We start from the raw sequence: 45,661 nt of genomic DNA on the forward strand, positions 1-45,661 counted from the left end.
GGGTGGTGCGGACGATGAGGAGTGTTAGTGCCGGGGTTCCCCTTCTCGTTCCTTCTCCCCCCCCCCCCCCAAAACCCCCCCCCCCCCCCCCCCCCTCCCCCCCCCCCCCCCCGCTCCCGGTTCACTTGACGGTGATGACGGTGTGCATGCCCTGCGCGGCGAGCTTGCTGCCGTCCACCGCGCTGCCGACCCAGGTGACCAGCGCCCAGTCGCCGGGGGTGAGCGGAATCTGGATCACGGTGGAGCGGCCGGGCGAGAGCGGCGGGGTGCCGACGTTCGCGAACGGGTCGAAGGGCGGGTCGTTCCAGTCCGGCGTGGTGAAGAACTTGTGCACGTCGGCGTCCGTCTTCCCGGGGAAGAGCTTGTAGAGGACGGCCTGGTTGACCTGTCCGGGCATGGTGTTGACGACGCGTACGGGCTCTCCGGCGTGGAGCGTGGGCGGCGCCTGGAAGCGCGGGCCGATGCCAGGGACGGTCTGCGAGACGATCGTCGCCTCCGCCGTCGGGAGCCTGCCGTGCACGGTCCCGGAGACCGTGAGTGTACGGACGCGCTCCTGGCCCGTCGGGAGGGTGCCGTCCTGGAAGTCCCGGTACTCGAGCAGGTGATACGCACCGGGCCGGAGCACCTGGCTGAACGAGCCGGGGCTGCCGGGCAGGGTCAGGGCCCCGCCGAGCAGTTCGGCCTGGGCCGTCACCTCACGGTTGCCCTCGACGACCACGGCGGGGTCGTCCGAGAACGCCTTGCGCAGGCCGGCGCGGAACGCGGTGAGCGAGGCGCCTTCGCGGAGCCCGACCAGCCCCACGTGCCCCGACTTCGCGTCGGTGGCGGTCACCCGGAAGGTGGCGGGGCCGGGTCGGGTGGTGCTCGGGGCGGCCAAGTCACCGGCGCCTGCGGTGACTTCGACGGCAGGCCTCGCCGTCTGCTCCTGCTCCTGCTCCTGCTCCTGCTCCTGCTCCTGCTCCTGCTCCTGCTCCTGCTCCTGCGTGGCACTCGCCGCCGGTGCGGTGAAGAGGGCGGCCAGCAGCGTGGTCAGTACGAGGGATGCGGTACGGAGTTTCCTTGCGGACATGGTGGGCCTCCTGGGCTCGAACCGGATTCGGTGGGGACAACGTGCGGGTGTACGAGGGGACTTTGAGAACAGCCCTAGGCGTCCTGGCTGACGGCGGTGCGAGGAAGGGCCGGGCAGAGTGCGGCGCAGAGTACGAACGCCGCGACCACCCACGGCATCGCCGTCGACAGCGCGTCGGTCGGACCGCCGACGGTCATCTGCTCGAAGAACACCGTGCCGATCACCGCGGCGCCGAGGGCGCCGCCGAACTGCTGGGCCGTGGAGAAGATTCCCGAGGCGCCGCCCGCGAGTTCGGCGGGCACGGCGGACAGGACGACGTTGACCAGGGGGACGACGAGGAAGCCGAGGCCCGCGCCCGCGACGACCAGGCCCGGGACGAGCGGCCAGGCGCCCGTGTGGGTGGCGTCGGACTGCGTGACCGCGTACCAGACCCAGGCGAAGCCGCCGGCCATCATCAGCGAGCCCGCGACCAGCACCAGTCGGCCGAGCCTCACAGCAAAGGCGTCGGCGGCCGGGGCGGTGAGGAAACCGCCGACCGAGAACGCGACCGTGACGAGTCCCGCCTGCATCGGGGTATAGCCCTCGCCGCCCTGCAGCCAGATCGCGAAGACCAGGAAGAAGCCCTGCATGCCGACCGCGAACAGCAGCTGGACGGCGACGCCGACGGAGAACGCGGGGAGCCGGAACGCCCGGGCGGGCAGCAGCGGCACGGCCGCGCCGCGGCGCCGCGCCTCGACGACGGCCAGCCCGACGACGGCCGACAGACCTGCGGCGAGGCAGAACCAGCCCCAGACCGGCCAGCCGTTGGAGTGCCCCTGCACCAGCGGCAGGACGATCGCGACCAGACCGCCCGCCAGCACCAGACTGCCCAGCACGTCCGGGCGGCCCGCCGAGCGCTCCTTCGTCGCGGGTACGAGCACGAGACCCGCGGCGAACGTCACCGCGGCCACCGGCACGTTCACCAGGAACACCGAGCGCCAGCCCCAGCCGAACAGATCGGCCTCGGTGAGCAGGCCCCCGAGCAGCAGCCCGATCGCGGAGGCGAAGCCGGCGACGGCGCCGTACATCCCGAAGGCGGCGCCGCGCTCCTTGCCGTGGAAGAGGGTGCGGAACGAGCCGAGGACCTGGGGCATGAGGACGGCGGCCATGACCCCCTGGACCGCGCGGGCGGCGATCAGCTGGCCGGGGCTCTGCGCGATTCCGCAGGCCAGGCTGGCCACGCCGAAGCCCGCGGTGCCTGCGAGGAAGAGCATCCTGCGGCCGTACCGGTCGCCGAGGTGCCCCGAGACGATGAGCGCCGCGGCGAAGCCGAGCAGGTAGGCGGAGACGGTCCACTGCAGGGCGCTCGCGGAGGCGCCCAGGTCGCGACCCATGGACGGGATCGCCACGTTGACGATCGTCACGTCCAGGAGGTCCATCAGTGCGGCGACCATCATGACGGCGGCGGCCGCCCAGCGGCGTGGATGGAGGGTGGCGGAGGGTTCGGCGGTGAGGCTCGTCGTGGTCATCCGGGCTCCCAGGGTCCAGGATTTATTTCGTTCGGACTAACGAAAGACTTGCACGCCGACAGGACTGATCACAAGTCCTTCGTTCGACCGAACGAAATATCTTGCTAGGCTGACCCCATGAGCAGGGACGACAGCGCACGCCGGGCCGAGGTGATCGCCGCCCTGACCGCCGCCGGCCGAGACACCAGCGCGGCATCCGTCGCGTTCCACACGGCGGTCGCGGCCAAGCAGGGCCTCGGCCCCACCGAGACCAAGACCCTCGACCTCCTCCAGCGCCACGGCGCCCTCACCGCCAAGGACCTCGCCGAGCGCTCCGGACTCGCGCCCGCGTCGGTGACCGGCCTCGTGGACCGCTTGGAGAAGAAGGGCTACGTACGCAGGGTGAAGCACCCGACGGACAAGCGCCGGGTGCTGATCGAGTCCCTCCCGGAGAAGCTCGCGGAGCTGGCGCCGCTCTTCGACGACTGGGCGCGCGAAGTGGCCGGACTCTACGAGGAGTTCACGACGGAGGAGCTGGAGGTCGTGACCCGCTTCCTGACGGGCTCCAACGAACGCCAGCGCGCGGCGACGAAGCGGCTGCTGGACTAGCAGGGGTCCTGCGGATCAGGCCCTGGGGCCCGGGCCCGTGGATCAGGCCTGCAGCCCTGGCCCGTCCGACACTGTTCGTGGACGCGCGCCGCGTCGTCCAGCTTCTCCTGCGGGGTGCGCGGCATCTGTGTGCTGGAGTTGCCCGCCCTGGCCCACCGGCGTGCGCTCGCGGACGCCCGGCGGCTCTCGGGCCGCGCGGTCGACACCGTGCACATCATCGGCGGCGGCGCCCACAACGAGCTGCTGTGCCAGCGGACGGCCGACGCGTGCGGACTGCCCGTGGTGGCGGGCCCGGCCGAGGCCGCGGCGCTCGGCAGCGTTCCCGTGCAGGCCCGTACGGCGGTGCGGTGTCCGGCGACGTGGCCGAGCTGCGGCAGCTACTCTGCGAGACCCAGGCCCTTCGGCGCCACGAGCCCACCGGTGATCAACGGGTATGGGAGCGGGCCGAGGCCCACATCGCCGACGGGCAGCAGGCGGACGCCAAGGAGGAACAGCCATGCGGGTAGCGCTCTTCGTCACCTGCGTCAACGACACGCTCTTCCCGCGCACCGGACAGGCGGTCGTCACGCTGCTGGAGCGCCTGGGCGTCGAGGTGGACTTCCCTCCGGCACAGACCTGCTGCGGGCAGCCGCAGTTCAACACCGGCTACCGGCACGAGACCGAACCCCTGGTGCGCCGCTACGCCGCCGCGTTCGACGCCTACGACTACGTCGTCACGCCGTCCGGCTCCTGCGCGGCGATGGTGCGCGACAACTACCCGCGCATCGGCGCGAAGGCCGCCGCCGAGGGGCGCGGCCAGGAGCTCGCCGACGCCGCGGCGCGGGCGGTCCCCAAGACGTACGAGCTCACGGAGTTCCTGGTCGACGTGCTGAAGGTGACGGACGTCGGGGCCTACTACCCGCACACCGTCACGTACCACCCCACCTGCCACGGGCTGCGGATGCTCGGTCTCGGCGACCGGCCGCGGCGGCTGCTGGAGCACGTGAAGGGCCTGGAGCTGCGGGAGCTTCCGGGTGCCGAGGAGTGCTGCGGCTTCGGTGGCACGTTCGCCGTCAAGAACGCCGCCGTGTCCGCGGCGATGGGCGCGGACAAGGCCCGCAACATCGCCTCCACCGGGGCCGAGGCAGTGTGCACGGTCGACAACTCCTGCCAGATGCACATCGGCGGTACGCTCACCCGGCTCGGATCGACGGTCCGTCCGGTCCACATCGCCGAGATCCTGGCGAGCACGGAAGGGGACCCCCGATGAGCGGCACCGGCACGTATCTCGGCATGCCTGCCTTTCCGAAGGCCGCGGCCGAGTCCACACGGAACACCACCCTCCGCGGCAATCTGCGCCACGCCACGCACACCATCCGCGACAAGCGTGCCAGGGCCGTCGCCGAACTCGACGACTGGGCGCAGCTGCGCGCCGCCGGGGCCGCGATCAAGAACCGTACGCTGCGCCATCTCGACCACTACCTGGAGCAGGTGGAGGCCACTGTGACGGCGGCCGGCGGCCAGGTGCACTGGGCGGCCGACGCCGCCGAGGCCAACCGGATCGTCACCGGCCTCGTCCGGGCCACCGGCGAGACCGAGGTCGTGAAGGTCAAGTCCATGGCCACCCAGGAGATCGGCCTCAACGAGGCACTGGCCGAGGCGGGCATCACCGCCTGCGAGACCGACCTGGCCGAGCTGATCGTGCAGCTGGGCGACGATCTGCCCTCGCACATCCTGGTCCCGGCGATCCACCGCAACCGCTCGGAGATCCGCGACATCTTCCGCGAGAAGATGGCGGACTGGGGCCGCCCGGCCCCGGAGGGTCTCACGGACAGGCCGGCCGAGCTGGCCGAAGCGGCCCGGCTGCACCTGCGGGAGAAGTTCCTGCGCGCGAAGGTCGCGATCTCGGGCGCCAACTTCATGGTCGCCGAGACCGGCACCCTGGTCGTGGTCGAGTCCGAGGGCAACGGCCGGATGTGCCTGACCCTGCCCGAGACGCTGATCTCGGTGGTCGGCGTGGAAAAGGTGGTGCCGACGTGGCGGGATCTGGAGGTGTTCCTCCAGCTGCTGCCCCGCTCCTCCACGGCCGAGCGCATGAACCCGTACACGAGCATGTGGACAGGGACGACGGACGGCGACGGCCCGAAGGCCTTCCATCTGGTGCTGCTCGACAACGGCCGCACCGACGCCCTTGCCGACACCGTGGGACGGCAGGCGCTGCGCTGCATCCGCTGCTCGGCCTGCCTGAACGTGTGCCCGGTGTACGAGCGGGCCGGCGGGCACGCGTACGGCTCCGCCTACCCGGGCCCGATCGGCGCGATCCTCACGCCCCAACTGCGCGGCACGGACAGCGAGCTGGACGCCTCGCTCCCCTACGCGTCCTCGCTGTGCGGCGCCTGTTACGAGGTGTGCCCGGTCGCCATCGACATCCCCGAGGTGCTGGTGCATCTTCGGGAAAGGGTGGTCGAGGGCGGCGAGGTGGTGCGGGGCGGTACGAAGGTCACCATCCGCCCGGCGAAGGGGCACGCGGCCGAGCGGGCCGCGATGCGCGCCGCCCGCTGGACACTGGACCACCCGGGCACGCTGCGCACGGCCCAACGCCTCGCCTCCCGTACCCGCCGGCTGCACCCGCGGCGGCTGCCGGGTCCCGGCCGGGCCTGGACCGACACCCGGGCGCTGCCGGAGGTGCCCGCGGAGTCGTTCCGCGACTGGTGGAAGCGCACGCGCGGTGAAGGGAGTGGCAAGTGAGCAGCAGAGACACGGTCCTCGGCCGGGTGCGCCGGGCGCTCGCGGACGTGACACGCGACGAGCGACCGGAGGATGTGCCGGTCACACGCGACTACCTGCGGGTCCACGGCGAGCGCACGCCCGCGCAGACCGCTGACCTGCTCGCCGAGAACCTGGCGGACTACCGGGCGCTCGTGCACCGCGGTTCCGCCGCCGAACTGCCGGGCCTGATCGCCCGGCTGCTGGCGGCGCGCGGGGCCCGCACGGCCGTGGCGCCGGACGGGCTGCCGCAGGAGTGGCTCGCGGAGGCGGCAGGCGTCCGGCTCCTCTCGGACTCGGCCGAGTCGACGCCCGCCGAACTCGACGCGACGGACAGCGTCGTCACCGGCTGCGCCATCGCCATCGCCGAGACCGGCACGATCGTCCTGGACGGCGGCCCCGCCCAGGGCCGCCGCCGGATCACCCTGATCCCCGACCACCACATCTGCGTCGTACGGGTTCCGGAGCAGGTCGTCGACTCGGTGCCGCAGGGCCTGGAGCGCCTGGATCCGACCCGCCCGCTGACGTGGATCAGCGGTCCTTCGGCGACGAGCGACATCGAACTGGACCGGGTGGAGGGCGTCCACGGGCCGCGGACGCTGGAAGTGATCCTGCTGGAGGGCTGAGTCCCCCGGCGACGCACCCGGGCGGGGCCGTGCAGGGTCGGCCCCGCAGGGACCGGCGGCATCGCAGGGGGAACCCGCGGTGCGCGGCGCCCCGCCGGTTCCCCAGGAGTCGAGCCGGAGGGGCCCCGCCCCACACCGACAGCAGCCGCACCAAGCCCGTCCGGCGTTTGAGGACGGACACACCGACCCACCCGCCGGTACCGGGCGAGCCCGGCCCGCACTCCGGGGCCCGGGGCCTACGCCCCGTACGGTGGACGCCAAGGCTCCGCCTCCGTGAGGAGCTTCCGCGCCGCCTCCCCCGCCTCCGCAGGCGTCCAGCGATCACCCCGGTCCACAGTCGGCCCCGCACGCCAGCCCTCCATGACCGTGATCCGGCCCGCCTCCGCCTCGAAGACACGCCCCGTCACGCCCGCCGACGCCGCGGACCCCAGCCACACCACGAGCGGCGAGACGTTCTCCGGGGCCATCGCGTCGAAGGCCCCGGCCCGGGACGGCGCCGCCATCGTGTCCGCGAAGGTCTGCTCCGTCATCCGCGTCCGCGCCGCCGGGGCGATCGCGTTGACCTGGACGCCGTAGCGGGCCATCTCCGCCGCCGCGACCAGCGTGAGCCCCACGATCCCCGCCTTCGCCGCGCTGTAGTTGCCCTGCCCGACGGAGCCCAGCAGGCCCGCGCCCGACGACGTGTTGACGACCCGCGCCGTGACCTCGCGGCCCGCCTTCGACTCGCCGCGCCAGTACGCCGCGGCGTGCTTCAACGGCAGGAAGTGGCCCTTGAGATGCACCCGCATGACCGCGTCCCAGTCGTCCTCGTCCAGATTGACGAGCATCCGGTCGCGCAGGAACCCCGCGTTGTTGACCAGCGAGTCGAGCCTGCCGAAGGCGTCGAGCGCGGTCGCCACCAGGGACGCCGCGCCCTCCCCCGACGCCACGTCTCCGCCGTGTGCGACCGCCTCGCCGCCCGCCGCGCGGATCTCGGCCACGACCTGTTCCGCGGGCGTGCCGGACGCGCCGGAGCCGTCCAGCCCGACGCCCAGGTCGTTGACCACCACCCGCGCCCCCTCCGCCGCGAAGGCCAGCGCATGCGCCCGCCCGAGCCCCCGCCCCGCGCCCGTCACGATCACGACCCGGCCCCGGCAGCTACCAGCAGTCATCTCAGTCCTCCTTGTTGACGGTCGCGGCATCCAGGAACGCGGGACGCTCCCCGCCCCCGTGCACCAGCAGCGACGCCCCGGTCACGTACGCCGCCCGCTGCGAGGCGAGGAAGACCGCCGCGTCCCCGATCTCGTCCGGTTCGGCCAGCCGGCCGAGCGGCACCGTGCGGCCGACCGCGGCCACCCCTGCCTCGTCGCCGTAGTGCAGGTGGGACAGCTCCGTACGGACCATGCCGAGCACCAGGGTGTTGACGCGCACCTCGGGCGCCCACTCCACCGCCATGGACCGCGCGAGGCTCTCGAGCCCCGCCTTGGCCGCCCCGTACGCGGCCGTGCCCGGCGACGGCCGCGTCGCGCTGACGCTCCCGACCATCACGACGGAACCCCGTGCCGCGCGCAGCAGTTCGTATGCGGCGAGGGACGCGGTCATCGGTGCCACGAGGTTCAGCTCCACCACCCGTGCGTGCCGCTGCGGACCGCTCTCCCCCAGCAGCCGGTACGGCGTCCCGCCCGCATTGTTGACGAGGACGTCGAGCCTCCCGTACCGGCTCCCGATCCCGGCGAAGAAGCCGCCGACCGCCTCCGTGTCCCGCAGGTCGAGGGGGGCGAACCGGGCGGCACGGCCGGCCGCCTCGACAGGCGCGTCCGGCGGTCTGCGGGCGCAGACGACGACCTCCGCCCCGGCCGTCAGGAATGCCCGTGCGATGCCCGCGCCGACGCCCCGCGTGCCGCCGGTGACGACGGCGACCCTCCCGTCCAGCTCCATCGGCTGCTACCTTCCTGACACAGCATCACCTAACAAATGTTTGGTGGAAAGGTAGCTGATCCGCTCATGGGTGTCTCCACCTCAGGCCCGGAGAAGGGCATATCCGTCGTCACGGTCGACTTCCCGCCCGTCAACGCCCTGCCCGTACAGGGCTGGTACGACCTCGCCGACGCCGTCCGCGCCGCCGGCCGCGACCCGGAGATCCGTTGCGTCGTGCTGACCGCCGATGGCCGCGGCTTCAACGCGGGCGTCGACATCAAGGAGCTGCAGCGCGACCCCGGTCACGAGGCCCTGATCGGCGCCAACCGCGGCTGCTTCGAGGCCTTCGCCGCGGTCTACGAGTGCGAGGTGCCCGTCGTCGCGGCCGTGCACGGCTTCTGCCTCGGCGGCGGGATCGGCCTGGCCGGGAACGCCGACGCGATCGTGGCGTCCGACGACGCGACCTTCGGGCTGCCGGAGCTGGACCGGGGCGCGCTCGGCGCCGCCACCCATCTCGCCCGCCTCGTCCCGCAGCACCTGATGCGCGCGCTGTACTACACCTCTCGTACGGCCACGGCCGCCGAGCTGCACGCGCACGGCTCGGTTTGGAAGGTCGTCCCGCGCGAGGAACTCCACGCCGCGGCCCTGGAGCTGGCCCGCGAGATCGCGCGGAAGGACGGCCATCTGCTCCGGCTGGCCAAAGCCGCCATCAACGGCATCGACCCCGTCGACGTACGCCGCAGCTACCGCTTCGAGCAGGGCTTCACCTTCGAGGCCGGCCTCAGCGGGACGGCCGGCCGCGTGCGCGACACCTTCGGCAAGGACAAGGACAAGGACAAGAAGGACAAGGAGGCGTGATCGGCCGTGGCCGACAAGACCATGACCGTCGACGAGATCGTCGGGCGGCTGCACAGCGGCATGACCCTCGGCATCGGCGGCTGGGGCTCCCGGCGCAAGCCCATGGCCCTGGTGAGAGCACTGCTCCGCACCGGCATCACCGACCTCACCGTCGTCTCGTACGGAGGGCCCGACGTCGGCCTCCTCGCCGCCGCCGGCCGCATCCGCAAGCTCGTCGCCCCCTTCGCCACCCTCGATTCGATCCCGCTGGAGCCGAACTTCCGTGGCGCCCGCGAGCGCGGCGCCTTCGAGATGACGGAGCTCGACGAGGCCATGTTCATGTGGGGCCTGCACGCCGCGGCCAACCGGCTGCCGTTCCTGCCCGTGCGGGCCGGGCTCGGTTCGGACGTCATGCGGGTCAACCCCGGGCTGCGGACGGTGACCTCGCCCTACGACGACGGCGAGGAGTTCGTCGCCGTGCCCGCCCTGCGCCTGGACGCGGCCCTCGTCCACATGAACCGCGCCGACCGGCTCGGCAACGGCCAGTACCTGGGCCCCGACCCGTACTTCGACGACCTCTTCTGCGAGGCGGCCCACACCGCGTACGTCTCGTGCGAACAGCTCGTCGAGACGGCGGAACTGACCAAGGACGCCGCCCCGCAGACCCTTCTCATCGGCCGCCACAGCGTCACCGGCGTGGTCGAGACCCCGAACGGCGCGCACTTCACCTCCTGCGCGCCCGACTACGCCCGCGACGAGGCCTTCCAGAAGCTCTACGCGACCACGCCCTGGGAGGAATTCGCCCGCCGCTTCCTGTCCGGCAGGAGCGAGCACGACTACCAGTGCGCCGTCCAGGCCTGGCACGAGGAGCAGCAGTGACCGTCTCCCGTTCCGAATACTGCGTCGTCGCCTGCGCCGAGGCCTGGCGCGACAACGGCGAGCTGCTGGCCAGCCCCATGGGCCTGATCCCGTCCATCGGCGCGCGCCTCGCCAAGCGCACCTTCTCCCCCGATCTGCTGCTCACGGACGGCGAGGCGATGCTCGTCGGGCTCGACGGCACGATCGAGGGCTGGCTGCCGTACCGCCGCCACCTCACGATGGTCACCGGCGGCAAGCGGCACGTGATGATGGGCGCAAGCCAGATCGACCGTTACGGCAACCAGAACATCTCCTGCATCGGTGACTGGGCCAGGCCGAAGCGCCAGCTCCTGGGTGTGCGCGGAGCGCCGGTCAACACCCTGAACAACCCGGTCAGTTACTGGGTGCCGCGGCACTCCCCGCGGGTCTTCGTCGAGAGGGTGGACATGGTCAGCGGGGTCGGTCACGACCGCGCGGCCGGGGCCCGTTACCACCGTCTTCCGCGGGTCGTCTCCGACCTCGGTGTGTTCGACTTCGCCACCCCGGACCACTCGATGCGCCTCGCGTCTCTGCATCCGGGGGTGACGGTGGACCAGGTGCGGGACGCCACCGGCTTCGAGCTCGTGATCGGCGACGACGTCCCGTACACCCGCGAACCGACCTCCGCCGAGCTGGGGCTGATCCGCGAGGTCATCGACCCGGTCAACGCGCGCGACCGCGAGGTCAGGGGCTGATGGAGACCGCCTTCACCAAGCTCACCGGCGTCCGGCACCCCATCGTCCAGACCGGCATGGGCTGGGTCGCGGGCCCCCGGCTGGTCTCGGCGTCCGCGAACGCCGGGGCGCTCGGCATCCTCGCCTCCGCGACCATGACCGCCGATGAGCTGACGCGGGCCGTACGCGAGGTCAAGTCCCGTACGGACGCGCCCTTCGGCGTGAACCTGCGCGCCGACGCCGGGGACGCCCGGGAGCGGGTGCGGATCATCATCGACGAGGGCGTACGCGTCGCCTCGTTCGCCCTGGCCCCCTCGCGCGAGCTGATCGCCGAGCTCAAGGACGCGGGCGTCGTCGTCGTCCCGTCCGTCGGCGCCCGCCGGCACGCCGAGAAGGTCGCCGCGTGGGGCGCGGACGCGGTGATCGTGCAGGGCGGCGAGGGCGGCGGGCACACGGGGGACGTCGCGACGACGGTCCTGCTGCCGCAGGTCGTGGACGCCGTGGACATCCCGGTGGTCGCGGCGGGCGGTTTCCACGACGGACGCGGGCTGGTCGCGGCGCTCGCGTACGGAGCGGCGGGCATCGCCATGGGCACCCGCTTCCTGCTCACATCGGACTCGACGGTGCCGGACGCGGTCAAGGCGCTCTATCTGGCGGCGTCGGTGAAGGACGTCACCGTCACCAGGGCGGTCGACGGCCTGCCGCACCGCATGCTCCGTACGGACCTGGTCACCACCCTCGAACGCTCCGGCCGCACCCGAGCCCTGCTGCACGCCGTCCGCCGCGCCGCCGGTTTCAGGAAGCTGTCGGGCCTGTCCTGGGCCGCGATGGTCCGCGACGGCCTCGCGATGAGACACGGCAAGGACCTGTCCTGGAGCCAGGTCCTGCTCGCCGCGAACACCCCCGTGCTCCTGCGGGCGTCCATGGTCGAGGGCCGCACCGACCTCGGCGTCATGGCGTCCGGACAGGTCGCGGGCGTGATCGAGGACCTGCCCAGCTGCGCGGAACTCGTCGCCCGCGTCATGTCCGAGGCCGATCAGGCGCTTCGCACCCTGCCCGCGCCGGGGTGACCAACCGCCATGCCCGGCAAGGGAGTTCCCCGTCCCACCACGCCGACGGCCCGGCCGGACACGGCGCCGGCCTACCGCTGCCGTGCTCCGAACACGCGGATCGCCGCGACGGCCAGTCCGACGACAGCGATGATCGTGACAGCCGCGGCGATCTTGGTACCCAGGTCCATCGCTCCGAACACGTGCGTCTCCCTCGTCGAATGGCCGCAGTCGCCCGCGGATACGCGTCGGCGGCGTTCTCGCGTGGCACGACCCTGGCACGCCCTCCGGCGCTCCTGGAACCGAAGGCGGAAAGCTTGAGGATCTTCTGAGCTCTGCGCACGGGGTCACGTCGCGCATCGAGCATGATGTCCGGCATGCTGCCGGCCTTCGGCCCCGACCGCCGGACCCGCGAGTTCACCTGCGACTGCTGCAACGCCCCAATCGAGAGGGCGTGGGGACTTCATCTGCGCCGACGGCGCACCCCACGCCGTGTACTACGCGAACTGCTACCACCACACCGACCGGGAGCACGACGCATGGATAGACGTGATCTTCGGTACGTGGGGCGCGGGGCCGGACAAGTGGGACGATCACGTGGCCTTCGCCTGCCGGTCGGTCCCGTGGTGGGCCGGACCGCGCCCGCCTCGACGCTGGTGACCGCGGGACTCGCCCACCCCGACGGGCCGCTCTTAGGACTCAAGCTCGACCGTGAGGCCGCCTTGCAGCACCCCCGGCTGAGCGAGTTCTGGCAGGTCTCGGACGTCATCCTGGAGAACGACCCCCTGGTACGGGGGCACGTCTACGGTCGCCAGGTCCCCGCGCGCCCCGACTGCTGCGCCAAAGCGAAGGACCGGCCGGGCCAGGTGGTCGGTCACCTGGCCCGGTCGGTCCTGTTCCTGGGGTTGCGGGGTGGCCCGGGGCTACTGGGCCGCGGCCCGGCGGCCCCCGGCTCCGCCCTGGCCGCCGCCGGCCGCGCGCCCGCGTGAGCGTGCGCGCCCGGCCTGGGCACGTCCACCCTGCGTACGCCCGCCCTGCGTACGCCCGCCCTGGGTGCGTCCGGCGTCGCTACGGGCGCTCTCCGTGCGGGCGCCCTCGGCACGGTGGGCGCCCGCCCCGGTAGCGCCCTCCGGGCGCTTGCGCTTCGGGCGCGGCCGCGACGCCCGCGTCGCCGCCGGCTGCTGCGGCTGCGGCACCTCGATGATGACGGCCACTCCCGACGGCTCGCGGGCCCCGGTCAGACGGGCCAGCTCGTCGTCGCTGGACTTGATCATCGCCGTGCGCGGGCTGATGCCCGCGTCCGACATCAGCCGGGTCATCTCGCGCTTCTGGTCCGGCAGGACCAGCGTGACCACGCTGCCCGACTCACCCGCTCGCGCGGTGCGCCCGCCGCGGTGCAGATAGTCCTTGTGGTCCATCGGCGGATCGACGTTCACGACGAGATCAAGGTCGTCGACGTGGATTCCACGGGCCGCCACATTGGTCGCGATCAGCGCGCTGACCTGGCCGTTCTTGAACTGGTCGAGGGTGCGGTTGCGCTGCGGCTGCGACCGTCCGCCGTGCAGGCCCGCCGCTCGTACGCCACTGGCCAGCAGTCGCTTGACCAGCCGGTCCACGGACCGCTTGGTGTCCAGGAACATGATGACCCGGCCGTCACGGGCCGCTATGCGCGTCGTGACCGCCTTCTTGTCCGTCTCGTCGGCGACGTAGAGGACGTGGTGGTCCATCGTCGTCACGGCGCCGGCGGACGGGTCGACCGAGTGCACGACGGGGTCGGTCAGGAACTGCCGTACGAGCCGGTCGATGTTCCGGTCCAGGGTGGCCGAGAACAGCATGCGCTGCCCGTCCGGCTCCACCTGCTTCAGCAGGGCGGTGACCTGCGGCATGAAGCCCATGTCGGCCATCTGGTCGGCCTCGTCCAGCACGGTGATCGCCACCTGGCCGAGCCGGCAGTCGCCGCGCTCGATGAGGTCCTTGAGCCGGCCGGGCGTCGCGACGAGCACCTCGACGCCGCGCCGCAGCGAACCCGCCTGCTTGGTGATCGACATTCCGCCGACGACCGTCGCGAGCCGCAGGTTGACAGCCGTCGCGTACGGGGTGAGGGCGTCGGTGACCTGCTGGGCGAGCTCCCGCGTGGGCACGAGGACCAGGGCGAGCGGGGCTCCGGACTCGGCTCGTCGCCCGGCGGTGCGGGCGAGCAGCGCGAGACCGAACGCGAGGGTCTTGCCGGAGCCGGTGCGTCCGCGCCCGAGCAGGTCACGGCCGGCGAGCGAGTTCGGCAGCGTGGCGGCCTGGATCGGGAAGGGCGCGACGACCCCCTGCGCCCCGAGGGTCTTCAGCAGCGCCGCGGGCAGCTCCAGCTCGTCGAACGACGCGACGGCGGGCAGGGCGGGCGTGCTGGATTCCGGCAGGGTGAATTCCTGCGGGGGCGCCGCTGCACGGCGCGCACCGCCGGAGCGCTTGGCGGAGCCCTTCGCGGGCTCGTTCGCGGTGCGCTTGACGGGTCGCGTAGCCGGTCGCCGGCGTGCGGGACGTTCGGAGCGAGTCATTCGGGAAAGCCTTCCTGGGCCTGAGGACAGCACAAGCCGGGGCCCGCACCGCGAAGGTGCGGGCCCCGGCTGCGTGGTATGCGTCCGGATGTCAGGCCGGGACGATGTTCTCCGCCTGCGGGCCCTTCTGGCCCTGCGTGACGTCGAAGGTGACCTTCTGGCCTTCCTGGAGCTCACGGAAGCCCGAGGTGGCGATGTTGGAGTAGTGGGCGAAGACGTCGGCGCCGCCGCCGTCCTGCTCGATGAAGCCGAAGCCCTTTTCCGCGTTGAACCACTTCACGGTTCCAGTAGCCATGTCAATCTCCTGATAGGTAAGAGGCCCCATCCGGAGAAAGCCGGAAAAACAATAATGCGCCCGTCGGATCATTTCCCGTCAGGCGCACATAAAGTTCATGGGTACCAAAACTGCAACGTCGGCAACTGTAGCACGCCTGATCCCGGGTGCGGGATCACGGCCGGGCGGCACCATGCCGGGAATCACTGTTGGACACCGCCGACACATCGCCGCGGGCGTGGCCCGCACCGGCCACCGTCGCGACGTGTACGAGTCCCTCTGGCAGCGTCGACGCTACAGGCGCTCGATGATCGTCACGTTCGCCTGCCCGCCGCCCTCGCACATCGTCTGGAGCCCGAACCGCCCACCCGTGCGCTCCAGTTCGTGCAGCAGCGTCGTCATCAACTTGACGCCCGTCGCTCCCAGCGGGTGGCCCAGGGCGATCGCACCGCCGTTCACGTTCACCCGCGCGGGGTCCGCGCCGGTCTCCTTGAGCCACGCCAGCACCACGGGGGCGAAGGCCTCGTTGATCTCGACCAGGTCGATGTCGCCGATGGACATGCCGGTCTTCTTCAGTGCGTACGCGGTCGCCGGGATGGGGGCGGAGAGCATCCGGATGGGGTCCTCGCCGCGGACCGAGAGGTGGTGGACGCGGGCGCGCGGGGTGAGTCCGTGTTCGCGCACCGCTCGCTCGCTCGCGAGGAGCATCGCCGCCGCGCCGTCCGAGACCTGCGAGGAGCAGGCCGCGGTGATCGTGCCGCCCTCCAGGACCGGCTTGAGGGCGGCCATCTTCTCGAGGGTCGTGTCGCGGCGCGGGCCCTCGTCGACGGTGACGTCGCCGTACGCGACGGTCTCGCGCGCGAAGCGCCCCTCGTCGATCGCGCGGATCGCCCTCTGGTGGGAGCGGAGGGCGAGCTCCTCCATGTCGAGCCGGGAGATGCCCCACTTCTTCGCGATGAGCTCGGCGCCGTGGAACTGGTTGACGGGCGCGTCGCCGTACCGGCCCCGCCAGCCCTGCGACCCGTGGAAGGGGCCCTCGGTCAGCCCGAGCGGCTCCGCGGCCTGCCGGGAGGCGAAGGCGATCGGGATCTGCGTCATGTTCTGCACGCCGCCCGCGACGACGAGGTCCTGGGTGCCGGACATGACGCCCTGGGCCGCGAAGTGCACCGCCTGCTGGGAGGAGCCGCACTGGCGGTCGATGGTGACGCCGGGCACCTCCTCGGGCAGGCCGGCCGCCAGCCAGCATGTGCGGGCGATGTCACCGGCCTGCGGGCCCACGGTGTCCAGGCAGCCGAAGACGACGTCCTCCACGGCGGCCGGGTCGATCCCGGAGCGGGCGACGAGGGCCTTGAGGACGTGGGCGCCCAGGTCGGCGGGGTGCACACCCGCCAGGCCTCCCTTGCGCCGGCCCACCGGGGTCCGTACCGCTTCGACTATGTAGGCCTCGGCCATGACTGCTCCTCGAGGGTCAGTGTCGTACGGAAATGCCGTCGAGCACCATCGACAGGTACTGGCGGGCGATCTCTTCGGGGCTGTGCTGTCCCCCCGGCCGGTACCAGGAGGCCGCGACCCACACCGTGTCGCGGACGAACCGGTACGTGAGCCGGACGTCCAGGTCGTCGCGGAAGACCCGGGCGGCGACGCCGCGTTCCAGCGTCCCCAGCCACGCCTTCTCGAACTTCTGCTGCGAGTCGGCGAGATAGTGGAAGCGGGGCTGTGCGGAGAGGTGCCTCGACTCCTTCTGGTAGATCGCGACGGCGGCACGGTGCCGGTCGATCTCCCGGAACGATTCGGTGACCAGCGCCTCGATCGTCTCCCTCGGCCCGAGCCCGGCCGCGAGGACGGAGTCGTACCCGGCCCACAGCTCGTCGAGGAAGGTGGAGAGGATCTCGTCGAGCATCGATTCCTTGGAATCGAAGTGGTAGTAGAGGCTGCCGGCGAGCATCCCCGCCGCGTCCGCGATCTTGCGGACGGTGGTGGCGTTGTAGCCCTGGGCGGCGAACACCTCGGCGGCGATGCCGAGCAGCTCGCGGCGCCGCTCGGGCGAAGAGGCGGTCACCTGGGTCTTCTTCTTCGTCGTAGGCACGTGCCCATTCTGGTCCTGCCTCCGGTCCTGCCCGTTTCAACGGATGTCCTGCCCGTTGCTACGGATGCTGGGAGCTGACGGACACGGTCTCGCCGGTCATGTACGAGGAGTAGCCGCTGGCGAGGAAGACGATGACGTTGGCGACCTCCCACGGCTCGGCGTACCGCCCGAAGGCCTCGCGGGCGGTGAGCTCCTCCAGCAGCTCGGCCGAGGTGACCTTCACCAGGTGCGGGTGCATGGCGAGGCTCGGCGATACCGCGTTGACGCGGACCCCGTAGGCCGCCGCCTCGACCGCCGCGCACCGGGTGAGCGCCATGACGCCGGCCTTCGCTGCGGCGTAGTGGGCCTGGCCGGCCTGGGCGCGCCAGCCGGCGACGGAGGCGTTGTTGACGATGACCCCGCCCCGGCCCGCGTCCTTCATGTGCCGCAGGGCGGCGCGCGTGCAGCGGAAGGTGCCGTTCAGCGTGACGTCGAGGACGCGGGACCACTGCGCGTCGGTCATGTCGACGAGTTCGGCCGTGCCGCCGAGACCCGCGTTGTTGACGACGAGGTCGAGGCCCCCGTGGATCCGTACCGCCTCGTCGAAGAGGGCCCGCACCTGGGCCCCGTCGGTGACGTCGCAGACCTGCGCGTCGACGGCCTCCGCTCCGAACTCCGCGGCGAGTGCGCCCTCGGTCTCCTCGAGGCGGCGCGCGTGCGCGTCGCTGACGAGGACCCGTGCGCCTTCCTCCAGGAAGCGGCGGGCGGTGGCCCCGCCGATCCCGGCCCCGGCGGCAGCGGTGATGACGGCGGTACGGCCGTCCAGCAGCGCATGCCCCGGTACGTACTGAGCCTTGTTGTCCGTCACATGGGCACGTTAACCTACCAAACACTTGTTAGGGAAGGTTCCGGGAGGGGAGCGGGCGCTTCATGGACCTGACGCACACGGCGGACGAGGACGCGTTCCGTGCCGAGGCCCGCGCGTGGCTGCGCGCGCACGTCCCGGCCGCACCTCTGCCGTCGCTGGAGACGGAGGAAGGATTCGCCGCACACCGGGAGTGGGAGGCGGAACTGCACGCCGACCACTGGTCCGTGGTGTCCTGGCCGCAGCGGTACGGGGGCCGCGGCGTCGACATCTTCCACTGGCTGGTGTTCGAGGAGGAGTACTACGCGGCCGGGGCGCCCGGCCGGGTCTCCCAGAACGGCATCAACCTCCTCGCCCCGACCCTCTTCGACCACGGCACGGAGGAGCAGCGGGCCCGGATCCTGCCGTCCATGGCCGGCGGTGAGGTGATCTGGGCACAGGCCTGGTCGGAGCCCGAGTCCGGCTCCGACCTCGCCTCACTCACGTCCCGGGCGGTACGGACGGACGGCGGCTGGCTGCTGTCCGGCCAGAAGACGTGGTCGTCCCGGGCGGCCTTCGCGGACCGGGCGTTCGGCATCTTCCGGACCGACCCCGACGCCGGGGGGCCCCACCGGGGCCTGACCTACCTGATGTTCGACCTGCGTGCGCCGGGTGTCACGGTCCGTCCGATCGCCCGGCTCGACGGCAGGCCCGCCTTCGCCGAACTGCTCCTGGACGACGTCTTCGTACCGGACGCGGACGTGATCGGCGAGCCCGGGCAGGGCTGGCGTATCGCCATGTCGACAACGGGCGACGAGCGCGGCCTCACGCTCCGCTCCCCCGGCCGCTTCCTGGCCGCCGCCGACCGGCTCGTACGGCTGTGGGCGTCCGCCGCGGACCCGTCCGACACCGCGCTGCGCGACCGGGTCGCGGACGCGGTGATCGGCGCGCGGGCGTACCAGCTCTTCACGTACGCCAACGCCTCCCGCTTCGCGGCGGGTTCGGCCATCGGCGCCGAGTCCAGCCTGAACAAGGTCTTCTGGTCCGAGTACGACATCGCCCTGCACGAGACCGCGCTCGATCTGCTGGGCGCCGACGGGGAGTTCACCGACGGGGAGTGGGCGGAGGGGTACGTCTTCTCGCTCGCGGGCCCCATCTACGCCGGTACGAACGAGATCCAGCGCGACATCATCGCCGAGCGCCTCCTCGGCCTCCCGAAAGGCCGCCGCTGATGCGCTTCCTGCTCACCGACGAACAGCAGGCCTTCGGCCGCTCCCTGGACGCGATGCTGTCGGCCGCGGACACGGCCGCGGTGGCGCGGGCCTGGGCGGCCGGTGACCCCGCGCCCGGCCGCGCGCTGTGGTCCCGCCTGGCCGGCGCGGGGGTCTTCGCCCTGGCCGTCCCCGAGGCGTACGAGGGCGTGGGCCCGCTCCCCGTCGAACTCACCGTCGCCTTCGTGGAGCTCGGCCGCCATGCGGTACCGGGCCCGCTGGCGGAGACGGTCGCCGCTGCCGCGCTCCTCGCGGAGCTGGGGGAGCCCGGTCCGGCGAAGCGGTTCCTGCCGGGCATCGCGGCGGGCGAGGTGACGGCGACGCTGCGGCTCCCGGGGGCCGGGCCGTACGTACTCGACGCGGACGCGGCGACCTGCGTGCTGGTCGTCGAACCGCAGGACGGGGCCGGCGTGCCCGGCGCACGGCTGTGCGTCGCACCAGGGCACGGGCCGGTCAGGGCATCCGCCGATCCGGCGCGGCGGCTCGCCGTGCCCGACGCGGGCGGGGAGGTCATCGCCGCCGGGGAGGCCGTCGCCACGGCCGCGCGACGCGCCGCCCAGTGGGCGCGGCTCGCCACGGCCGCGCAGTCGCTGGGCACCGGGCTCGCGCTGCTGGAGCGGACGGTGGCCTACGCGAAGCAGCGCACGCAGTTCGGCGCCGCGATCGGGTCGTTCCAGGCGGTCAAGCACCGCCTTGCGGACACGCTGATCGCGCTCGAGTTCGCCCGGCCGCTCCTCCACGGGGCGGCGCTCTCCCTCGCTCCCGCCGAGGTGGCCGCGGCGAAGGTGGCCGCGGGCGAGGCCGCGTACGCCGCCGCCCGCACCGCCCTCCAACTGCACGGCGCCGTCGGCTACACCGAGGAGCTGGACCTCTCCCTCTGGCTGCGCAAGGCACGCCCGCTGCGGGACGCCTGGGGGACGCCCGCGCAGTGCAGGGCTGCGGTGCTCCCCGGCTGACTCATGCGTCGTCCGTTCGTGGCGGACTGTCGTCGCGCGGCGGACTGTCGTCGTTGCCGCGCCGGACGGTCCGCAGTGCCCGTCCCGGCTGCCAGGCCCGTACGACGAGCTCGTCGCCCTCGACCCCGGTCCGTACGACCTCGGTCAGCTCGACCCGGAACAGATGGAACGGCTGCGGCTCGCCGATCGCCTCCTGGAACCGCGCCATCACGTCCGGATCGGTCACCTCGACCGCCCGCCCGCCGATCCGGACGTCCCCGTCCTCCATGGACGCGTCGGGCCCGGGGTTCGCATGGATCGCGAACCGCGGGTCGCGCCGGAGGTCCTGCGCCTTGCGGGAGTTCGGCATCATGCCGAGCCACAGCTCACCGAACCTGAAGTTCACCTCGAGGCCGGTCACACGCGGCGAGCCGTCCTTGCGGAGTGTCGCGAGGACGTGGTGCGTGTACTTCTCGAAGCGCTGCCGCACGGTCCCGGAGAAGTCCGGCTCCGCTGCCTGGAAGTCTGCCCAGCTGTTGGTCATGGCCTCATGGAAGCGTGGATACCCGACATCTTCTGTCGTGATTGCCACGGGTGTCGTCCGCGGAATGATCGCCGCACTCCAGTGCACCGTCCTGGACTGCTCCGCCCTCGGCGCCACGCTTCTCGACGCCGGGGAGGCCGACCGCTGCTGGAGCGTGTACGCGGACCCGGCGCGCCATCCGTTCTGCCTGGTGCGGCACTGGCCGGCGCCGCACCGGGCAACGGGTGGAACAGGTCCTGTCAGGCGCAGGACGGGCAGAGCCCGCGGTAGGTGACCTCGGCCTCGGACACCGTGAATCCGAACCGTTCCTCCGCCGGGAGGTCGGCCAGCGGATCGCCGGTCGGGTCGACATCGCGAATGGTGCCGCAGTTCGAGCACACCAAGTGCTGGTGCGGATGGTGTGCGTTGGGGTCGTAGCGCTTGGCTCGGCCGTCGGTGGAGACCTCTATGACCTCGCCGAGGGAGACCAGCTCACCCAGGGTGTTGTAGACGGTCGCCCGGGAGATCTCGGGCAGCCGCTGTGCCGCGCGGGCGTGCACCTCGTCGGCCGTCAGGTGCACGTGGTCGCCGTCGAGGACCTCCGCAACGACACGCCGCTGGGAGGTCACCCGCCAGCCACGCCCTCGCAGTCGCTGCAGCAGGTCACTCATGTCGGTTCACCTATTCAGGCTCGGCGGGATACCCGAAGTTTACTGACAGATGTCCGGGTTCCGATTGGATACGGGTTCGGCGAGCTTCTTGACCTGGACTCTGTCCATCGTAGGATCGGTTCCGGCGATAGCCAAGGGGCAGGAGACTTCAGTACGGCAGGTCCACGCGCTCGGCCTGTGCCCCGACGACTGTTCCACCGCCTGCAGTTCCTGAGCACCGTGATCCGCCTAGTCCGGAAGGATTTCCATGGCCGAGAACCCCGATGCAATCGTCACCGACGCGAAGACGGAGGGCTCAGGCGGCTGCCCGGTCGCGCACGGGCGCGCCTCGCACCCGACTCAGGGCGGCGGAAACCGCCAGTGGTGGCCGGAGCGGCTCAACCTGAAGATCCTCGCCAAGAACCCCGCCGTGGCCAACCCCCTCGGCGAGGAGTTCGACTACGCCGAGGCGTTCAAGACCCTCGACCTCCCGGCGGTGAAGCGGGACATCGCGGAGGTGCTGACGACCTCGCAGGACTGGTGGCCCGCCGACTTCGGGCACTACGGCCCGTTCATGATCCGGATGGCGTGGCACAGCGCGGGCACCTACCGGATCAGCGACGGCCGCGGCGGTGCCGGGGCCGGCCAGCAGCGCTTCGCCCCCCTCAACAGCTGGCCGGACAACGGAAACCTGGACAAGGCCCGCCGCCTGCTGTGGCCGGTGAAGAAGAAGTACGGCCAGAACCTCTCATGGGCCGACCTCATGATTCTCGCCGGCAATGTCGCCCTGGAGTCGATGGGCTTCAAGACCTTCGGCTTCGGCGGCGGTCGTGCGGACGTCTGGGAGCCCGACGAGGACGTGTACTGGGGTCCCGAGACCACCTGGCTCGGCGACGAGCGCTACACCGGCGACCGTGAGCTCGAAAACCCCCTCGGCGCGGTCCAGATGGGCCTCATCTACGTCAACCCGGAGGGCCCGAACGGCAACCCGGACCCGCTCGCCGCGGCCCGCGACATCCGCGAGACGTTCCGCCGGATGGCGATGAACGACGAGGAGACCGTCGCCCTGATCGCGGGCGGCCACACCTTCGGCAAGACCCACGGCGCGGGCCCGGCGGATCACGTCGGCCCCGATCCCGAGGCCGCCTCGCTCGAGGAGCAGGGCCTCGGCTGGAGGAACTCCTTCGGCACCGGCAAGGGCGGGGACGCGATCACCAGCGGCCTTGAGGGCATCTGGACGAACACCCCGATCACCTGGGACAACAGCTTCTTCGAGATCCTCTTCGGCTACGAGTGGGAGCTGTTCAAGAGCCCCGCCGGCGCGCACCAGTGGCGGCCGAAGGACGGCGCCGGTGCGGGCACCGTCCCCGACGCCCACGACGCGTCGAAGAGCCACGCCCCGACGATGCTGACGACCGACCTCTCGCTCCGGTTCGACCCGGCCTACGAGCAGATCTCGCGGCGCTTCCTCGAGAACCCCGACGAGTTCGCGGACGCCTTCGCCCGCGCGTGGTTCAAGCTGACCCACCGTGACATGGGACCGATCGTGCGCTACCTCGGCCCGGAGGTCCCGGCCGAGACGCTGCTGTGGCAGGACCCCCTGCCCGCGGTGACGCACGCACTCGTCGACGCCGGGGACATCGCCTCGCTCAAGGGCCGGATCCTCGCCTCGGGTCTGTCGGTGTCCCAGCTCGTGTCCACCGCGTGGGCGTCGGCCTCGTACTTCCGCGGCAGCGACAAGCGCGGCGGCGCCAACGGTGCGCGCATCCGCCTCCAGCCGCAGAGCGGGTGGGAGGTCAACGACCCCGACCAGCTGGCGGCGGTGCTGCGCACCCTGGAGGGGATCCAGGAGGCCTTCAACGCCGCCCAGACCGGCGGCAAGCAGGTCTCGCTCGCCGACCTGATCGTGCTCGCCGGTGCCGCCGGCGTCGAGAAGGCCGCCAAGGACGCCGGCTTCGACGTCGAGGTCCCCTTCACTCCGGGCCGCGTGGACGCGTCGCAGGAGCAGACCGACGTGGAGTCGTTCGCCGCCCTCGAGCCGACCGCCGACGGGTTCCGCAACTACCTCGGCAAGGGCAACCGCCTGCCGGCCGAGTACCTGCTGCTCGACAAGGCGAACCTGCTGACCCTGAGCGCCCCCGAGCTGACGGTCCTCGTCGGTGGCCTCCGGGTCCTGGGCGCGAACCACCAGCAGTCGCCGCTCGGCGTCCTCACCACGGCCCCCGGTTCCCTGACCAACGACTTCTTCGTCAACCTGCTCGACCTGGGCACGACGTGGAAGGCGACGTCCGAGGACCAGAACACGTTCGAGGGCCGCGACGCCGCCACGGGCGAGGTCAAGTGGACCGGCAGCCGTGCCGACCTCGTCTTCGGGTCGAACTCCGAGCTGCGCGCGCTCGCGGAGGTCTACGCGAGCGATGACGCGAAGGAGAAGTTCGTGAACGACTTCGTCGCGGCGTGGGACAAGGTGATGAACCTCGACCGGTTCGACCTCGTCTGATCATGACGTCCGGGCCGGCCGGCCCGTGCCGGCCGGCCCGGACGTCCTCGGTCCGATGGCCCGACGCGGCACCAGGTACCGGCCGCAGCCCCGCTGTCACGCCGGGACGATGCCCATCGCCCGGGCGTTCGCCAGCCACGTCGGGAACTCGGACACGAGCCGGTCGTACAGTTCGGCGTCCCGCACCCGCCGCGGGTCCTCGCCCGCGTGGAAGAAGCCCGCGTTGTCGACGGGGCGCTTCGACGGCACGGCCAGTTCGTCCAGCTTGCGCAGGAACTCGAACTGCCGGCTGCCCGGGTCGCCGAAGCCGATGAACTGCCAGAACAGCGGCAGCTTCGCCGCCTTGCACAGATAGCGCTCCGCGGCGAGCTTGTTGATGGGCCCGCCGTCGGTCTGGAAGACGACGAGCGCGGGGGCCGTGGACCCGCTGTCCAGGTAGTGGTCGATGACCGCGTCCATCGCCAGGTGATAGCTGGTCTTGCCCATGTGGCCGAGCCCGGCGACGATCCGGTCGATCCGGTCGATCCGGCCCTCGTGGTCCGCGAGCGCGATCTCGGTCTCCGCGTCGACGTCCGTGGAGAAGAAGACGACCGGTACGCGCCCGTCGTCGTCGAGGTTGGCCGACAACCCGAGCACCCGGTCGGCGAGGGCCTGGACGCTGCCGTCCTTGTAGTACGGCTTCATCGAGCCGGAGTAGTCGACGACCAGATAGACCGCGGCGCGTTGGCCGCTCAGCCCGTGCTTCTCCAGCGAGGCACCCGCGCTCTTGTAGAGGCTCACGAGGGCCGGGGCGGTCTCCTCCATCTTCCGGAGGCTGATGCCCGCCATGGTGCGTCTCCGTTCCGCCGGGTGTTCGATTGCGCCAACACCGAGGAATGTACGGGAAGTCGAGCAGGTCGCACAGCCGCTGCCGAGCGACCTCCGTGCGCCCTTGACACCGCCGACCACCCTCAAGACCCTTGACCTTCTGTGAGCGACGGCGCCGAGGGGGACGAGCGATGCTGCAGCGGTTACTTGGCAGGGGTGGACCATCGCACGGCCAGTACGCATGGGCACTGGCGGGTCTCTGCCTTCTCGTGGTGATCTCCGTGATCGCCTACCAGAATCTCCGGAGCATCTTCAACCAGGAGAAGGACTTCGTCATCGGCACGCTCTTCTCGCTGGCCGGCTTCTGTTTCGCCAAGGCACTGACCCGGCCGCGCGGAGAGCATGCGCTGGAAATGCTGCGGGACACAGGGGCCTTCGAGCAGATCGCACTCGTCGACCGCAACATCAGGGCAGCCGCGGACCGGCTGGCCGGCTATCACGATCTGCAGTGCAGGGACCCGGAGTTCTACCGGAACATCGGGGTGCTGCGCGTCGCCCTCGACGACATCGACAAGTCCCTCACCAACATCGCCGACCTCCGCAAGGCACTCGACATCGACGCGGGCCAGGCCTATCCCGTGCCGCCGGAACTCAGGCTCGGTCTGCTCTCGGTGCGGCGCAACGTACACGAGGCACTGGTCCGGCGGGACCAGTCGTACGAGTGGCTGCGTGCGAGGGTCCCGCACGAGGACCAGGAGCCCTGGGACCTGTTCGCCGTCATGACGACCGACATCCAGAAGGCTTCGCTCACTCTGGAATCACTGCTCAGCAAGTACGTCGGATTCCCCCCGGCCGAGTACACCCGCAACGTCCTCAACTACCTCCGGGCGGCACAGCGCCGGGCCACCACGTTCCGGGAGGCGTCTCCCCAGACGCCGAGGATCTTCTCGGTGCTCGAGGAGGACATCGAACACGCGATCCGGGATCTGGAGCAGGTGGAACGGAAGCTCACCAACAGCGCCCCGGTCCCGGGCCCGGCCCCCGTGATCCTGCCCGCGCCGACACCCGAACCCGCGCCCGCAGGGCCGTAGAACATGCAGCGGCGCCTGCCCTTACGGTCCGGTCGGGGACGGGGCAGGCGCCGCATCAGTTCCGTACGCCGTTGTACGGGACGTGTGTGGGTGGGGCTCAGACCATCAGGGCACGGTCCGTCGGGCGGATCGGGGCGGGCAGTTCGCTCGCGCCCGTGAGGTAGCGGTCCACGCCGCGTGCCGCGGAGCGGCCCTCGGCGATGGCCCAGACGATCAGGGACTGGCCGCGGCCCGCGTCGCCGGCGACGAAGACGCCCTCTACGTTGGTCGCGAAGTCCCCGTCCCGCGCGACGTTGCCGCGCTCGTCCAGCTCCAGGCCGAACTGGGAGACGAGACCGTTCTGGACGTCCGTGCCGGTGAAGCCCATGGCGAGGGTGACGAGCTGGGCGGGGATCTTCCGCTCCGTGCCCGGCTTCTGCGTCAGCTTGCCGTCGACGAACTCGACCTCGATGAGGTGCAGGAACTGGACGTTGCCGTCCTCGTCGCCCTCGAAGTGGGTGGTGGAGACGGAGTAGACCCGCTCGCCGCCCTCCTCGTGCGCGGACGTGACCTTGTAGAGCATCGGGAACGTCGGCCAGGGCTGGTGGCCCGGGCGCTCGTCCGCCGGCCGGGGCATGATCTCCAGCTGGGTGACGGAGGCCGCGCCCTGGCGGTGGGCCGTGCCGACGCAGTCGGCGCCGGTGTCGCCGCCGCCGATGACGACGACGTGCTTGCCCTCGGCGGTGAGCGGCGGGGCCACGAAGTCGCCCTCGACGACCTTGTTGGCGAGCGGCAGGTACTCCATCGCCTGGTGGATGCCGTTCAGCTCACGGCCCGGCACAGGCAGGTCGCGGGCGGTCGTGGCGCCGGCCGCGAGGACGACGGCGTCGTACCGGCGGCGCAGCTTGGCCGCGTCGATGTCGCGGCCGATCTCCACGCCGGTGCGGAACTTGGTGCCCTCCGCTCGCATCTGCTCGATGCGGCGGTTGATGTGCCGCTTCTCCATCTTGAACTCGGGGATGCCGTAGCGCAGCAGTCCGCCGATGCGGTCGGCGCGCTCGTAGACGGCGACCGTGTGGCCCGCCCGGGTCAGCTGCTGGGCGGCGGCGAGACCCGCGGGGCCCGAGCCGATGACCGCGACGGTCTTGCCGGACAGTCGCTCCGGCGGCTGCGGCTTGACGTCGTTGGCGTCCCACGCCTTGTCGATGATGGAGACTTCGACGTTCTTGATGGTGACGGCGGGCTGGTTGATGCCGAGGACGCACGCCGCCTCGCACGGGGCGGGGCAGAGCCGGCCGGTGAACTCCGGGAAGTTGTTGGTGGCGTGCAGCCGCTCGCTCGCGGCCTGCCAGTCCTCGCGGTAGGCGTAGTCGTTCCACTCGGGGATCAGGTTCCCCAGCGGACAGCCGTTGTGGCAGAACGGGATGCCGCAGTCCATGCAGCGCCCGGCCTGCTTGCTGATGATCGGCAGCAGGGAGCCGGGGACGTAGACCTCGTTCCAGTCCTTGACTCGATCGCCCACCGGGCGGGTCTTGGCGACCTCGCGCCCGGTGGTCAGGAAGCCCTTCGGGTCAGCCATTGGTCGCCGCCTCCATCATCTTCTCGGTGGTCTCCTGCTCGGAGAGACCGGCGAGCTCAGCGGCGTCCTTGGCGGCGAGCACTGCCTTGTACGTGGTCGGGATGATCTTGCTGAAGCGGTTCACGGCCGTGGACCAGTCCGCGAGGAGCTTCTCGGCGACGGTGGAGCCCGTCTCCTCCTGGTGGCGGCGCACCACGTCGTGCAGCCACTGCTTGTCCGTGTCGTCCAGGGCCTCGACGGCGTTCACGTTGCCGACGTTGACGTTGTCCTCGTCGAGGTCGATGACGTACGCGATGCCGCCGGACATGCCGGCCGCGAAGTTGCGTCCCGTCTCGCCGAGAACGACGGCGTGGCCGCCGGTCATGTACTCGCAGCCGTGGTCGCCCACGCCTTCGGAGACCACCAGCGCGCCGGAGTTGCGGACGCAGAAGCGCTCGCCGGTGCGGCCGCGCAGGAACAGTTCGCCGCCGGTGGCCCCGTAGGCGATGGTGTTGCCCGCGATGGTCGAGTACTCGGCCAGGTGGTCGGCGGCGCGGTCCGGGCGGACGACGACGCGGCCGCCGGAGAGTCCCTTGGCGACGTAGTCGTTGGCGTCGCCCTCCAGGCGCAGCGTCACACCGCGCGGCAGGAAGGCGCCGAAGGACTGGCCGGCCGAGCCGGTGAAGGTGATGTCGATGGTGTCGTCGGGCAGGCCCGCACCGCCGAACTTCTTGGTCACCTCGTGGCCGAGCATCGTGCCCACGGTCCGGTTGATGTTGCGGATCGCGACCTGGGCGCGGACCGGCTGGGCCTCCTCGGCGGAGGGCGCGGCGAGCGCGTCCGCGGCCAGCTCGATCAGCTCGTTGTCCAGGGCCTTCGCCAGACCGTGGTCCTGCTCGACGAGCTGGTGGCGTGCGGCACCGTCGGGCAGCTCGGGAACGTGGAAGAGGGGCTCGAGGTCGAGGCCCTGCGCCTTCCAGTGGTTCACGGCCCGGGTGGTGTCGAGCAGCTCGGCGTGGCCGACGGCCTCCTCCAGCGTGCGGAAGCCCAGCTCGGCGAGGAGCTCGCGGACCTCTTCGGCGATGAACCGGAAGAAGTTCACGACGAACTCGGCCTTGCCGGAGAACCGCTCCCGCAGGACCGGGTTCTGGGTGGCGATACCGACCGGGCAGGTGTCCAGGTGGCAGACACGCATCATGACGCAGCCGGAGACGACGAGCGGCGCGGTCGCGAAACCGAACTCCTCGGCGCCGAGCAGCGCGGCGATGACGACGTCACGGCCGGTCTTCAGCTGGCCGTCGGTCTGCACGACGATCCGGTCGCGCAGGCCGTTGAGCAGCAGCGTCTGCTGGGTCTCGGCGAGGCCGAGCTCCCAGGGGCCGCCCGCGTGCTTCAGCGACGTGAGCGGGGACGCGCCCGTACCACCGTCGTGGCCGGAGATGAGGACCACGTCGGCGTGCGCCTTGGAGACACCCGCGGCGACCGTGCCGACACCGACCTCGGACACCAGCTTCACGTGGATGCGGGCGGCCGGGTTGGCGTTCTTGAGGTCGTGGATCAGCTGGGCCAGGTCCTCGATGGAGTAGATGTCGTGGTGCGGCGGCGGGGAGATCAGACCGACACCGGGCGTGCTGTGCCGGGTCTTGGCGATCCACGGGTAGACCTTCTGGCCGGGCAGCTGGCCGCCCTCGCCGGGCTTGGCGCCCTGGGCCATCTTGATCTGGATGTCGTCCGCGTTGACCAGGTACTCGGACGTGACGCCGAAGCGGCCGGAGGCCACCTGCTTGATCGACGAACGCCGCGCCGGGTCGTACAGGCGCTCCGGGTCCTCGCCGCCCTCACCGGTGTTGGACTTGCCGCCCAGCTGGTTCATGGCGACGGCGAGGGTCTCGTGCGCCTCCTTGGAGATGGAGCCGTACGACATGGCGCCCGTGGAGAAGCGCTTGACGATCTCGGAGACCGGCTCGACCTCGTCGATGGAGATCGGCTCGCGGTCGCTCTTGAAGCCGAACATGCCGCGCAGCGTCATGAGCCGCTCGGACTGCTCGTTCACGCGCTCCGTGTACTTCTTGAAGATGTCGTACCGCTTGGAGCGCGTGGCGTGCTGCAGCCGGAAGACGGTCTCCGGGTCGAAGAGGTGCGGCTCGCCCTCGCGGCGCCACTGGTACTCGCCGCCGATGTCCAGCGCACGGTGCGCCGGGGCGATGCCGCTGGCCGGGTACGCCTTGGCGTGCCGGGCGGCGACCTCCTTGGCGATGACGTCGAGGCCGGCGCCGCCGATCTTCGTCGCCGTGCCGTCGAAGTACTTGTCGACGAAGGCCTCGTCGAGACCGACGGCCTCGAAGACCTGGGCGCCGCGGTAGGAGGCGACGGTCGAGATGCCCATCTTGGACATGACCTTCAGGACGCCCTTGCCGAGGGCGTAGATCAGGTTGCGGATGGCCTGCTCGGGCTCGATGCCCTCGATGAACGTACCGGCGCGCAGGAGGTCCTCGACGGACTCCATCGCCAGGTACGGGTTGACGGCGGCGGCGCCGTAGCCGATGAGCAGCGCGACGTGGTGCACCTCGCGGACGTCACCGGCCTCGACCAGCAGGCCCACGTGGGTGCGCTGCTTGGTGCGGATGAGGTGGTGGTGCACGGCGGCGGTGAGCAGCAGCGACGGGATGGGGGCGTGCTCGGCGTCGGAGTGCCGGTCGGAGAGCACGATCAGCCGGGCGCCGCTCTCGATCGCCTCGTCGGCCTCGGCGCAGATCTCGTCGATGCGGGCGGCCAGCGCGTCGCCGCCGCCGGAGACCCGGTAGAGACCGGACAGGGTCACGGCCTTCATGCCGGGCATGTCGCCGTCGGCGTTGATGTGGATGAGCTTGGCCAGCTCGTCGTTGTCGATCACCGGGAAGGGCAGGGTGACGCTGCGGCACGACGCGGCGGTCGGCTCCAGCAGGTTGCCCTGGGGGCCGAGGGACGAGCGCAGCGAGGTGACGAGCTCCTCGCGGATGGCGTCCAGCGGCGGGTTGGTGACCTGCGCGAACAGCTGGGTGAAGTAGTCGAAGAGCAGCCGCGGGCGCTCGGAGAGGGCCGCGATCGGCGAGTCCGTGCCCATGGAGCCGATCGGCTCGGCGCCGGCCCGGGCCATCGGGGCGAGCAGGACGCGCAGCTCCTCCTCGGTGTAGCCGAAGGTCTGCTGGCGGCGGGTGACCGAGGCGTGGGTGTGGACGATGTGCTCGCGCTCGGGGAGGTCCTCGAGCTCGATCTCACCGGTCTCCAGCCAGTCCTGGTAGGGGTGCTCCGCGGCCAGGGCGGCCTTGATCTCGTCGTCCTCGATGATGCGGTGCTCGGCCGTGTCGACGAGGAACATCTTGCCGGGCTGGAGGCGGCCCTTGCGGACGACCTTGGCCGGGTCGATGTCGAGGACGCCGACCTCGGAGGAGAGGACGACGAGGCCCTCGTCGGTGACCCAGTAGCGGCCGGGACGCAGCCCGTTGCGGTCGAGGACGGCGCCGACCTGGGTGCCGTCGGTGAAGGTGACGCAGGCCGGGCCGTCCCAGGGCTCCATCATCGTGGAGTGGTACTGGTAGAAGGCGCGCCGGGCCGGGTCCATGGAGTCGTGGTTCTCCCACGCCTCGGGGACCATCATCAGGACGCTGTGCGGCAGCGAGCGGCCGCCGAGGTGGAGCAGCTCCAGGACCTCGTCGAAGGAGGCGGAGTCGGAGGCGTCCGGCGTACAGACCGGGAAGATCCGCTCCAGCCTGTCGCTCCCGCTGCGTCCATTGTCGGCAGAGCCGAACGCGTCCGAGGCGAGCTGGGACTCGCGGGCGCGCATCCAGTTGCGGTTGCCCTTGACCGTGTTGATCTCGCCGTTGTGCGCGACGAAGCGGTACGGGTGGGCGAGCGGCCAGCTCGGGAAGGTGTTCGTGGAGAACCGGGAGTGGACGAGCGCGACGGCGGTGGCGAAGCGGCGGTCGGACAGGTCGGGGAAGAAGGGCTCCAGCTGTCCGGTGGTCAGCATGCCCTTGTAGACGATGGTGCGCGCGGAGAGCGACGGGAAGTACACCCCGGCCTCGCGCTCGGCGCGCTTGCGCAGCACGAACGCCTTGCGGTCGAGGGCGATGCCCGTGCTCTCGCCGTCCGCGACGAACAGCTGGCGGAAGGCCGGCATCGTCGAGCGGGCGGTGGCGCCGAGCAGGTCGGGGGCGACGGGGACCTCGCGCCAGCCGAGGACGGTCAGACCTTCCTCGGCGGCGATCGTCTCGATCCGTGAGACGCCCTCGTCCTGGGTGTCCACGGGCAGGAAGGCGATGCCGACGGCGTACGAACCGGCCTCGGGGAGCGCGAATCCGGTGGCCTCGCGCAGGAACGCGTCCGGGACCTGGAGGAGGATTCCGGCGCCGTCGCCCGAGTCGGGCTCCGAGCCGGTGGCGCCGCGGTGCTCCAGGTTGCGCAGAACGGTCAACGCCTGCTCGACCAGCTCATGGCTGGCTACACCGGTGAGGGTGGCCACGAACCCGACACCGCAGGCGTCGTGTTCGTTACGGGGGTCGTACATCCCCTGGGGGGCGGGGCGACCGTCCATGGGCGACCAGGCGTACGAACGCATCGGCTCTCCCGTCGTCGTCGTGGCATGTGGTGGTGCCGAGGGACGACGTTGGCCCTCCGCTGAAATTTCGTGCAGGTTACATGATGGAGTGCTTCTCGGGAAGCGGATAGTCCATTCCAACATGCGGACACCGCGATCTCGGGTCTCGTTACGGCGCAGGTGGGGACGGGTGCGGACAGATCGGCGTCCGTGATCCCGGATGCAGAGCAGGCTTCATTGCCCACAGCGCTTACGGCTCATGCCCGGTCGTTAAGGACTCGAAACCGTGAGGTAACGGCTACTTATGTGGAGCCATGCATAGTGTCTCACCGGGTGCCGGGTTTCGGCACCCGGGTGTACGTCACAGGGTACTGGCCGCCGGGCCGGACCGTCAGGACCGAAGTCCCGCGCGGGCCCGCGGCGGGGCCCGGTCCGACGCCATGACCAGGGCAGCAGCGGTCCCGGCCCGGAATCAGACGGCCGCTCCGACGAGGGCCCCGATCCCGTACGTCACCGCGGCAGCGGTCCCGCCCAGCACGAGCTGCCGCAGACCGCTGAACCACCAGCTACGGGCGGTGACCTTGGCGACGAGCGCGCCGCAGCCGAAGAGCCCGACGAGCGCGAGCAGGACGGCGGGCCACAGGGCGGTGGCACCGAGGAGATACGGCAGCACGGGCAGCAGGGCGCCCAGCGCGAAGGAGGCGAACGACGAGACGGCGGCGACGGCAGGCGACGGCAGGTCGTCCGGGTCGATGCCGAGCTCCTCGCGGGCGTGGATCTCCAGCGCCTGCTCGGGGTCCCGGGACAGCTGCATGGCCACCTCACGGGCGAGCGCGGGCTCGACGCCACGCGCCACGTACAGCGCGGCCAGCTCCTCCATCTCGTCGACCGGGTGCTTGCGCAACTCGCGACGCTCGATGTCCAGTTCCGCCTGGACCAGTTCGCGCTGCGAGGCCACCGAGGTGTACTCGCCCGCGGCCATCGAGCAGGCACCGGCCGCGAGCCCCGCGAGCCCGGTGATGATGATGGTCTGCTGGGACACGGCGCCGCCCGCGACACCGGTCATCAGGGCGAGGTTGGAGACCAGTCCGTCCATCGCGCCGAACACCGCGGGACGCAGCCAGCCGCCGTTCACATCGCGGTGCGTGTGATTGTCGCGGTGCGCCTCGTGAAGTGTCGCTTCGGTTTCGATGATGGACACAGCTCTCCCCTTGTGACCGGTTGCCCCCAGGGCGGGTTCGTCGGTACGTCCCGCGCCCACTCAACACCTCGAAAGTACGCGCGATGTAAGGGGCTCGCCAGCAAGGCAGGCTTTACTTACCTGCGGTCAGCCGAGTGACACGCGGCCCTTGGGCAGCGCGCGGCGCACCCCGCGTGGCAGAGATCCAGGACAGGCTCGATGCCGCACGAAGGGGTGACGCGTTGGAGTGGATTGCATGCGATCGGGCTCGCGGCGCACTGCTCGGACTGGCTGTCGGCGATGCGCTGGGGGCGCCCGCGGAGAACATGCGGCCGTCCGAGATCCGGCGCCGGTGGGGCCGGATCGAAGGCTTCGTGACGGACAGCCCCGCGGGTACGGACGACACGGAGTACGCGATCTTCTCCGGGCTGCTGCTCGCCCGGCACGGCTCGGCACTGACCGTCTCACACGTCGAGAAGGCGTGGCACCACTGGATCGCGGACCTCGACGAGGGGCCGTTCCGGGGCGCGGGCTTCAGCGAGCGGGGCACCCTGGAGAACCTCCGCCGCGGCCTGGCGGCCCCGATCACGGCCCAGCACCGGCACGCCTGGAGCGACGGTCTCGCGATGCGCGCGGCGCCCTTCGGCGTCTTCGCGGCGGGCGACCCCGCCGAGGCCGCGCGGCTGGTCGCCATCGACGGCTGCGTCAGCCACGACGGCGAGGGCATCTACGGCGGCCAGGCGGTGGCGGCGGGGGTCGCGGCGGCCGTGGCGGGCGAGGGCCCGGCCGGGATCATCGGAGCGGCGCTGTCGGTCGTGCCGATGGACTCCTGGACCGCGCGCTCCATGCGGCGGGCGGTCGTGGCGGCGGAGCGTGCCGAGCCCGAGCCCCTGGCCCGCGAACGTACGGTCCGGTCCGCCGTGGTCATCGGCGGCTACCCGTGGACGGACCTCGCCCCCGAGGCCGTCGGCCTGGCCTTCGGCGCCTTCGCGGCGGCCCGCGGCGACTTCCGTACGTCCGTCCTGACCGCGGTCAACATGGGCCGCGACGCCGACACCACCGCGGCGGTCGCCGGCGCCCTCGCCGGGGCCATGTCCGGCGCCTCCGCCATCCCCGCGGACTGGGCCGCGGCCATCGGCCCGGTCCGCGGCAGCTGCCTCCCGTCCATGCGCGGCTACCACGTCCTGGACATCGCCGACCTCCTCACACCCGACGACGACACCGAGGCCCTCTCATGCCCCCCGGCCCGCTAGACCCCACGCCGCAACCCACCCAGGGGCCCCCGGAGTCGCCTCCGGACCTCGCCCCCGACACACCCGATGCGTCCGAGACCCCCGATCCCCCCGACACGCTCCTGGCCCCGGACGGCGGCAGCCCCCGCGAAGAGGCCGCGCCCGCCACCGCGCCGGAGGCACCGCGGGCCCACCACGACCGCGATCGTGACCGCGACCCCGTCGACACCGAGACCGGCACCGGTACGTGGGCCGTAACCGGAACCGGCACTCGTATCGAAGGCCTGCTCCTCGGGCTCGCCGCAGGGGACGCCGCCGGCTGGCCCGCGGCCCGGCACCGGGCCAGCCGGATGCCGGAGTGGACCCGGCGCCTCACCCGCGAGCTCGACACCTTCGCCGAGCAGAACGCCACGACCACCCTCCCCGTCCCCATCGCCCTCAACCAGGCCCCCGAGCCCCTCCGACTCGGCCCGTCCGACGACGCCGAGTGGGCCGCGTTCGCCGCCGAGACCGTGCTCACCGCCGCCGGTGAGCACTTCCACGGTCTGGATCTCGGCCGCCGGATGCGCGCCGCGGTGGACCTCGCCTGGAACTCCCTCGCCGGCAATGTCGCCGCGGCCGCCGCCCGCGCCCCCGAGGTCGAGTCCGCCGTACTCCCCCTCCGCGCCCGTATCTCCGTACGCGCCGGACTCGGCAACCTCGCCACCGGCCTGCGCCCGCCCGCCACCGGCCACGACAACCCGCACTACTTCGACGACGCCGCCTGCATCCGCGCCGTGGTCCTCGCCGTCGTCCATCCGGGGAATCCGCGAGCCGCCGCCGAACTCGCCGAGTTCGACGCCCGCTACACCCAGGACGGCGACGGCGTCCACGGCGCCCGCGCCATGGCGGCGGCCGTCGCCGAGGCGCTCGGCGGCGCGCCCGTCGGCATCGCCGTCGACGCCGCCCTCGCCCAGCTCCCCGAGGCCACCGAGATCGGACGCAACGCCCGGCACGCCGTCAAGCTCGCCCGCGACGCCGACGACGCGTTCTCCCTCGTCCCCCTCCTGGAGCACCAGATCGTCGACCACGTCTACAGCTACGGCATCGCCGCGGCCGAGACCGTCCCCGTCGCCCTCGCCCTCGCCATCGCCGCCCGCGGCGAGGTCGCCGGCGCGATCCCCGCCGCCGCCTGTCTGTCCCGCGTCGCCGACTCCGCGCCCGCCCTCGCCGGGGCGCTGACCGGCGCGCTCGGCGGCGGCGCGGCGGTGCCCGCCGCGTGGCGGGACGCCTGCAGGACCCTTGCCGGCTGCGCCCTCCCCCGCCTCGCCGGCACCGATCTCGTGGAACTCGCCGGACTCCTCGCCGACACGCTGCGGCCACCCGGGGCACTGCCCGCGTGACCCGACCGGTCGAACCCGTCGCCGTCAGCCCCGTCGGCCCCGTCGGACACCATGTCCCGCACGCGAATTCCCGGACACGAATCCCCGGGTCGGCATTCCCCGCCCGCGACCACCCCGGGTGGACAATTCCGGCATGACACTCTCAGCGCTCCCGACGGTCACGACACTCGACGACCGGATCACGGGCTCCCTCGTCGGCGCGGCCGTCGGCGACGCCCTCGGCGGCCCGGTCGAGGGCTACACCCCTGAGCAGATCGTGGAACGCCACGGCGGCCGTGTCCGGGGCATCGTCGGCCCCTGGCACGGCGACGACTGGCGCACCGCCCGCCCCATCGCGCCGTACCACAAGGGCGACGGGCACGTCACCGACGACACCCTGATGACGCACGCGCTGGTCCGCGTGTACGCGACCGTGCGCGACCACCTCGACGCCTATGCGATCGCCGACCACCTCGTCCCCGACCTCGTCTCCAACCCCCGCTGGATCCCTGAGCTGGAGGCCGAGGCCCTCCCCCTCCAGCGGATCTTCCTTGCCGAGAAGTGGCTCGTCGCCCGCCTCCACTACGGTCACGTCGACCCGCGCGAGGCCGGCACCGGAAACATCGTGAACTGCGGTGCCGCGATGTACATGGCGCCCGTCGGACTGGTCAACGCCGCCAACCCGGCCGCCGCGTACGCCGAGGCCCTGGACGTCGCGGGCGCCCACCAGTCCTCGTACGGCCGCGAGGCGGCGGGCGTGTTCGCGGCGGCGGTCGCCGCGGCCTGCGCTCCCGGCGCGACGCCTGCCGGCGTCGTCGACGCCTGTCTCTCCCTCGCCAAGGACGGCACCCGCTCGGCGATCGAGGCGGTGGCCGAAGTCGCGGCCCGTCACAGCGACTTCGAGCCGGCCCTCGCGCCGCTGCGCGCGGCGGTCGCTCCCTTCGACACGGTCGGGCCCGACTACCGTGCGCCGTCCCTCGCGGCCCGCCGCCCGTCCCGGCTCCACGCCATCGAGGAACTCCCGATCGCCCTCGGCATGCTGCTCGTCGGCGAGGGCGACTACCGCCGTACGGTGCTCGGCTCCGTCAACTACGGCCGCGACTGCGACTCGATCGCCACGATGTCCGGCGCGATCGCGGGCGCGCTGTACGGCGAGGAGCCGGTCCCGCCCGACTGGGTCAAGACCGTGGCCGAGGCCAGCCGCCTCGACCTGCACGCCCCGGCGCGGACGCTGACGGAAGTCGCGTACGAGCTCTTCGCCCGCGACACCGAGCGCCGCCGCACCCACGAATCGGCCTTCGCCCGTCTGACGGAAGCCCTGACGGAAACCCGATGAACCTCCGCCTCACCTGGGTCCAGCCCGAGGACCTCGTCGGCCACGAACTGCGCCAGGCCGCGGAGGACGGCCGCGACGCATCGGCCGTCGCCCGGCGCTGGCAGGCGGCGGGTGGCTCCTCCGCCCCGCCATCGGCGGGGGCGTCGGACACCCCCGCGCCCCCTCACCTCCGCGCCCTCGCCCTCCGCCTGCTGGACGAACTGGCCGCCCTCCCTTCCCCATCGGCGCCGTACGAGCCGACGGACCTGCCGTCCATCAAGGCCACCTGCCCCGACTGGCCGGACACGCCGGGGCCGGATGCGGCTCACCTCGACCGCCTCCACGCCGCCTGGCTCGGCCGCGCCGCCGGGTGTCTGCTCGGAAAGCCCGTCGAAAAGCTCCCCCTCCACGCCATCCGCGCCCTCGCCCGCGCCACCGGCAACTGGCCGCTCACCACCTGGTTCACCGCCAAGGGCGTCCCCCCGGAGCTGCTCGCCGCCCACCCCTGGAACCGCCGCTCCGCCACCACCTCCCTGGCCGAGAACATCGACGGCATGCCCGAGGACGACGACCTCAACTACCCCCTCCTCAACCTGCTCCTCCTCCAGCGGTACGGGCCCGGCTTCGACACGGCCGACGTCGCCCGGCTCTGGCTCGACGAACTTCCCGCCGGCCGCACGTTCACCGCCGAGCGCGTCGCCTTCCGCAACCTGCTCGCCGGTCTCGAGCCGCCGCTCACCGCCGTCCACCACAACCCGTTCCGTGAGTGGATCGGCGCCGCCATCCGCGCCGACGTGCACGGATGGACGCACCCCGGCGACCCGGCCGCGGCCGCCGCGCAGGCGCACCGGGACGCGACGCTCACGCACACCGCCAACGGGGTGTACGGCGCGATGTTCGCCGCCGCCGCCCTCGCCGAAGCGGCGGCCGGCACTGCGGACGTCCACCGGTGCCTGCGCACCGGCCTCCGCGTCGTCCCGCCCCGCTCGCGCCTCGCCGAAGCCGTCCGCTCCGGCATCGAGACGGCCACCGCCCACGGCGACTTCGACGATGTCGTGGACCGCCTGCACGCCGCCTACGGCAGCTACCACTGGGTTCACGTCATCCCGAACACCGCGCTCCTCGCCGCAGCCCTCACCCATGCCGACGGCGACTTCACCGGCTCCGTCTGCCGTGCCGTGTCCGGCGGCTGGGACACCGACTCCACCGGAGCCACCGCCGGATCCCTCGCCGGGCTGCTCGCCGGGCACCCGGACCGGCTGCCCGAGCGGTGGACCGCGCCGCTCAAGAACCGGCTCGCCACCACCGTCGCCGGCTTCGACGGCACCGGCTTCGACTCCCTCGCCCGCCTCACGCTCGCGCAAACCGCCCGCCCTCGGACCACACCCGCTCGGACCACGCCCGCTCAGACCACGCCCGCTCAGACCACACTCCGGGAGGACCTCCGCCCATGACCGGCATCGTGGTGCTCGGCAGCACCAACATGGACCTCGTCGCCTACGTCGCGAAGGCCCCTCGGCGCGGAGAGACCGTCACGGGACGCGAGTTCCGTACGGTCCCCGGCGGCAAGGGCGCCAACCAGGCAGTCGCAGCCGCCCGGGCCGGCGGCGCCGTGTCGATGATCGGCGCCGTCGGCACGGACGACTTCGGCGTACGCCTGCGGGCCACGCTCGACGGCTCCGGCGTCGACACCGATCTGCTGCGCACGGCCGAGGGCCCGTCCGGCACGGCGCACATCGTCGTCGACGACGAGGGCGGCAACGCGATCGTCGTGGTCCCCGGCGCCAACGGCACCGTCGACCACCTCGCCCCCGGCGACGAGGCCCTCATCGCCACCGCCGACGCTCTCCTCCTTCAGCTCGAACTCCCCCTGGACGGCGTGATCGCCGGCGCCCAGGCCGCCCGGCGCCACGGTGTACGCACCGTCCTCACCCCGGCGCCCGTGCAGCCGTTGCCGCCCGAACTGCTGGCCGCCACCGATCTGCTGGTGCCGAACGAGCACGAGGCCGCCGCCCTCGCCGGCATCGCCGACCCGCACGCCGCCGCCGAGGTGCTGCTCCGCCAGGTGCCGGAGGTGGTGATCACCCTCGGCGCGGCGGGCAGCCTCTACGCCGCCCGCGGCGCCGAGCCCGTCACCGTGCCCGCCCCCCTTGTCCGCGCCGTCGACACGACCGCCGCGGGCGACACCTTCGTCGGCGCCCTCGCCGTGGCCGTCGCCGAGGGCAGGCCGATGCCCGCCGCGATGGCCTGGGCCTCGGCCGCCGCCGCGCTCTCCGTCCAGCGTCCCGGTGCCTCGTCCTCCATGCCGTACCGCCCGGAGATCGACGAGGCGGCGGACGCCGCCCACAGTCCGGTCAACCACTGAGTACCCCCCGCCGGAGCCTCGCAAGGAGCTTGGAGCCCCCATGCACGACCCCGACGCCGACGGTGTCGCCGCCCACCACCCCACCGCAAGCAGCGGTGACGCCGGAGACGGTCCGCTGGCCGGGCTGCGCGTCCTCGATCTGGCCACGCTGTTCGCCGGGCCGCTCGCCGCGACGATGCTCGGCGACTTCGGCGCCGACGTCATCAAGGTCGAACACCCCCGCACACCCGACCCGTCACGCGGGCACGGCCCGGCCAAGGACGGCATCGGTCTCTGGTGGAAGCTGCTCGGCCGCAACAAGCGCACCATCACGCTCAACCTGTCCACGCCCGGCGGCCGGGAGACCCTCCTCAGTCTCGCCGCCACCGCCGATGTCGTCATCGAGAACTTCCGCCCCGGCACCCTGGAGAAGTGGCGGCTCGGCTGGGAGGAGCTGAGCGCCGCCAACCCCGGCCTCGTCCTCGCCCGGGTCACCGGCTTCGGTCAGTTCGGCCCGTACTGCCACCGCCCGGGCTTCGGCACGCTCGCCGAGGCGATGAGCGGCTTCGCCGCCATCACCGGCGAACCCGACGGTCCGCCCACGCTGCCTCCCTTCGGACTCGCCGACTCCATCGCCGCACTCGCCACCTCCTACGCCGTGATGACCGCGCTGACCGCCCGGGCCGCGTCCGGCCGCGGCCAGGTCGTCGACATGGCCATCATCGAACCGATCCTCACCGTCCTCGGCCCGCAGCCCATCTGGTACGACCAGCTCGGCTACGTCCAGCCGCGCTGCGGCAACCGCTCCCGCAACAACGCCCCCCGCAACACCTACCGGGCGGCCGACGGGGCCTGGCTCGCCGTCTCCACGTCCGCCCAGTCCGTCGCCGAACGCGTCATGCGGCTCGTCGGCCGACCGGAGCTGACGGGCGAGCCCTGGTTCGCCACGGGCAGCGGGCGGGCCGAGCACGCCGACGAACTCGACGAGGCGGTGGGCGCGTGGATCGCCCGGCACACGCGCGACGAGGTTCTCGACGCGTTCGAGAAGGCGGAGGCGGCGATCGCGCCCGTCTACGACATCCGCGACGTCATGGCCGATCCCCAGTACCGCGCGCTGGACAGCGTCACCGAGGTCCCCGACCCGGAGCTCGGGCCGATCCGTATGCAGAACATCCTCTTCCGCCTTTCCGAGACTCCCGGGGGGATTCGCTGGGCGGGCCGGCCGCACGGCGCGGACACCGATGCGGTGCTGGGCGAACTCGGGCTCACGCCCGCCCGGATCTCCGAGCTCCGCAGCGAAGGCGCCCTGTGACCGCCCCGTCGGACACCACTCCTGGCGACACTCCCGAGACCACCCCGCTCACCTGGCTGTACGCCCCCGGGGACCATCCCGACGTCGTGCACAAGGCGCTCTCCTGCGGGGCCGACATCGTGATCGTCGATCTCGAGGACGCGGTTCCGCCCGACCGCAAGGAGTACGCCCTCGCGGCGACCGCCGAACTGCTCGCCTCGCCCCAGCCGGTGCCCGTCCATGTCCGGATCCACGCAGAGCACGACATCGAGGCGCTGGCGGGACTTCCCGGCCTGTCCGCACTGCGTATCCCCAAGGTGGCACACGCCACTGACATCCTTGGTCCGGCGTCGCTCGCCCCGGGGACGGACCTGTACGCGCTGCTGGAGTCGGCGTCCGGCGTCGAGCACGCGTACGCCATCGCGACCGCCGACCCCGCGGTCCGCGGGATCGCCCTCGGCGAGGCGGACCTCCGCGCCGACCTGGGGGTACGCGACGACCGTGGCCTCGACTGGCCGCGCAGCCGCATCGTGGTCGCGGCCCGCGCGGCCGGGCTAGCACCGCCGCCGCAGTCGGTATTCCCCGACATCCGCGACCTCGACGGTCTCGCGGAGTCCTGCGCCCACGGCCGGGCCGTCGGCTTCTTCGGCCGGGCGGCGATCCACCCCCGTCAGCTGCCAGTCATCGAGCGGGCGTACTTCCCCAGCCCCGAGGAGGTCGAGGCGGCCGAGGAGATCGTCAAGGCGGCCGAGACGGACGCGGGCGCGCTGGCCCTCCCGGACGGCCGCTTCGTCGACGCGGCGGTGGTCGCCACGGCCCACCGCACCCTCTCCCTGGCACGCCGCGGCGAGTGACCCATGGCCCCGTCCGATGTCCACGACCGCCTCGGCGCGCGGGCGGCATCGGTCCCGGCGGCCGTCCGCCGCCGTCCCCCGGCAGGGAGGCACACGGCGGGGGCGCCCACGGCGCGGACGCACGAGGCCGCCCGACCATCGTGGTCGGGCGGCCTCGTGCGGAGCGTGAGCGGTGAGTGGTGCGGTCAGCTCGTGTGGGCGGATCCGGAGTCCGCCGCGTTGCCGTCGGGGGCCTTGTCCAGATCCAGCGGGACGGCGTCGGCCGCGGGCTCGGGCCTGGCGTCCGTGGATGCCGCGTCCGCAGGTGCGTCGGCGTCGGGCTTCGGGGGCTCGACGACCTCTTCGCGGCCCGGGCGCAGCCGCGCCGAGATCACGATGTACGCCACGGCGAGGACGCCGACCACGATCGCGGTCCAGACGTTCAGCCGCAGGCCCAGGACGTGGTGGGCCTCGTCGACGCGCATGTACTCGATCCAGCCGCGGCCGGCGCAGTACGCGGCGACGTACAGCGCGAAGGCCCGCCCGTGGCCGAGCCTGAAGCGGCGGTCGGCCCAGATGACCAGGAGCGCGACGCCGACGCACCACAGCGACTCGTAGAGGAACGTCGGGTGGTACAGGCCCGCCTCGCGGTTCACGCCCTCGCTGATCTTGAGGGCCCAGGGCAGATCCGTCGGCCTGCCGTACAGCTCCTGGTTGAACCAGTTGCCCCAGCGGCCGATCGCCTGAGCGAAGGCGATACCGGGCGCGATGGCGTCGGCGTACGCGGGCAGCGGGATGCCCCGCCGGCGGCAGCCGATCCAGGCGCCGACCGCGCCGAGGGCGATCGCGCCCCAGATGCCGAGGCCGCCCTCCCAGATCTTGAACGCGTCGACCCAGTTCTCACCCTCGCTGAAGTACAGCTGGTAGTCGGTGATCACGTGGTACAGCCGGCCGCCGACGAGGCCGAACGGCACCGCCCAGACGGCGATGTCGGCCACCGTGCCGGCTTTGCCGCCGCGGGCGATCCAGCGCTTGTTGCCGTACCAGACGGCGACGAAGACGCCGATGATGATGCAGAAGGCATAGCCGCGCAGCGGAACCGGTCCGAGGTTGATCACACCGGTCGACGGGCTGGGAATGTAGGCAAGGTCCATGGCAGGTCCGACGCTACCCTGCCGGACGGGACGCGTCGCAACCCACCCGGCAACGTCTGCATAACGAGCAGCCGAATGACAGAGCCGCCGGAGGCCGCACCGGGGCTCGGCGGCCACCCCGGCACGCCACGCCGAAGCCGGCCCGGGCACCCCGGCCGAATCCGGGTCCCGTCAGGCCGGGCCAGGGGAGGCCGGTCCCACCGGTCCGGCCTCCCCGATCACGCCGGTCGCGTCCTCACGAACCCGCAGGGCTCGGCTGCGCCGTCCCCGGCTTCTTGCCGGCGTTCGCCTCGGCGACCCACTTCTTCAGGTTCTCCGGGGTGATCTGCTCCCCGTCCCTCTGGGGGAACGCCGCCTTCCCGTTCAGCAGCACCGTCGGCGTACCGCTGAAGCTGCCGTCGCGGAAGGCCTGTGCCGACTTCTTCACCCAGCTGTCGTGCCTGCCTTCCTCCACACAGCTGCGGAACGCGGGCGTGTCCAGCCCCTCGACCTTCCCGGCCAGCGCGATGAGCCGGTTGGTGTCGGCGAAGCCGTCCTCGGTCTCCGGCGGCTGGTTCTGGTACAGCACGTCGTGGTACTGCACGAACTTTCCGGCATCCTGGGCGCACGCCGCCGCGTTCGCCGCGCGCAGGGAGCCGGTGCCTCCCATGTTCCCGTCGATGAGCGTCGCGAGGTGGTACTCGACCTTGAGCTGTCCGGAGTCCGTCAGCTCGTGGATCGTGTCCCGGAACCCGTTCTCGAACTGGGCGCACGCCGGGCAGCGGAAGTCCTCCCAGACCGTGAGCGTGGACGGCGCGTCGCTCGCGCCGGCCGGGAGCGCGAGCTGCTCCTCGCCCTCGGCGCCGCTGGGCGCGACGACCGGCCCGGCCTCGGAGCCGTCGTCCTTGCCGCTGTTGGCCGCGATCACGCCGATGACCGCGGCCAGTCCCAGCACGCCGACCACGGCCGCGGACACGATCAGCAGGCGCCGTCGCTTCTCACGCGCCTTCTCCAGCTCACGCTCTTGCAGGAGCCGCTCTCGCGCGGCCCGTCTTCCGTCACGGTTCTTCTCGCTCACGCCCACAGCAACGAACCGGGGAGGCGCCTATGCGCCTCCCCGGCCCGAGGTCCACCCGGACGGGTGAGCCGGTCCGATCAGATCCCTGCGCGGATCCGGAGCGCGCCGGTGTCGTCAGCGCTTGCGGACGCCTTCGGCCAGCTCGCCCGCGAGCACGCGCACCGCCGCGATCCCCGCCGCGTGGTCGTCCGCGTCGAGCATCCGCTTGACGAAGGCCGAGCCCACGATCACGCCGTCGGCGAAGCCGGCGACCTCGGCGGCCTGCCCGGCGTCGGAGACGCCGAGGCCGACACAGACGGGCAGTTCGGTCGTGGCACGGGTGCGCCGGACCAGGTCGTGGGCCTGGGCGCCGACGGACTCCCGGGTGCCGGTGACACCCATCAGCGAGGCGGCGTAGACGAAACCGGAGCCCGCCGCCGTGATCTCGGCGAGCCGCTGGTCCTTGCTGCTCGGGGCGACCACGAAGACCGTGGCGAGCCCGTGCTTCTCGGCGTGCTCGCGCCACACCGCGGACTCCTGGACCGGCAGGTCGGGCAGGATGCAGCCCGCGCCGCCCGCCTCGGCCAGCTCGGCGGTGAAGCGCTCGATGCCGTAGCGGTCGATGGGGTTCCAGTACGTCATCACGAGCACGGGCTTGCCCGTGGCCGTGTGGGCCTCGCGGACCGTGCGCATGACGTCCGCGATCCTGACCCCGCCGCGCAGGGCGATGTCGTCGGCGGTCTGGATGACGGGGCCGTCGAGCACCGGGTCGCTGTGCGGCAGGCCGACCTCGACGACGTCCGCGCCGCCGTCGAAGACCGCCTTGATCGCCTCGATGCCGCCGTCGACGGTCGGGAAGCCGGCCGGGAGGTACGCGATCAGCGCCGCCCGGTTCTCGGCCTTGGCCTGCGCCAGGGTGTCGCTCAGCAGCTGACGCTTTCCACCGGAGAATGCAGCCCCGCTCACTTGGCGTCCCCCTCGATCTCGGCGACCTCTCCGGCCGCGTCCGCCGCCACGGTGGCCGCGGCCTTCTCGTCGTACAGCCCGAAGTAGCGGGCGGCGGTGTCCATGTCCTTGTCACCGCGGCCGGACAGGTTGACCAGGATCAGCCCGTCCTTGCCGAGCTCCTTGCCGAGCTCCAGGGCTCCGGCGAGCGCGTGCGCGGACTCGATCGCCGGGATGATGCCTTCCGTGCGGGACAGGAGCCGCAGGGCCTGCATCGCGGCGTCGTCGGTGACGGCCCGGTACTCGCCTCGTCCGCTGTCCTTGAGGTACGAGTGCTCCGGCCCGATGCCCGGGTAGTCGAGCCCCGCCGAGATCGAGTACGGCTCGGTGATCTGGCCCTCGTCGTCCTGGAGGACGTAGGAGCGCGAGCCGTGCAGGATCCCGGGCTCACCCGCGGTCAGCGTGGCCGCGTGCTCGCCGCTCTCGACACCGTGGCCGGCGGGCTCGCAGCCCACCAGCCGTACGTCCGCGTCCGGGATGAAGGCGTGGAAGAGGCCGATGGCGTTGGAACCGCCGCCGACACAGGCAACCGCAGCGTCGGGGAGCCGGCCCGCGCGCTCCAGGATCTGGCGGCGGGCCTCGACGCCGATGACGCGATGGAAGTCGCGGACCATGGCCGGGAAGGGGTGCGGGCCCGCGACCGTGCCGAAGAGATAGTGGGTGTGGTCGACATTGGCGACCCAGTCGCGGAACGCCTCGTTGATCGCGTCCTTGAGGGTGCGGCTGCCGGACTTCACCGGGACGACCTCGGCGCCGAGCATGCGCATCCGGGCGACGTTCAGCGCCTGGCGCTGGGTGTCGATCTCGCCCATGTAGATGGTGCAGTCGAGGCCGAAGAGCGCGCAGGCGGTCGCGGTGGCGACGCCGTGCTGGCCCGCGCCGGTCTCGGCGATGACGCGGGTCTTGCCCATGCGCCTGGTGAGCAGGGCCTGCCCCAGCACGTTGTTGATCTTGTGGGAGCCGGTGTGGTTGAGGTCCTCACGCTTGAGGAACACCCGCGCGCCACCGGCGTGCTCGGCGAAGCGGGGAACCTCGGTCAGGGCGCTGGGCCGGCCGGTGTAGTGGACGAGCAGTTCGTCGAGCTCGGCGGCGAAGGCCGGGTCGGCCTTGGCCTTGTCGTACTCGACGGCCACTTCGTCGACCGCGGCGACGAGGGCCTCGGGGATGAACTTGCCGCCGAAGGCGCCGAAGTAGCCCGCGGCGTCGGGCACCAGACCCTCGGGGTCGGGAATGAAGTAATCGCTGGGCATGCCAGAACTCCTCAAGAGCGATCAGCTGAAGAGAAATGAGAGTGACGTCGGGTCGCTGAGCGGAGCTCCGCAACCGCGCCACCCCCCCCTCTCTTCTCCCCCCCCCCCCACCCCCCAAACACTCCCCAACCTGGGGGGGGGGGTTTTTT

Annotated in this window: 40 protein-coding genes and 2 pseudogenes; 23 read left to right on the forward strand and 19 right to left on the reverse strand. The window is 72.1% G+C overall.

Annotated elements, in window-relative coordinates:
* Positions 1-121: 121 nt before the first annotated feature.
* Positions 122-1,069 (reverse strand): hypothetical protein, encoded by a 948-nt coding sequence (locus tag ACFV9O_RS03170; RefSeq protein WP_385411511.1) that lies wholly within the window; start codon positions 1,067-1,069, stop codon positions 122-124.
* A gap of 74 nt (positions 1,070-1,143) precedes the next feature.
* Positions 1,144-2,577, reverse strand: a complete 1,434-nt coding sequence (locus ACFV9O_RS03175; RefSeq protein ID WP_385411512.1) for an MFS transporter — start codon at positions 2,575-2,577, stop codon at positions 1,144-1,146.
* Positions 2,578-2,694: 117 nt separating this feature from the next.
* Here ACFV9O_RS03175 and ACFV9O_RS03180 point away from each other — a divergent pair, with 117 nt between their 5' ends.
* From ACFV9O_RS03180 to ACFV9O_RS03205, 6 genes and pseudogenes are all read left to right on the forward strand, one after another.
* Entirely contained in the window at positions 2,695-3,165 is a 471-nt protein-coding gene (locus tag ACFV9O_RS03180) for a MarR family winged helix-turn-helix transcriptional regulator (protein ID WP_385411515.1), read from the forward strand.
* A gap of 129 nt (positions 3,166-3,294) precedes the next feature.
* Positions 3,295-3,444, forward strand: a pseudogene (locus ACFV9O_RS03185) (FGGY-family carbohydrate kinase); the annotation flags it as partial.
* Positions 3,445-3,512: 68 nt separating this feature from the next.
* On the forward strand, positions 3,513-3,671 hold the full coding sequence (locus ACFV9O_RS03190) for a hypothetical protein (RefSeq protein WP_385411517.1): 159 nt from the start codon (positions 3,513-3,515) through the stop codon (positions 3,669-3,671).
* Entirely contained in the window at positions 3,662-4,414 is a 753-nt protein-coding gene (locus ACFV9O_RS03195; RefSeq protein WP_385411520.1) for a (Fe-S)-binding protein, read from the forward strand. Before ACFV9O_RS03190 ends, ACFV9O_RS03195 begins: the two co-directional genes overlap by 10 nt.
* Positions 4,411-5,892 carry a lactate utilization protein B gene (locus tag ACFV9O_RS03200; RefSeq protein WP_385411792.1) on the forward strand — a complete coding sequence of 494 codons (1,482 nt, stop codon included), beginning with the start codon at positions 4,411-4,413 and terminating at the stop codon, positions 5,890-5,892. Before ACFV9O_RS03195 ends, ACFV9O_RS03200 begins: the two co-directional genes overlap by 4 nt.
* On the forward strand, positions 5,889-6,536 hold the full coding sequence (locus ACFV9O_RS03205) for a lactate utilization protein C (RefSeq protein ID WP_385411523.1): 648 nt from the start codon (positions 5,889-5,891) through the stop codon (positions 6,534-6,536). Before ACFV9O_RS03200 ends, ACFV9O_RS03205 begins: the two co-directional genes overlap by 4 nt.
* Positions 6,537-6,772: 236 nt before the next feature.
* On the opposite strand, the gene ACFV9O_RS03210 is transcribed toward ACFV9O_RS03205, so the two are convergent.
* Positions 6,773-7,687 (reverse strand): SDR family oxidoreductase, encoded by a 915-nt coding sequence (locus ACFV9O_RS03210; protein ID WP_385411525.1) that lies wholly within the window; start codon positions 7,685-7,687, stop codon positions 6,773-6,775.
* A gap of 1 nt (position 7,688) precedes the next feature.
* The gene (locus ACFV9O_RS03215; RefSeq protein WP_385411528.1) at positions 7,689-8,453 is read right to left on the reverse strand and encodes an SDR family oxidoreductase; all 765 of its coding nucleotides are present in this window, start codon (positions 8,451-8,453) and stop codon (positions 7,689-7,691) included.
* A gap of 66 nt (positions 8,454-8,519) precedes the next feature.
* Between ACFV9O_RS03215 and ACFV9O_RS03220 the strand changes: the two genes are divergently transcribed.
* From ACFV9O_RS03220 to ACFV9O_RS03240, 5 genes are all read left to right on the forward strand, one after another.
* Entirely contained in the window at positions 8,520-9,290 is a 771-nt protein-coding gene (locus ACFV9O_RS03220) for an enoyl-CoA hydratase family protein (protein WP_385411531.1), read from the forward strand.
* A gap of 6 nt (positions 9,291-9,296) precedes the next feature.
* On the forward strand, positions 9,297-10,148 hold the full coding sequence (locus ACFV9O_RS03225) for a CoA transferase subunit A (protein WP_385411533.1): 852 nt from the start codon (positions 9,297-9,299) through the stop codon (positions 10,146-10,148).
* Positions 10,145-10,861, forward strand: a complete 717-nt coding sequence (locus ACFV9O_RS03230; RefSeq protein ID WP_385411534.1) for a CoA-transferase subunit beta — start codon at positions 10,145-10,147, stop codon at positions 10,859-10,861. The genes ACFV9O_RS03225 and ACFV9O_RS03230 overlap by 4 nt, the downstream gene beginning before the upstream one ends.
* Positions 10,861-11,910, forward strand: a complete 1,050-nt coding sequence (locus ACFV9O_RS03235) for an NAD(P)H-dependent flavin oxidoreductase (RefSeq protein ID WP_385411537.1) — start codon at positions 10,861-10,863, stop codon at positions 11,908-11,910. Before ACFV9O_RS03230 ends, ACFV9O_RS03235 begins: the two co-directional genes overlap by 1 nt.
* A 602-nt stretch (positions 11,911-12,512) precedes the next feature.
* The gene (locus ACFV9O_RS03240) at positions 12,513-12,878 is read left to right on the forward strand and encodes a hypothetical protein (RefSeq protein WP_385411540.1); all 366 of its coding nucleotides are present in this window, start codon (positions 12,513-12,515) and stop codon (positions 12,876-12,878) included.
* Here the strand turns inward: ACFV9O_RS03240 and ACFV9O_RS03245 are convergent.
* The 5 genes from ACFV9O_RS03245 to ACFV9O_RS03265 form a co-directional block, all read right to left on the reverse strand.
* Positions 12,813-14,438 (reverse strand): DEAD/DEAH box helicase, encoded by a 1,626-nt coding sequence (locus tag ACFV9O_RS03245; RefSeq protein ID WP_385411542.1) that lies wholly within the window; start codon positions 14,436-14,438, stop codon positions 12,813-12,815. The genes ACFV9O_RS03240 and ACFV9O_RS03245 overlap by 66 nt on opposite strands.
* 91 nt (positions 14,439-14,529) lie before the next feature.
* Positions 14,530-14,733: a cold-shock protein gene (locus ACFV9O_RS03250; protein WP_020871138.1), complete on the reverse strand. Its 204-nt coding sequence runs from the start codon at positions 14,731-14,733 to the stop codon at positions 14,530-14,532.
* A 273-nt stretch (positions 14,734-15,006) separates the two neighbouring features.
* The gene (locus ACFV9O_RS03255) at positions 15,007-16,164 is read right to left on the reverse strand and encodes an acetyl-CoA C-acetyltransferase (protein ID WP_385411545.1); all 1,158 of its coding nucleotides are present in this window, start codon (positions 16,162-16,164) and stop codon (positions 15,007-15,009) included.
* Positions 16,165-16,180: 16 nt separating this feature from the next.
* Entirely contained in the window at positions 16,181-16,798 is a 618-nt protein-coding gene (locus ACFV9O_RS03260; RefSeq protein WP_385411547.1) for a TetR/AcrR family transcriptional regulator, read from the reverse strand.
* A 58-nt stretch (positions 16,799-16,856) separates the two neighbouring features.
* Positions 16,857-17,645 carry an SDR family oxidoreductase gene (locus tag ACFV9O_RS03265; protein WP_385411548.1) on the reverse strand — a complete coding sequence of 263 codons (789 nt, stop codon included), beginning with the start codon at positions 17,643-17,645 and terminating at the stop codon, positions 16,857-16,859.
* A 62-nt stretch (positions 17,646-17,707) separates the two neighbouring features.
* On the opposite strand from ACFV9O_RS03265, the gene ACFV9O_RS03270 reads away from it, so the two are divergent.
* A complete protein-coding gene (locus ACFV9O_RS03270; protein ID WP_385411551.1) occupies positions 17,708-18,853 on the forward strand; it encodes an acyl-CoA dehydrogenase family protein in 1,146 nt (381 codons plus the stop codon).
* Positions 18,853-19,848: an acyl-CoA dehydrogenase family protein gene (locus ACFV9O_RS03275; protein WP_385411552.1), complete on the forward strand. Its 996-nt coding sequence runs from the start codon at positions 18,853-18,855 to the stop codon at positions 19,846-19,848. The genes ACFV9O_RS03270 and ACFV9O_RS03275 overlap by 1 nt, the downstream gene beginning before the upstream one ends.
* A 1-nt stretch (position 19,849) precedes the next feature.
* On the opposite strand, the gene ACFV9O_RS03280 is transcribed toward ACFV9O_RS03275, so the two are convergent.
* The gene (locus ACFV9O_RS03280; protein ID WP_385411554.1) at positions 19,850-20,371 is read right to left on the reverse strand and encodes a pyridoxamine 5'-phosphate oxidase family protein; all 522 of its coding nucleotides are present in this window, start codon (positions 20,369-20,371) and stop codon (positions 19,850-19,852) included.
* A 103-nt stretch (positions 20,372-20,474) separates the two neighbouring features.
* On the opposite strand from ACFV9O_RS03280, the pseudogene ACFV9O_RS03285 reads away from it, so the two are divergent.
* Positions 20,475-20,570: pseudogene (locus ACFV9O_RS03285) on the forward strand (VOC family protein); the annotation flags it as partial.
* A gap of 40 nt (positions 20,571-20,610) precedes the next feature.
* Here the strand turns inward: ACFV9O_RS03285 and ACFV9O_RS03290 are convergent.
* Positions 20,611-21,021, reverse strand: coding sequence for a Fur family transcriptional regulator (locus tag ACFV9O_RS03290; RefSeq protein ID WP_385411557.1), 411 nt, complete (start codon positions 21,019-21,021; stop codon positions 20,611-20,613).
* 247 nt (positions 21,022-21,268) lie between these two features.
* Between ACFV9O_RS03290 and katG the strand changes: the two genes are divergently transcribed.
* Positions 21,269-23,500 (forward strand): catalase/peroxidase HPI, encoded by a 2,232-nt coding sequence (gene katG / locus ACFV9O_RS03295; protein WP_385411559.1) that lies wholly within the window; start codon positions 21,269-21,271, stop codon positions 23,498-23,500.
* Positions 23,501-23,596: 96 nt separating this feature from the next.
* Here the strand turns inward: katG and ACFV9O_RS03300 are convergent, their stop codons facing one another.
* The gene (locus ACFV9O_RS03300) at positions 23,597-24,328 is read right to left on the reverse strand and encodes a vWA domain-containing protein (protein WP_385411560.1); all 732 of its coding nucleotides are present in this window, start codon (positions 24,326-24,328) and stop codon (positions 23,597-23,599) included.
* Between the two features lie 260 nt (positions 24,329-24,588).
* Here ACFV9O_RS03300 and ACFV9O_RS03305 point away from each other — a divergent pair, with 260 nt between their 5' ends.
* Positions 24,589-25,398, forward strand: a complete 810-nt coding sequence (locus tag ACFV9O_RS03305) for a hypothetical protein (protein WP_385411563.1) — start codon at positions 24,589-24,591, stop codon at positions 25,396-25,398.
* Between the two features lie 97 nt (positions 25,399-25,495).
* Here ACFV9O_RS03305 and ACFV9O_RS03310 read toward each other — a convergent pair whose 3' ends face one another.
* The 3 genes from ACFV9O_RS03310 to ACFV9O_RS03320 form a co-directional block, all read right to left on the reverse strand.
* On the reverse strand, positions 25,496-26,956 hold the full coding sequence (locus ACFV9O_RS03310) for a glutamate synthase subunit beta (protein WP_385411565.1): 1,461 nt from the start codon (positions 26,954-26,956) through the stop codon (positions 25,496-25,498).
* Positions 26,949-31,532 carry a glutamate synthase large subunit gene (gltB, locus tag ACFV9O_RS03315; RefSeq protein ID WP_385411567.1) on the reverse strand — a complete coding sequence of 1,528 codons (4,584 nt, stop codon included), beginning with the start codon at positions 31,530-31,532 and terminating at the stop codon, positions 26,949-26,951. The genes ACFV9O_RS03310 and gltB overlap by 8 nt, the downstream gene beginning before the upstream one ends.
* A 451-nt stretch (positions 31,533-31,983) precedes the next feature.
* Positions 31,984-32,712 carry a VIT1/CCC1 transporter family protein gene (locus ACFV9O_RS03320; RefSeq protein WP_385411570.1) on the reverse strand — a complete coding sequence of 243 codons (729 nt, stop codon included), beginning with the start codon at positions 32,710-32,712 and terminating at the stop codon, positions 31,984-31,986.
* Positions 32,713-32,933: 221 nt separating this feature from the next.
* Here ACFV9O_RS03320 and ACFV9O_RS03325 point away from each other — a divergent pair, with 221 nt between their 5' ends.
* The 7 genes from ACFV9O_RS03325 to ACFV9O_RS03355 all read left to right on the forward strand — a co-directional run bounded on the left by ACFV9O_RS03325 (position 32,934) and on the right by ACFV9O_RS03355 (position 41,088).
* Positions 32,934-33,944 carry an ADP-ribosylglycohydrolase family protein gene (locus tag ACFV9O_RS03325; protein ID WP_385411572.1) on the forward strand — a complete coding sequence of 337 codons (1,011 nt, stop codon included), beginning with the start codon at positions 32,934-32,936 and terminating at the stop codon, positions 33,942-33,944.
* A complete protein-coding gene (locus tag ACFV9O_RS03330) occupies positions 33,926-35,305 on the forward strand; it encodes an ADP-ribosylglycohydrolase family protein (protein WP_385411575.1) in 1,380 nt (459 codons plus the stop codon). The genes ACFV9O_RS03325 and ACFV9O_RS03330 overlap by 19 nt, the downstream gene beginning before the upstream one ends.
* A gap of 133 nt (positions 35,306-35,438) precedes the next feature.
* Positions 35,439-36,620: an ADP-ribosylglycohydrolase family protein gene (locus ACFV9O_RS03335; protein WP_385411578.1), complete on the forward strand. Its 1,182-nt coding sequence runs from the start codon at positions 35,439-35,441 to the stop codon at positions 36,618-36,620.
* The gene (locus tag ACFV9O_RS03340) at positions 36,617-38,053 is read left to right on the forward strand and encodes an ADP-ribosylglycohydrolase family protein (protein ID WP_385411581.1); all 1,437 of its coding nucleotides are present in this window, start codon (positions 36,617-36,619) and stop codon (positions 38,051-38,053) included. Before ACFV9O_RS03335 ends, ACFV9O_RS03340 begins: the two co-directional genes overlap by 4 nt.
* The gene (gene rbsK / locus ACFV9O_RS03345) at positions 38,050-38,964 is read left to right on the forward strand and encodes a ribokinase (protein ID WP_385411583.1); all 915 of its coding nucleotides are present in this window, start codon (positions 38,050-38,052) and stop codon (positions 38,962-38,964) included. The genes ACFV9O_RS03340 and rbsK overlap by 4 nt, the downstream gene beginning before the upstream one ends.
* Before the next feature lie 40 nt (positions 38,965-39,004).
* Positions 39,005-40,255, forward strand: coding sequence for a CaiB/BaiF CoA transferase family protein (locus tag ACFV9O_RS03350; protein WP_385411585.1), 1,251 nt, complete (start codon positions 39,005-39,007; stop codon positions 40,253-40,255).
* Positions 40,252-41,088: an HpcH/HpaI aldolase/citrate lyase family protein gene (locus ACFV9O_RS03355; protein WP_385411587.1), complete on the forward strand. Its 837-nt coding sequence runs from the start codon at positions 40,252-40,254 to the stop codon at positions 41,086-41,088. The genes ACFV9O_RS03350 and ACFV9O_RS03355 overlap by 4 nt, the downstream gene beginning before the upstream one ends.
* Before the next feature lie 185 nt (positions 41,089-41,273).
* On the opposite strand, the gene lgt is transcribed toward ACFV9O_RS03355, so the two are convergent.
* The 4 genes from lgt to trpB all read right to left on the reverse strand — a co-directional run bounded on the left by lgt (position 41,274) and on the right by trpB (position 45,512).
* The gene (lgt, locus tag ACFV9O_RS03360; RefSeq protein ID WP_385411590.1) at positions 41,274-42,221 is read right to left on the reverse strand and encodes a prolipoprotein diacylglyceryl transferase; all 948 of its coding nucleotides are present in this window, start codon (positions 42,219-42,221) and stop codon (positions 41,274-41,276) included.
* Positions 42,222-42,456: 235 nt separating this feature from the next.
* Positions 42,457-43,278, reverse strand: a complete 822-nt coding sequence (locus tag ACFV9O_RS03365; protein ID WP_385411592.1) for a DsbA family protein — start codon at positions 43,276-43,278, stop codon at positions 42,457-42,459.
* 114 nt (positions 43,279-43,392) lie between these two features.
* Positions 43,393-44,223 carry a tryptophan synthase subunit alpha gene (gene trpA / locus ACFV9O_RS03370; protein WP_385411594.1) on the reverse strand — a complete coding sequence of 277 codons (831 nt, stop codon included), beginning with the start codon at positions 44,221-44,223 and terminating at the stop codon, positions 43,393-43,395.
* On the reverse strand, positions 44,220-45,512 hold the full coding sequence (gene trpB, locus ACFV9O_RS03375; RefSeq protein ID WP_385411598.1) for a tryptophan synthase subunit beta: 1,293 nt from the start codon (positions 45,510-45,512) through the stop codon (positions 44,220-44,222). The genes trpA and trpB overlap by 4 nt, the downstream gene beginning before the upstream one ends.
* Positions 45,513-45,661: the final 149 nt, after the last annotated feature.

Origin of the sequence: Streptomyces sp. NPDC059909, from assembly GCF_042730885.1 — a bacterium.
In the GTDB taxonomy this organism is placed as follows: Bacteria; Actinomycetota; Actinomycetes; order Streptomycetales; family Streptomycetaceae; genus Streptomyces.

Coding starts and splice junctions, on each gene's coding strand:
- ACFV9O_RS03250 (WP_020871138.1), bottom strand. CDS start 14,733: ATGGCTACTGGAACCGTGAAGTGGTTCAACGCGGAAAAGGGCTTCGGC.
- ACFV9O_RS03220 (WP_385411531.1), top strand. CDS start 8,520: ATGGGTGTCTCCACCTCAGGCCCGGAGAAGGGCATATCCGTCGTCACG.
- ACFV9O_RS03340 (WP_385411581.1), top strand. CDS start 36,617: ATGAACCTCCGCCTCACCTGGGTCCAGCCCGAGGACCTCGTCGGCCAC.
- ACFV9O_RS03270 (WP_385411551.1), top strand. CDS start 17,708: ATGGACCTGACGCACACGGCGGACGAGGACGCGTTCCGTGCCGAGGCC.
- katG (WP_385411559.1), top strand. CDS start 21,269: ATGGCCGAGAACCCCGATGCAATCGTCACCGACGCGAAGACGGAGGGC.
- ACFV9O_RS03290 (WP_385411557.1), bottom strand. CDS start 21,021: ATGAGTGACCTGCTGCAGCGACTGCGAGGGCGTGGCTGGCGGGTGACC.
- ACFV9O_RS03350 (WP_385411585.1), top strand. CDS start 39,005: ATGCACGACCCCGACGCCGACGGTGTCGCCGCCCACCACCCCACCGCA.
- trpB (WP_385411598.1), bottom strand. CDS start 45,512: ATGCCCAGCGATTACTTCATTCCCGACCCCGAGGGTCTGGTGCCCGAC.
- ACFV9O_RS03280 (WP_385411554.1), bottom strand. CDS start 20,371: ATGACCAACAGCTGGGCAGACTTCCAGGCAGCGGAGCCGGACTTCTCC.
- ACFV9O_RS03195 (WP_385411520.1), top strand. CDS start 3,662: ATGCGGGTAGCGCTCTTCGTCACCTGCGTCAACGACACGCTCTTCCCG.
- ACFV9O_RS03335 (WP_385411578.1), top strand. CDS start 35,439: ATGACACTCTCAGCGCTCCCGACGGTCACGACACTCGACGACCGGATC.
- ACFV9O_RS03245 (WP_385411542.1), bottom strand. CDS start 14,438: ATGACTCGCTCCGAACGTCCCGCACGCCGGCGACCGGCTACGCGACCC.
- ACFV9O_RS03170 (WP_385411511.1), bottom strand. CDS start 1,069: ATGTCCGCAAGGAAACTCCGTACCGCATCCCTCGTACTGACCACGCTG.
- ACFV9O_RS03180 (WP_385411515.1), top strand. CDS start 2,695: ATGAGCAGGGACGACAGCGCACGCCGGGCCGAGGTGATCGCCGCCCTG.
- ACFV9O_RS03255 (WP_385411545.1), bottom strand. CDS start 16,164: ATGGCCGAGGCCTACATAGTCGAAGCGGTACGGACCCCGGTGGGCCGG.
- ACFV9O_RS03175 (WP_385411512.1), bottom strand. CDS start 2,577: ATGACCACGACGAGCCTCACCGCCGAACCCTCCGCCACCCTCCATCCA.
- rbsK (WP_385411583.1), top strand. CDS start 38,050: ATGACCGGCATCGTGGTGCTCGGCAGCACCAACATGGACCTCGTCGCC.
- ACFV9O_RS03215 (WP_385411528.1), bottom strand. CDS start 8,453: ATGGAGCTGGACGGGAGGGTCGCCGTCGTCACCGGCGGCACGCGGGGC.
- ACFV9O_RS03275 (WP_385411552.1), top strand. CDS start 18,853: ATGCGCTTCCTGCTCACCGACGAACAGCAGGCCTTCGGCCGCTCCCTG.
- lgt (WP_385411590.1), bottom strand. CDS start 42,221: ATGGACCTTGCCTACATTCCCAGCCCGTCGACCGGTGTGATCAACCTC.
- ACFV9O_RS03330 (WP_385411575.1), top strand. CDS start 33,926: ATGCCCCCCGGCCCGCTAGACCCCACGCCGCAACCCACCCAGGGGCCC.
- ACFV9O_RS03200 (WP_385411792.1), top strand. CDS start 4,411: ATGAGCGGCACCGGCACGTATCTCGGCATGCCTGCCTTTCCGAAGGCC.
- ACFV9O_RS03310 (WP_385411565.1), bottom strand. CDS start 26,956: ATGGCTGACCCGAAGGGCTTCCTGACCACCGGGCGCGAGGTCGCCAAG.
- gltB (WP_385411567.1), bottom strand. CDS start 31,532: ATGCGTTCGTACGCCTGGTCGCCCATGGACGGTCGCCCCGCCCCCCAG.
- ACFV9O_RS03210 (WP_385411525.1), bottom strand. CDS start 7,687: ATGACTGCTGGTAGCTGCCGGGGCCGGGTCGTGATCGTGACGGGCGCG.
- ACFV9O_RS03300 (WP_385411560.1), bottom strand. CDS start 24,328: ATGGCGGGCATCAGCCTCCGGAAGATGGAGGAGACCGCCCCGGCCCTC.
- ACFV9O_RS03235 (WP_385411537.1), top strand. CDS start 10,861: ATGGAGACCGCCTTCACCAAGCTCACCGGCGTCCGGCACCCCATCGTC.